Genomic DNA, 54,860 nt, shown 5'->3' on the forward strand with positions numbered 1-54,860 from the left:
TGAGCCACCCCTGCATTTCTTGTGATTTGCCGGACGACCAGCTAGACCTCTGCGAAACACGACGCAGGGGGACATCATGCGGGCATTCGTTTTTCCCGGGCAGGGTGCCCAGGCCATTGGGATGGGTAAGGCGCTGGCCGATGCCTATCCGGCGGCGCGCGAGGTGTTCGAGGCTGTCGATGCAGCGCTGGGCGAGAAGCTGTCGGCGCTGATCTGGGACGGTGATGCCGAGACGCTGACGCTGACCCGCAATGCCCAGCCGGCCCTGATGGCGACGTCGCTGGCCGCGTGGAAAGCACTGGAATCCGAGGGTGTCAGCATGGCGGCGGCTTCGTTTGTCGCGGGGCATTCGCTGGGCGAATATTCGGCGCTGGCGGCCGCGGGCGCGCTTCAGATCGCCGATGCGGCGCGGCTGTTGCGGCTGCGCGGCAGCGCGATGCAGGATGCTGTGCCGGTAGGCGTGGGCGCGATGGCGGCACTTCTGGGGCTTGATTTTGCGACCGCCTCCGAAGTGGCGGCCGAAGCGGCGCAAGGCGAGGTCTGCCAGGCGGCAAACGACAATGATCCGGCGCAAGTCGTCGTCTCGGGACATCGCGCGGCGGTGGAGCGAGCTGTCGAGATTGCCAAGGCAAGAGGCGCCCGGCGCGCGCTGCTGTTGCCGGTCAGCGCGCCGTTCCATTGCGCGCTGATGGAGCCTGCGGCGCAGGTGATGGACGAGGCGTTGGCCGAGGTGGCCATTGCCCCGCCGGCCGTGCCGCTGGTGGCCAACGTGCTGGCCGGTCCGGTCAGCGATCCGGCCGAAATCAGGCAGCTGTTGGTGGCGCAGGTTACGGGCTCGGTCCGGTGGCGTGAAAGCGTGGCGTGGATGGCCGGTGCGGGTGTCACCGAAGCTTGGGAGATTGGCGCGGGCAAGGCCTTGTCCGGGATGATCCGACGGATCGCGCCCGATATCGCCACGCGGGCCGTCGGCACGCCGGAGGATGTTGCGGCGGCAGCTGCAAGCTTGGCATGAACAACGAAGAGGGACGGCGGATGTTCGATCTGACGGGAAAGACGGCGCTGGTCACCGGCGCATCGGGTGGCATCGGCGCGGCCATCGCGCGGGCGCTGCATGGCGCGGGGGCTGTCGTGGCCTTGTCTGGCACGCGCGAGGCGCCGCTGCAGGCGCTGGCCGCCGAGCTGGGCGAGCGGGCGCATGTGCTGCCCTGCAATCTGTCTGATCCGGACGCGGTGAATGCCCTGCCCAAGCAGGCTGCCGAGGCGATGGGATCGGTCGATATTCTTGTCAACAATGCCGGGATCACCCGCGACAATCTTTTCATGCGGATGTCGGACGAGGATTGGGCAAGTGTTCTTGACGTCAACCTCACGGCCACGATGCGCCTGTGCAAGGGCGTGGTGCGGGGCATGATGAAGGCGCGCTGGGGCCGGATTGTGAATATCTCGTCTGTCGTGGGCGCGACGGGCAATCCCGGGCAGGCCAACTATGCCGCTTCGAAGGCCGGGATGGTGGGGATGTCCAAGTCGATTGCCTATGAGGTCGCGAGCCGGGGTATTACCGTCAACTGCGTCGCGCCGGGCTTTATCACCACGGCGATGACGGACAAGCTGAACGACGACCAGAAAGCCGGTATCCTGACGCAAGTGCCCGCCGGGCGGATGGGCGCGCCGGAAGAGATTGCTGCGGCGGTCCTCTACCTGGCCAGCCCCGAGGCAGCCTACGTGACTGGCACCGTGCTGCACGTCAATGGCGGAATGGCGATGCTTTAGGCCGTGGTTGGGAGCCGGCGTCATCGAGGGGAAGTCGTGCTGATAACTGATTTCATTACAAAGGGTTGTGCGGTGAACGTGGTGGTGAAGAGACAGCATGACCAGCCGCGGCGGGCAGGACTTTGTACGCCGCGCGGCGCGACGGTCGGTGGGTCCGTGCGGCGCTGTTCGGGCGTGGCCCGGGCCATCTTCGTTGCCGCCGATCGTGCTGCCGCGCGGCAATCTGAAAGCGTTTGCCTTGCGGGGAATCTCTGCTATAGGCCTCGCAGATTTTCCGGCCGGTGCGACGACGCGCAGGTCGACTTTGCCCCCCGAGGGCGCGTGAGCCGCCCCGCGGGGCAAGCCAAGAAAACGGGCGCAGGCCCAGAAAGACGTGAGGAATTGACATGAGCGACGTCGCAGACCGCGTGCGCAAGATCGTTGTGGAGCACCTGGGTGTCGAAGAAGACAAGGTGACCGAAAACGCCTCTTTCATTGACGACCTGGGAGCGGACAGCCTGGACACCGTGGAACTGGTGATGGCGTTCGAGGAAGAGTTCGGGATCGAGATCCCCGATGACGCGGCCGAAACGATCCAGACCTTCGGCGACGCGGTCAAGTTCATCAGCGAGGCGCAATAAGCGGCTCTGACGCCTCGCGCGTGTTAGCGGCGTTCCCTAGCGGGGGCGCCGTTTTCGTTTGTGCGGACGCGGTGCCGATAAGCGTGGCGAGTTGTGCCTGAGAAAGCGGCAGGTCAAAGCGCAGACCGGCGAAATTGGTGTTGTGCCATTTGACGGTTGCGGCGAGGGCCATGCCGTTGACGTGCAGTGTCAAAGACGTGCCGGGCGGCAGATGCACGTCCGTTGGAAGTGTCAGCTTGGCACCGGATCGGCTGAGGTCGAGGATGGTGGCGGGCAGGGCAGGTGCATCGTCGATCACGGCGGTGCTGCAGGTTGCCCCAAGCCGGACGATATGGCGACTTTCCAGCGCGCTCCGCCGATCCTGCCTGCGGGTCAGCAGGCGCACCGCGCCGAGTGCGACAAGTGCAAACCCCAACAGGATCATCACGTCGATCACCGGGAGCGGAAAGGCGAGGGCGATGAACTTCAGCCGTTCCGGACCGCTACTGCTGGCGGCAGCGCAGCGCCCAACTGCGAGGGCGGCCTGCCCGGCAGCAAGGGTTTGCCTTCCCGGCCCTTGCGACAGGACGATGGCCACGTTGTGCGGATCTTGCAGGGCGGGCGTGTCGCGGATGACGGCCATCAGCCCCAGCAGATCAAGCACTGCCTGACGGTCCAGCGCGGCAGGCTGACCTTTCAGGCCGTTCATCACCGCAGGTCGATTGATGCCATCTAGCGTACTGATGATGGTGCGCATGTTGGCCTCGAAACTGTCGCCGGGGACGGGCGCGGCAAGACGCCCAGCAGCCGCGGCCAGCCCCTGCAGCGCGGCCAGCATTTCACAAGGCTCCGAAGCGCGGGCCGGAACGGACCAGACAACCAGAAGGAAGACCAAGAGAAAGCGCATCGGCAGGCTCCGTGCAGGACGGCGCCAGAATGCGCAGATCACGGTGAACGAAGCGTAAGCGCCTGTCACGTGGGCCGGACTGACCCCCGGCGGCCACCTGCCGCGCCACCGATCCGCCCTTGCCCCATTGTTGGCGGCTGGGCTATCAGGGACGAAACTGGAACGCAGGGGTAGGGCAGATCATGCGTCGAGTCGTAGTGACAGGATTGGGCCTTGTGACGCCTTTGGCCGATGGCGTTGAGGAAAGCTGGTCACGGCTGTTGGCCGGTCAGTCGGGCGCAGGCCCGATCACCCAGTTCGACGCCAGCGGTCTGGCCACGACCTATGCCTGCGAGGTCAAGCGTGGCGATGGCAGCGACGCCACCTTCAACCCCGACGCCTACATGGAGCCCAAGGAACAGCGGAAGGTCGATGACTTCATCCTGTTCGGGATGGCCGCCGCGCAGCAGGCGGTCGAGGATTCGGGATGGGTGCCGCAGACCGACGAGGACAGGTTCCGCACCGGCGTAATGATCGGCTCGGGCATCGGCGGGCTGAAGTCGATCGCCGAGACCGCGATCCTGATCAAGGAAAAGGGGCCGCGGCGTGTGTCCCCGTTCTTCATTCCGGGCGCGCTGATCAACCTGATTTCGGGGCAGGTTGGCATCCGCTATGGATTCAAGGGGCCGAACCACGCGGTCGTGACGGCCTGTTCGACCGGTGCGCACGCGATCGGCGACGCGACGCGGCTGATCAAGTACGGCAATGCCGACGTGATGGTGGCGGGCGGGGCCGAGGCCGCGATCTGCGAGATCGGGATTGCCGGGTTCAACGCCGCGCGCGCCCTGTCGACCAAGCGCGCGCATGAGCCTGAGAAGGCCAGTCGCCCTTATGACGCCGACCGCGACGGGTTCGTGATGGGCGAGGGCGCGGGCATTGTCGTGCTGGAAGAGTTGGAACATGCCAAGGCGCGCGGTGCGAAGATCTACGCCGAGGTGATCGGCTATGGGCTGTCGGGCGACGCCTATCACATCACCGCACCCGCCTCGGACGGGGATGGGGCCGAACGCTCGATGCTGATGGCGCTGGCCGATGCGGGTCTGACGCCCGCCGATATCGACTACATCAACGCGCATGGCACCTCGACCATGGCGGATACGATCGAACTGGCGGCGGTCGAGCGGATGATGGGCGATGCGGCGGGCAAGGTGACGATGTCGTCGACGAAGTCGGCAACGGGGCACCTTCTGGGGGCTGCTGGCGCGATCGAAGCAATCTTCTCGATCCTCGCGATCCGTGACCAGGTGGCGCCGCCGACCATCAACCTCGACAACCCGGCGGTGGAGACCAAGGTGGACCTTGCCCCCAACGCCAAGCGCGCGCGCAAGATCGATGTCGCGCTGTCGAATTCGTTCGGGTTCGGCGGCACCAATGCGAGCGTGCTGTTCGGCAAGCCGCGCTGATGTGGCGCCATATCGCCTCCAACGCCGTGACGTTCCTGATCGTCGGGCTGTTCCTTCTGGTGGGCCTCGTCGGGCTGGCCGATCGGCAGTACCGCGCGCCCGGCCCGCTGGCCGATGCGATCTGCCTGAAGGTATCGAGCGGCGAGAACATGCGCGGGATCAGCGGTGATCTGGCAACCCAAGGCGCGATCAGTTCGCAAACGCTGTTCCGACTGGGGGCGGATTATTCGGGCAAGGCCGATCAGTTGAAGGCGGGCAGCTTCGTGGTGCCGGCAGGCGCTTCGATGGCCGAGATCGTGGACCTTGTCACCAAGAGCGGGCAAAGCACCTGCGGGACCGAAGTGATCTATCGCGTCGGTGTCACCAAGGACAGCGTGCAGGTGCGCCAGTTCGACCCCGCGAGCAACCGTTACGTCGAACAGGTGGCCTTCGAGCCGGGGACGGACCCCGATCCCGCTGCCTATACCGCGGCCGTGGCCGAGCCAGATACGCGGCTGAGCGTGCTGGTGACGGAAGGGACAACTGTCTGGCAAGTGGTCAGTGCGCTGAATGCCAACCCGCTTCTTGGCGAGGATTTGGCCACGATGCCGGCTGAGGGCACGTTGGCGCCTGACAGCTACGCCTTTGCCAAGGGCGATACGGTGGCAAGCCTGATCGACAGGATGGCGTCGGCGCAGGCCAAGATCCTTGCAGATGCCTGGGCCAACCGCGCGGACGGCTTGCCTTACAAGAGCCCGCAGGAGGCCCTGATCATGGCCTCGATCGTCGAGAAGGAGACGGGCGTTCCGCAAGAGCGGCCCGAGGTTGCCAGCGTTTTCATCAATCGCCTCGACAAGGGGATGAAGCTGCAGACCGACCCGTCGGTAATCTACGGCGTGACGAAAGGGCAGGGCGCGCTGGGCCGGGGCCTGCGGCAGAGCGAATTGCGCGCGAACACGCCCTACAACACCTATGTCATTGATGGGTTGCCGCCGACACCTATCGCCAATCCGGGGCGGGCCAGTATCGAGGCGGCGCTAAACCCGGCGAAGACAAACTATATCTTCTTCGTGGCCGACGGCACAGGCGGACATGTCTTTTCCGACAACCTTGCCGATCACAATCGCAACGTCGCCAAGTGGCGCGCGATCGAGGCGCAACGGGGAACAACGGATAGTTCCGGCAACTGACGCCCGGTTTACTTTTTGTAAGTATCACAGTTACTTAAGGGCGCGGTGGCCCGTGCAACGCGTTGACTTTGCGCGCGCTGCGCCGTAAGTTTTGCGATATGCTGGATGTGTTGGGCAAGCGGCCGGGGGAAACTCCGTAGCCGCTTTTTTTTGTGTCTGCCTCGTCCAGCGTGATCATCCACAACAGGTAGTTCGCATGAAAAGAAACAGACGCTCCGCGCGGTCGCGCGCTGGCGAAATGCAGGCGCGTATCGCCGAGATCGACGCGTTGTTCCAGGCGCTGCGCGCCTCGGTCCGGCATTTGCAGGCACAGGTTGAAACCGGCGGGCCCGGTGCGGTGAAGGCCGCGCTGGCCAAGCTGGGGGAATTGCAGACCGCGCACGTCGCGTTGATCAAGGCAGAGGAGCGTTTCCATGACATCGCAGGCGAACAGGCCCAACCCGACGACATCGACTTCGACGCGATCCGTGACGAGATCGGGCGCCGACTGGCTGACCTCCGCGCCACAAAGGATTGAGGACACGTTCCTGCGCAAGCTGCATGGCGATGCGCTGCGCGGTTTGCCTTATCTTTTCGAGTTCTGGGCGCTGCCGCACCAGGTGCCGCCCGAGGGTGACTGGCGGACCTGGGTGATCCTTGGCGGGCGCGGCGCGGGCAAGACGCGGGCCGGGTCGGAATGGGTGCGCCAGATGGTCGAAGGGCCGCGTCCGCGCGACCCCGGCCGGGCCACGCGGGTGGCCCTTGTCGGCGCCACGATCGAGCAGGCGCGCGAGGTGATGGTGTTCGGCGACAGCGGGATCCTGGCCTGTTCGCCGCCCGATCGGCGGCCCGACTGGGTGGCGGGGCGCAAGGCGCTGGTCTGGCCCAACGGGGCCGAGGCGCAGCTGTTCTCGGGGCACGCGCCGGAATCGCTGCGCGGTCCGCAATTCGATGCGGCATGGGCCGATGAACTGGCGAAATGGAAATTCGGCACAGAGACCTGGGACATGCTGCAATTCGGGCTGCGGCTGGGGGCCGATCCACGCGCCTGCGTCACGACCACGCCGCGCAACGTGGCCGTTCTGAAGGACTTGCTGGCGCAGGACAGCACGGTGATGACTCATGCGCCGACATGGGCCAACCGGGCGAACCTTGCGCCGGGGTTCCTGCAGGAGGTGCAGCGGCGGTTCGCCGGAACCCGGCAGGGGCGGCAGGAGCTGGACGGTGTGCTTCTGGCCGATGCCGAGGGGGCGTTGTGGACGACGGCGATGCTGCAGGCCGCCGAGGTGACGCAGGCGCCCGAGCTGAGCCGCATCGTGGTGGCCGTCGATCCGCCGGTCACCGGGCACAGCAGCTCGGACGATTGTGGGATCGTGGTGGCGGGCGTGGTCAATGCCGGGCCGCCGCAGGACTGGCGGGCTTGGGTGATCGAGGACGCGACGGTCAGCGGCGCCTCGCCGCTGGAATGGGCGCGCGCGGCGGTGGCGGCGATGCGCCGTCATGGCGCCGACCGACTGGTGGCCGAGGTCAACCAAGGCGGGGCGCTGGTGGAAAGCGTGGTGCGGCAGGTCGATCCGCTGGTGTCCTATCGCGCGGTGCGGGCCAGCAAGGGCAAGGCGGTGCGGGCCGAGCCGATCGCGGCGCTTTACGAACAGGGGCGCGTCTTTCACCTGCGCGGGCTTGACGCGCTGGAGGACCAGATGTGCCAGATGACGCCGCGCGGCTTTCTGGGCCGCGGGTCGCCCGACCGGGTCGATGCGCTGGTCTGGGCTCTGCACACGCTGATGATCGAACCGGCAGGCCAGGGCGACCCGCGGATGCGCAGCCTTTAGGGGCGTTGCGCGGGGCACCGTGCGCCCGCTTGCCGGCCCCTTAATCCGTATCGGGCATCTTTCGCCGGGTGCAAGACGCGGACCGCCGTGGACGGGGCCGAGCAAGGAGATGGGCATGTTCGATTTTCTGAGACGACCGGAGGCGACGGTGGCCGCGGCGAGCGCGCCCGGGGCCAAGGCCTCGGCCACCGGGCCGGTCATCTCGTGGCAGGGCGCGGGCCGCGTCGCGTGGAGCCCACGCGACGTGGTGACGCTGACCAGGGCAGGTTACCTGGGCAATCCGGTAGGCTTTCGGGCAGTGCAGATCATCGCCGAGGCGGCGGCGGCGCTGCCGCTGGTGCTGCAGGACCGCGCCCGCCGCTACGATGCCCACCCCGTCCAGGCGCTGCTGGCCCGGCCCAACGCGGGGCAGGGGCGGGCCGAACTGCTCGAGGCGCTTTACGGGCAGCTTCTGCTGACCGGCAACGGCTATGTCGAGGCGGTGGGGGCCACTGCGGGCGAGGCGGTGCTGCCGGCCGAGCTGCATGTCCTGCGGTCAGACAGGATGAGCGTGGTGCCGGGGCCGGACGGCTGGCCCGTGGCCTATGAATACGTGGTGGGCGCGCGCAAGCTGCGCTTTGCCGCGGGCGAATATGCCAGCCCCGTCTGCCACGTGCGCAGCTTTCACCCGCAGGACGACCATTACGGGTTCAGCGCATTGCAGGCGGCGGCCAGCGCCATCGACGTGCACAACAGCGCCTCGCGCTGGTCCAAGGCGCTTCTGGACAATGCCGCGCGGCCCTCGGGTGCGATCGTCTACCAGGGCACCGACGGGCAGGCGCAGTTGAGCCAGGACCAGTACGACCGGCTGGTCAGCGAGATGGAAAGCCTGCACCAGGGGGCGCGCAATGCCGGGCGTCCGATGCTGCTGGAAGGCGGGCTGGACTGGAAGCCGATGGGCTTTTCCCCCTCGGACATGGAGTTTCAGAAGACCAAGGAGGCGGCGGCGCGCGAGATTGCCACGGCCTTCGGCGTGCCGCCGATGCTGCTGGGGATCCCGGGCGACGCGACCTATGCCAACTACCAGGAGGCGAACCGCGCCTTCTATCGGCTGACGGTGCTGCCGCTGGCGGCCCGCGTCACCAGCGCGCTGGCGGACTGGCTGTCGGACTTCTCGGGCGAGCGGATCGAGCTGCGCCCCGACCTCGACCAGGTGCCGGCGCTGAGCGCCGAGCGCGAGGCGCAATGGCGGCGGGTGGCCGAGGCGAGCTTTCTCAGCGCGGCGGAAAAACGCGCGCTGCTTGGCCTGCCTGCACAGGAGGTGGGGCATGGCGACTGACCCGACGCAAACGCGCGGCTGGCCGCGATGGAGGATCGAATGACACTGGAACACAAGTTCTGTGCGACGGGCGCCCAAATGCGCCTGACCGACGGCACCGAGATTGCGGGCTATGCCTCGGTCTTCGGCAAGGCCGACCAGGGCGGCGACATCGTGGAGCGGGGCGCCTATGCCGCGTCGCTGGCGCGGATGGCGGTGGCGGGCGGCAAGGTCAAGATGCTGTGGCAGCACGACCCGGCCCAGCCGATCGGTGTCTGGGACGAGGTGCGCGAGGACGACTGCGGCCTGTGGGTCAAGGGCAGGGTCCTGACGGACGTGGCGCGGGGCCGCGAGGCGGCGGCGCTGATCGGGGCGGGGGCGATCGACGGCCTGTCGATCGGCTACCGCACCGTCAGGGCGCGCAAGGACGATGGCGGCCGGCGGCTGCTGTCGGAGCTGGAGCTGTGGGAAGTGTCGCTGGTGACCTTCCCGATGCTTCCCGATGCGCGGGTCGGCGCCAAGGGGGATGACCCCGCGGCGGCCACCTTGCGAGACCTGGCGGCGGCGTTTCGTGACGCCCGGCGCCTGCTGGCCACGGACTGACCCCGCGCCGGCACCCATTCACCCAGAAGGACGACGAGATGACGAACCCCGAGACGAAGGCTCGGGCCGGGGAAGACCTGGGCCCGGCCGAGGACCTGAAGTGCGCGATTGCGGACTTCATGAGCGATTTCAAGACCTTTTCCAACGGCGTGAACGCCAAACTCCAAAGACAGGAAGACCGCATGAACAAGCTGGACCGCAAGACGATGATGGGCCGCCCCGCGCTGGCGATGGCGGCGGACACCCATGCGCCGCACCAGAAGGCCTTTGCCGCCTACCTGCGCTCGGGCGACGATGACGGGCTGCGCGGCCTCGAGATCGAGGGCAAGGCGATGTCGACGGCGGTGGCCGCCGATGGCGGCTACCTTGTCGATCCGCAGACCGCCGCGACAATCAAGGGCACGCTGTCCTCGACCGCCTCGATCCGGGCGGTGGCCAATGTGGTGACGGTGGAGGCGACATCGTTCGACGTGCTGGTGGATCATGCCGAGATCGGCGCCGGCTGGGCCAGCGAGACCGCGGCGGTGACCGAGACGGGCACGCCCCAGATCGACCGCATCACCATTCCGCTGCACGAATTGTCGGCGCTGCCCAAGGCCTCGCAACGGCTGCTGGACGATAGCGCCTTTGATATCGAGGGCTGGCTGGCGCAGCGCATCGCCGACAAGTTCGCGCGGTCCGAAGCGACAGCCTTTATCAATGGTGATGGCCTGGACAAGCCCAAGGGCCTGCTGGCCTATCCCAGCATCGACAACGATGTCTGGACCTGGGGCAATATCGGCTACGTCGTGACGGGCATTGCGGGCGGCATCGGTGATGGCGACGCAATCATCGACCTCGTCTATGCGCTGGGGGCAGAATATCGCGCGGGTGGCACCTTCGTGATGAACTCGAAGACGGCCGGAACGATCCGCAAGCTGAAGGACGCCGATGGCCGCTTCCTGTGGTCCGACGGTCTGGCCGCCGGGGAACCAGCGCGCTTGCTGGGTTATCCGGTGCTGATTGCCGAGGACATGCCGGATATTGCTGCCGACGCGACAGCGGTGGCCTTCGGCGATTTCGCCGCCGGCTATACCGTGGCCGAACGGCCGGATCTGCGGGTGTTGCGCGACCCCTTCTCGGCCAAGCCGCATGTGCTGTTCTACGCGACCAAGCGCGTCGGCGGTGCGGTCAGCGATTTTGCCGCGATCAAGCTGCTGAAGTTCGGCACGGCCTGAGCGGGACAGGATGGTGGCCGGCCCTGAACGGGCTGGCCACCATCCCCCGCGACAGCGCTGAAGGTGGACCGGATTTCGGAGAAATTCCATGATGTTAGTCGAAGAAAGCACGGTGCCGGAGGCGGCCGTCCCGGTAACGGCATTCAGGGCGCACCTCCGGCTGGGCTCCGGGTTCGCTGATGACAGCCTGCAAGATTCGGTCTTGGCGCAGGTCTTGCGCGCGGCGATGGCCGCGATTGAGGCCCGTACCGGCAAGGTCCTGTTGGAACGCGGTTTTAGCTGGACGTTGGTAGCGTGGCGCGGGGTCGACAACCAACCACTGCCCGTTGCGCCGGTAAGCCAGGTCAGCGCGGTGACCTTGGTCGACCGGCAGGGGCAGGAGACGGCCGTGGCATCTATTGTCTGGCAACTCGTGCCAGATCGGCAGCAGCCGCGACTGAGGGCACTGGGTGGTGCGTTTCCGCTGATCCCAACGGGTGGCGCGGTGCGGATCAACTTTGTCGCAGGCTTTGGCCCGGACTGGGCTGACCTGCCGGCGGACCTCGCGCAGGCCGTGTTTCTGCTGGCAGCGCATTTCTACGAATACCGGCATGACATGGCGCTGCCGGGCCGACGGATGCCGGGCCATGTGGCGGCGCTGATCGAGAATTACCGGACAGTGCGTATCGGTTTCGGGGGTCGGACGTGACCGCGCCGCGGCTCAACCGACCGCTGGTCTTGGAAGCGCCAGTGCGCCAACCGGACGGTGCGGGTGGATATGGTCAGACCTGGCAGGCCCTGGGCACGCTTTGGGCGCAGGTGGCGGCGCGGACCGGGCGCGAGGTGGCCGATGTCACCGCGCCGGTCAGTCGGGTGGCCTATCGCATCACGGTGCGCGCGGCACCTGTCGGTGCGCCTTCACGACCCCGACCCGAGCAGAGGTTTCGCGACGGTCAACGTATCCTGTCGATCTTGGCGGTGGCAGAGGCCGATACCGAGGGGCGCTGGCTGATCTGCGATGCCGAAGAGGAGATTGCACCATGAGTTACGGGGTCGCGGCGGCGCTTCAGGCCGCGGTTTTTCAACGGCTTTCCGGTTGGCCGGCCCTGATGGCACTGGTGGGGGCCGAGGTGCATGACGCGTTGCCCAGCGGACCGGTACCCGCGCTTTACGTGGCCCTTGGCCCCGAAGTGGTGCGCGACCGGTCTGACCAGACGGGTCACGGCGCCGAACATGACTTCACGGTCAGCGTCGTGACCGACATGGCCGGATTTGCCGCGGCGAAAGAGGCCGCGGCGGCAGTGTCGGACGCGCTGGTCGATGCGCCGCTGACCCTGGAGCGCGGCCGCCTGATCGCGCTGAATTTTCACCGTGCGATGGCAGCTCGGGCGGGCGGCAAGGACCGTCGCCAGATCACCCTGCATTTTCGCGCGCGGGTCGAGGACGACTGAGCCCGCCGATGGCGGTTGGATGCAGCAATCGAGACAAATGGAGTGACGGCAATGGTGGCGCAGAATGGCAAGGACCTTCTGATCAAGATCGACATGACCGGCGGTGGCCAGTTCGAGACGGTGGCGGGGCTGCGCGCGACGCGGTTGAGCTTCAATGCCGAGAGCGTGGACGTGACCAGCCTTGAAAGCCAAGGCGGCTGGCGCGAACTGCTGGGCGGGGCGGGCGTGAAGACAGCGAGCATTTCGGGCTCGGGCGTGTTCAAGGATGCCGGCACTGACGAGCGGGCGCGGCAGATCTTCTTTGATGGCGAGACGCCGGATTTTCAGGTGATCATTCCGGGCTTTGGCACCGTGCAGGGGCCATTCCTGATTACCTCGGTCGATTACGCGGGCAGCTACAATGGCGAGGCGACCTATGAACTGGCGCTGGCCTCGGCGGGGCAGTTGAGCTTTGTGGCGGCGGCCTGATGGCAAACCCGTGGGCCGGCGAGGTGACATTGACCGTCGATGGCAGGCCGCATGCCTGCAAGCTGACATTGGGTGCGTTGGCCGAGCTTGAGGCGCAGCTGGGTGAAGGCAGCATGGTCGATCTGGTTGCGCGGTTCGAGCAGGGGGCCTTTTCCAGCCGAGATGTGTTGGCGCTGCTGGTCGCAGGGCTGCGCGGCGGCGGATGGCGCGGAACGGCGGACGACCTGCTGACCGCCGATATCGTGGGCGGGCCGGTTGGTGCGGCGAAAGTGGCGGCCGAGCTTCTGGCCCGCGCCTTTGCACTGCCCGGCTGATGGATTGGGCGGCGTTGATGCGGGCGGGGCTGCGCGGCCTTGGCCTTGCGCCCTCGGCATTCTGGGCGCTGACGCCCGTGGAACTGATGCTGATGCTGGGCGCTGACGAGGCCGGGCCGCCGATGGGACGGGCGCGGCTGAATGAACTGGCGCGGGCCTATCCCGACGGCACGAGAGGACAAAAGGATGACCGAGACCGACAGGATTGACGCGCTAGATGCCAGCATCGCCGCGCTTGAGACATCGCTGGGCGATGCCGCGGGCGTCGCAGCAGCCTTTGACGGCCAGTTGCGCGATGTGAAGGCCACGATGGCGGAGACGACGCGCGACCTTGGCAGCCTTGAGCGCGGTTTTTCGGGTGGCCTGCGGCGAGCCTTTGACGGGCTGATGTTCGACGGACTGAAACTGTCGGATGCGCTAAGCGTGGTGGGCAAGGCGATGGTCAACACCGCCTATTCCGCCGCGATCCGTCCGGTGACAGATCACTTGGGCGGCCTGCTGGCCGATGGCGTCAACGCGGTGGTGTCGAACCTGATGCCCTATGCCGACGGTGCGCCGTTTTCGCAAGGCAGGGTGATGCCCTTTGCCAAGGGCGGTGTGCTGAGCGGGCCTGCCACCTTCCCGATGCGCGGCGCGACCGGGCTGATGGGCGAGGCGGGACCGGAGGCGATCATGCCGCTGACGCGCGGACCCGACGGCGCGCTTGGCGTGCGCGCCCAGGGCGGCGGCTCCGTCAACGTGGTGATGAATATCACAACGCCCGATGTGCAGGGCTTTCAGCGCAGCCAGAGCCAGATCGCGGCACAGATGGCCCGCGCGCTGGGACGGGGCCAACGTAATCGTTGAGGGAGTCCGGAATGAATTTTCACGATGTACGCTTTCCCGCTTCGCTGAGTTTCGGCGCGACGGGCGGGCCCGAGCGGCGGACCGAGATCGTGACGCTGGCAAACGGGTTTGAAGAGCGAAATACGCCCTGGGCCCATGCCCGGCGCCACTATGATGCCGGGCTAGGCCTACGCTCGCTGGACGATGTGGCGGCCCTGATCGCCTTCTTCGAAGCGCGACAGGGCCAGCTTTACGGGTTTCGCTGGAAGGACTGGGCCGATTACAAGTCGTCCCTGCCCTCGGCCGAGGTGACCGCCGGCGACCAGATTATCGGGACCGGTGACGAGCTGCAGACGGCCTTCCAGCTGGTCAAGGCGTACAGTTCGGGCGAGCAGAGCTATTCGCGTCCGATCGCCAAGCCGGTGCTGGGTTCGGTGCAAATTTCGATTGCGGGCGATGCAGCGCTGGAGGGGATCGACTACAGCGTCGATTACACGACCGGACTGGTCACCTTCGACGATCCGCCTGATATCGGCGCGGTGGTGCGCGCAGGTTATGAATTCGACGTGCCGGTGCGCTTTGACACTGACCGCATCGAAACGTCGGTGGCCAGTTTCAAGGCGGGACACGTGCCCAACGTACCGATTGTCGAGGTGCGGCTATGAGCGGCGCGGACCTTCTGGCGCATCTGGGCACAGGCGTCAGCCATGTCTGCCGCTGCTGGGAGATCCGGCGGCAGGATGGGCTGCGCCTTGGCTTTACCGACCACGACCGATCGCTGACGTTCGACGGCCTGACCTTTCGCGCCGACGGTGGCATGACCGCACTGTCAGTCAGCCAGACCACGGGGTTGTCGGTCGACAATACCGAGGCCGCCGGCGTGCTGAGCGATCCGGCCGTGACAGAGGCCGATATCGAGGCAGGCCGTTATGACGGTGCCGTGGTGCGGTCTTGGCTGGTGCGCTGGGATTTGCCGGACGCGCGGATGCTGCGGTTTGCCGGCACGATCGGTGAGATCCGGCGCGGCGGGGGGGCCTTTCATGCCGAGTTGCGTGGGCTGACCGAGGCATTGAACCAGCCGCGGGGCCGCGCCTATCAGCGCCCCTGTACTGCCGTTCTGGGCGATCCGCAGTGCCGTTTTGACCTTGGCGCCAAAGGCTATGCGGCCGAGCTGCAGGCCGAGGCGGTGGAGCGGTCGCAATCGTTCCGTTTCACTGGGCTTGATGGCTTTGAACCCGGCTGGTTCAGCCGCGGGCGGCTGCGGGTGTTGAGTGGTGCGGCGCAGGGCCTTGCCGGACTGATCAAGTCCGACCGGTTCGACGACGAAGGGCGGCGGCGCATCGACTTGTGGCAGGCCTTGGGCGCGGAGGTGCGCCTTGGCGATGTACTGCGGATCGAGGCGGGCTGCGACAAGCAGCGGGGAACCTGCCACTACAAGTTCGGCAACATCCTCAATTTTCGAGGATTTCCTCATATTCCTGGTGAGGATTGGCTGGTCAGCGTGCCGCAGCGGGCCGGGCTGAACGACGGCGGGAGCCTGAACCAATGAGCGATGTCGTGACACTGGCGCGCCGCTGGATCGGTACACCCTACCGCCACCAAGGCGCGGTGAAGGGCGCGGGGTGCGATTGTCTGGGTTTGATCCGGGGCATCTGGACCGAGCTTTGTGGCTCAGTGCCCGAGGTGCCGCCGCCCTACACGCCCGACTGGGCCGAACCGCAGCGGCACGAGGTCCTCTGGGCCGCGGCGCTGCGCCATCTGTCGCCTTTGCCGCCCGGCGAACCGGGGCGGGGCGACGTTTTGCTGTTTCGGATGCGGCCGGGCAGTGTCGCCAAGCATCTGGGGCTGGCCGCCGAGACCGGTGAGACGCCCAGTTTCATCCATTCCTACAGCGAACATGGCGTGGTCGAGAGCCCGCTGAGCCTGCCATGGCGGCGGCGTATCGTCGCCCGATTTGCGTTTCCGGAAAGGGCCCACTGATGGCGACGATCGTTCTTTCGGCGGCGGGCATGGCCGTGGGCGGCATGCTGGGTGGGTCGGTCCTTGGCCTGTCGACGGCGGTGATCGGCCGCGCGGCTGGCGCAGCGCTGGGCCGCGCGATCGACCAGCGGCTTATGGGTGCGGGCAGCGCGCCGGTTGAAACGGGCCGGATCGACCGCTTTCGCCTGACCGGTGCCAGCGAAGGCGCGACGGTGGCGCAGGTCTTTGGCCGGATGCGGGTGGCGGGGCAGGTGATCTGGGCGTCGCGGTTCCTCGAATCTTCGCAAACCTCGGGCGGTGGCAAGGGTGCCCCGCGCGCGCCGGCCACAACCAGCTATGCCTATTCCGTGAGCCTCGCCATCGCGCTCTGCGAGGGCGAGATCACGCGCGTCGGCCGCATTTGGGCTGACGGGGTGGAAGTGGCGCCGGACGACCTGAACATGCGTGTCTATACCGGAACCGAAGACCAACTCCCCGACCCCAAGATCGAAGCGGTCGAAGGAGCAGGAGCGGTGCCGGCCTATCGCGGCATCACCTACGTGGTGTTCGAGGACCTGGCCCTTGCGCCCTTCGGCAACCGGGTGCCGCAGTTCAGCTTCGAGGTGATCCGCCCGTCACAGCCGGGCCTGCCCGCCGATCAGGCGGATATCGCGCGCCTGATCCGCGGCGTCGCGCTGGTGCCGGGGACGGGGGAATACGCGCTGGCGACTACACCGGTTTATCGCCAGACGGGCCTTGGCCAGACACAGGCGGTCAACATCAATACGCCATCGGGCAAGACCGATCTGTCCACCTCGCTCGACGCGCTGGAAGGCGAATTGCCCGCCCTTTCATCAGTGTCGGTGGTTGTCGGCTGGTTCGGCGATGATTTGCGCTGCGGCGCGTGCCGCGTTCAGCCCAAGGTGGAGTGGCATGGTGCCGACCCTGCGGCAATGCCTTGGGTCGTCGCGGGCGTCGGGCGAAGTGCGGCTGCGGCGGTGCCGCAGCTGGACGGCCGACCGGTCTACGGAGGCACACCAGCCGACCGCGCCGTGTCCGAGGCGCTTGTCGATCTGGCCGCGCGCGGCAAGCAGGCAATGTTCTACCCATTTCTGTTGATGGACCAGCTTGATGGCAATCTGCTGCCTGATCCATGGAGTGGGCAGACAGGCCAACCGGCGCTGCCGTGGCGGGGCCGGATCACCACGTCGCTGGCCGCGGGCGTGGCAGGCAGCAGTGACGGCACCGCCGCCGCAGAAGCCGAGGTTGCGGCCTTCTTCGGACAGGCGCGCCCGGAAGATTTCACGCCCCAAGATGGCACCGTGGCCTATCACGGCCCGGCGGAATGGTCTTATCGGCGTTTCATCCTCCACTATGCGCATCTCAGCGCCGCGGCGGGTGGCGTTTCGGCCTTCTGCATCGGGTCCGAGATGAAGGCGCTGACCCAGATCCGTGGCGCGGGCGGCACCTTTCCCGCCGTCACAGCACTTGTGCAGCTGGCCGCCGATGTGCGGGCGATCCTCGGTCCGGACTGCAAGATTGGCTATGCCGCGGACTGGAGTGAATACGCAGGCTACCAGCCGCCCGGCACTGGCGACAAGCTGTTCCATCTCGATCCGCTTTGGGCTGATCCGAATATCGATTTCGTCGGCATCGACAACTACATGCCTTTGAGCGACTGGCGCGACGGCGATGATCATGCCGACGCCGGGTGGGGCACCATCTACAACCTCGATTACCTGCGCAGCAATGTTGCTGGCGGCGAAGGGTTCGACTGGTTCTATCATTCGCCAGAGGCGCGCGCGGCACAGATCCGGACACCGATCAGCGACTACTGGGACGAGGATTGGGTCTGGCGGGTCAAAGATCTGCAGGGCTGGTGGGCCAATCCGCATCACGACCGGATCGGGGGCGTGCGTGCCGAAACCCCGACGGCATGGTTGCCGCGCTCCAAGCCGATCTGGTTCACCGAGCTGGGCTGCGCTGCCGTGGACAAGGGCACGAACGAACCGAACCGTTTTGTCGATCCAAAATCTTCGGAATCAAGTCTGCCCTATGCCTCGAACGGCCAGCGCGACGACCTGATCCAGATGCAATACCTGCGTGCGGTCCACGCCCATTTTGCTGATCCCGCCAACAACGCCGTCTCCGAGGTCTATGGCGGGCCGATGGTGGACATGGGCCACGCCCATGTCTGGGCCTGGGACGCGCGGCCTTACCCGGCTTTTCCCGCCAATGGCGCGCTCTGGTCAGACAGCGGTAACTACGCGCGGGGTCACTGGCTGAATGGACGGGCTGCGGCGCGCAGCCTTGACAGCGTGGTGCGCGAGATCTGCGCGCGCGCGGGGCTGGCAGAGGTTGAGACAGCGGCGCTTTACGGTCTGGTGCGCGGCTATGGCCTCGATGCTGTCGACAGCGCACGGGCCGCTCTGCAACCGTTGATGCTGGCCTTTGGATTCGACGCGGCCGATCGCGGCGGTGCGCTGGTCTTTCGTTCGCGCAGCGGCGGCCCGGCGCAGCCGGTTGAGGCCGCGCGCGTGCTGGCGCCAGCGGGCAAAGGGCCTGCCATCGAGATCACCCGCGCGCCCGCGGCCGAAACCGCTGGACGAGTGCGACTGGGCTTCATCGAGGCGGATGGAGACTACGAGACACGAGCGGCAGAGGCGGCGATGGCCGACGATGCGACGCTTGGCGTGACACGGACCGAGCTTGCACTGGTGCTGACACAGGCCGAGGGGCAGGCAATTGCTGAGCGCTGGCTGGCCGAGGCACGCGTGGCGCGGGACGGCGCGCAATTTGCCCTTCCACCGTCGGCGCTTGCACTGGGTGCCGGCGATCTGGTGGACCTGCCGCTGGGCAGCGGCACCGGGCGGTTCCGCATCGATCGGGTCGAGCAAGCCGAGGCACAGACCATCGAAGCGGTGCGGATCGACCCGGAGGTTTACGTGCCGCACGAGGGGACTGCCGCCGCGGTGCCGCAACGCCCGTTCCAGCCGCCCGTGCCGGTGCTGGGCCAGTTCATGGACCTGCCACTGCTGCGCGGCGACGAAGATCCGCTCGCCCCGCATTTCGCGGCGACAGGCGTGCCATGGCCGGGGACCGTTGCGCTTTACGGCGCCGCCCAGGACAGCGGCTATGCGCTGGAGATGACCTTGTCGCGCGCGGCCGTGATCGGCGAGACGTTGAGCGCGCTTTATCCCGCGCCTGCGGGCCTGTGGGACAGAGGCCCCGCGCTGCTGGTGCGGCTGGTCAGAGGCACGCTTGACACCGTCGGCGTTGATGGCGTTTTGGCCGGCGCGAACCTCGCTGCTATCGGAGATGGTAGCGTTGGCGGTTGGGAGGTTTTCCAGTTCGCCGAGGCATCGCTGGTGGCGCCGGATACCTATGCACTGCGGCTGCGTTTGCGTGGGCAGGCGGGAACTGACGCGACCCGGCCCGATGTCTGGCCCGCCGGCGCGCGGCTGGTGCTGCTCGATGCGGGGGCTCCGCAGATCGACCTGCCAGCAAATGCGCGCGGTGTAACACGATACTTCCGTTATGGCCCGGCCGGGCGGCCCTTGGACGATCCATCGTATTCGGCCTTCGCCGCCCCGTTTGCGGGGATCGGGCTGCGCCCACTTGCGGTCTGCCATCTGCGCGCCGAACGGCGCGGCGGCGATACGGTGTTGGATTGGATCAGGCGGACCCGGATCGATGGCGATAGCTGGGACGGCCTGGATGTGCCGCTTGGCGAAGATACCGAGCTATACCGGGTGCAGGTCAGCGCCGACGGCGTCTTGCGGCGCGAGGATTTCGTGTCCACGTCAGGCTGGGCCTATACCGAGGCAATGCGCGCGAGCGATGGCGTTACGATGCCTTATCGTGTGGATGTGGCGCAGGTTTCGGCCCGGTTCGGGCCGGGGCCCGCGGCGGGTCTGGTCATCGACACCTGATGTAGACGGACAGGCCGGCCATCCCCTTGACGGGCGAGCCCCTTTCAACTTGGAAAGACCAGACTAACTGACTAGAATGGTCAGGAAGCCGGGAGACACCACATGAGCAATCGTCGCGTCAGCATCGCCGAGGTCGACCCGGTCTGGAGCCGGATCTGCGAAGAGGCCTCCGCGGCGATCCGGGCCGAGCCTCTGATGGGTGGCCTGATCCACAGCGGCGTGTTGCACCATGCCAGCATGGAACGCGCGCTGGCCTACCGGTTCTCGCTCAAGCTCGCCTCGGGCGAGATGTCCGAACAGATCCTGCGCGAGATCGCCGACGAAGCCTATGACAGCGACCCCACGCTGGGCGCCGCCGCACGCGCCGACCTGGCGGCGGTCTATGACCGCGACCCGGCCTGCCACCGGCTGATGCAGGCGCTGCTTTACTTCAAGGGCTACCAGGCCGTGCAGGCCTATCGCGTGGGCCATCGCCTTTGGCAGCAGGGCCGCCATGACCTGGCCTATTTCATCCAGATGCGGGTGAGCGAGACCTTCGGCGTCGACATTCACCCCGCCGCGAAGATCGGCCGGGGCATCATGATTGACCACGCCCATTCGATCGTGGTGGGTGAAACGGCGGTGATCGGCGACAACGTCTCGATGCTGCATTCCGTGACGCTTGGCGGCACCGGCAAGGAAGACGGCGACCGTCACCCCAAGATCGGCGACGGCGTCCTGATTGGCGCGGGCGCGAAGGTTTTGGGCAATATCACGGTGGGCCATTGCAGCCGGATTGCCGCCGGCTCTGTCGTGTTGGAAAGCGTGCCGCCGTGCAAGACGGTTGCGGGCGTTCCCGCGCGCATCGTCGGCGAGGCCGGTTGCGATCAGCCCTCGGTGGTGATGGACCAGATCCTGCACGGCGTTTGACGCAACTGCGTCAGGCCGACAGCTGGTCGAAGGCCTCCATCGCCTTGGCGACGTACATGTAGGCGGGGCCGCCGCCCATCATCACGGCAACACCCACGGCTTCGACCACTTCCTCGCGCGTGGCGCCGAGGCGGATTGCGGCACGGACATGAAAACCGATGCAATCGGCGCAGCGGCTGGAAACGCCAATGGCCAGCGCGATGAATTCCTTTTCCTTGGCCGTGAGCGCGCCGGCCTTCATTGTGCCGTGATGCAGCGCGGTAAAGCCTTTGCCGGCGTCCGGGTGAAGAACACGAAAACTGTCGAGATGCGCCGATGTTTCGGCAAGGGTGGTTTTCCAGTCCATGAAAGGCTCCATCAGGTGATGGCGTCTGCCTATCGGGGCGGCATCGGCCACGCCTTGCGCTGGATCAATGCCTTGCAGGTGCACAAGGGGGGGGCGCTGCCCCCCGGCCCGTTCCGGGCCTCCCCCCGGGAGTATTTGAAGCCAGAAGAAGGGGTTGGTTAGCCCACTGCGGTTTCGAAGGCCGTGCGGTAGAGCGTGACAAGATCGGCCATCGGCGCCTCGTTGTGGCCGAAGCGCGCGGTATCCCCGCCCAAGCGCCCGACCGTGGCAAGCGGCAGGCCCGCGCGACCGGCGGCCGCCATCAGCGCCTCGGCCGCATCGAAATCGGTGGCGATCAGGTAGCGCGCCTGGTCCTCACCGAAAAGTTGGGCGGTGTCGTCGCTGTCGAGTGCAAAGCCAAGCCCTGCCGCCTCGGCCATCTCGAAGGCGGCCAACGCGAGGCCACCATCAGACAGATCGGTGCAGGCGGCGATCAACGCGGCATTGTCGCGGATGAACTCGCCATGTGCCTTCTCGGCGGCAAGGTCGACCGGTGGCGGTGCGCCTTCGGCCCGGTGAAACACCTCCGAAAGCAGGGCGGATTGGCCCAGATGGCCCTTGGTCTGACCCAACAGCAGCATCAGGTCGCCGTCGCGGGCGGGGCCGGCGATGAAATCCTCGGCACTGGCGATCAGGCCCGCGGCGCCGATCGTGGGCGTCGGTAGGATCGCCCGACCATCAGTCTCGTTATAAAGCGAAACGTTGCCCGACACGATTGGCATGTCGAGGATTTGCACCGCCTCTCCGATCCCTTTGATCGCGCCGACAAGCTGCCCCATGATTGCCGGCTTTTCGGGGTTGCCGAAATTGAGGTTATCGGTCGAGGCAAGCGGCCGGGCTCCGACAGCGCACAGGTTGCGAAACGCCTCGGCCACAGCCTGTTTGCCGCCTTCAACCGGATCTGCCTGCACGTAGCGCGGTGTCACGTCCGAGGTAAATGCCAGCATCTTGGCCGTGCCGTGCACCCGGATCACCCCGGCGCCAAGGCCCGGTGCGCGCACCGTGTCGCCCATGACTTGTGCATCATATTGCTCGAAGACCCATTGCTTGGCGGCGTAGTTCGGGCTGCCGATCAGTGCGCGCAACCCGTCGACCGGGTCGATGCGTGGCACTTCGCCAAGGGTGGCGGGGGCAGGCGTGGGCACCCAAGGCCGGTCATATTCGGGCGCGTTGCCCGACAACGCCTTGAGCGGAAGGTCGGCTTTCACGGAATTGCCGTGCATCACGATGAACCGGTCTTCGGCGATCGTCTCGCCGACGATGGCAAAGTCGAGGTCCCATTTGGCGAACACGGCCTTGGCCTCGGCCTCTTTCTCGGGACGCAGGACCATCAGCATGCGTTCCTGACTTTCTGACAGCATCATCTCGTAGGCGGTCATGTTCTCTTCGCGCACCGGCACGCGGTCGAGGTCGAGACGGATGCCCAAGTCGCCCTTGTCGCCCATCTCGACGGCCGAGCAGGTCAGGCCCGCCGCGCCCATGTCCTGGATCGAGATGACGGCGCCGGTTGCCATCAACTCCATGCAGGCTTCCATCAGCCGTTTCTCGGTGAAGGGGTCGCCGACCTGCACGGTCGGGCGCTTTTCCTCGATGGTGTCGTCAAATTCGGCGCTGGCCATGGTCGCGCCGCCCACGCCATCGCGCCCGGTCTTGGCGCCAAGATAGACCACCGGCATGCCCACGCCCGAGGCCGCCGAATAGAAGATGGCGTCGCTGTTTGCGAGGCCGGCGGCGAATGCATTGACAAGGCAGTTGCCGTCATAGGCCGGATCAAAGCGCACTTCGCCCGCGATCGTGGGCACGCCGAAGCAGTTACCATAGCCGCCCACGCCCGCGACCACGCCGGCCACCAAAGACCGGGTCTTTGGATGGGAGGGCTGGCCGAAGCCAAGCGAATTCATCGCGGCCACGGGACGGGCCCCCATCGTGAAGACATCGCGCAGGATGCCACCAACGCCTGTCGCGGCACCCTGGTACGGTTCGATGTAGGAGGGGTGATTGTGGCTTTCCATCTTGAAGACGAGGGCCTGACCATCGCCGATATCGACAACGCCGGCATTCTCGCCGGGGCCGCAAATGACCTGCGGTCCGGTCGTGGGCAGGGTTCGCAGCCATTTCTTCGACGACTTGTAGGAACAATGCTCGTTCCACATGGCCGAGAAGATACCAAGCTCGGTGAAGGTCGGCGTGCGACCGATGATGTCGAGAATGCGCTGGTATTCGTCGGGCTTGAGGCCATGGGCGGCAATCAAGTCGTCGGTGATCTCAGGCGCGTCCATCGGCATGTCCCCCAAAGCCCCGCAAAGATGGGGCCGTCATAGGGGAAAGGTGGCGCGGGTGGAAGGTGCACGGGGCCCGTCTGGGCTTGCCGCAAACAAAAAAAGGCCGGGCAGAAGCCCGGCCCAAGTCCAACAGGGAGGTATGAAGATGATGCGCCAATCGGCAACAACCCCTTCGATTGATCAATTAGGCTGCACTTGCAGCACGATCAAGCCGCCCGGCCCACCGCATGGCACAAACCGGCCATGCGCCGGGTGCATGGCTGCGCTCAACTCCCGCTAAAGCTGAGTTGGTCGCGGATCCGGCGGCGATGCGCGATGACCTCATCCTGAACGAAATCGCGGAAGGCGGCGACCCGCTTGGATTGGCGCAATTCTTCAGGATAGGCCAAGAAAACAGGCACTTCGCCGGATTCGATATCAGGCAGAACCCGGATCAGGGCAGGGAAATCCTCGGTGATGTAATCGGGCAGGACACCCACGCCGAGGTTCGAAAGTACCGCCTGCAACGCGCCGAAGTAGTTGTTGACGGTCAGTAGGCTGGGGATGTCGTAGGTCATCAGGTGTTGCACAAGGGTCGCACCTGCGGCCACCTGAAACGATGTCGGGCTTTGGCAAATCAGGCGGTGCCCGGTGATGTCGGAGATGTCGCGCAACGGCAGGCGGTCGGCCAGATAGGCCTCGGTTGCGTAAAGGCGCATCCTTACGCTCATCAGCTTCTTGCGGATCAGGTCGGCCTGGCTTGGTTCCTTCATGCGGATGGCGACATCGGCCTCGCGCATCGGCAGATCAAGCACGCGCTCTTCCAGCATGAGGTCGATCTTGAGGTCTGGATATTGCTCGTAAAGCTTGGGCAGGCGCGGGGCGAGCCAGAGTGTGCCAAAGGCCGTGGTCGTCGTCACCTTCAACTCGCCAAAGACCTCTTCCTCGCTGTCGCGAATGCGCGCCGCCGCCGCTTCCAGCCGCTTGTTCATCGAGCGCGTGGCGTCGAACAGCAACTCGCCTTGTTCGGTGAGAATCAGTCCACGGGCATGGCGGTGAAACAGCGTGGTGTTGAGCTGTTCTTCCAGTGCGCGGATCTGCCTGCTGACGGCTGACTGGCTGAGGTGCAGCGAATCCCCGGCATGCGTCAGGCTGCCCGCATCGGCCACCGCGTGAAAGATTCGCAACTTGTCCCAGTCCATCATGACCGATGTGCCCTTCCGTTACCGCCAACAAAGACCGATCCTTACCCGCGTCACTATGCGGGAATCAAACGCATCTGTCAGAGTTTTGTGACTTTGTAGGTCAGCAATTTTGACCTATAATGACAGTGAATGGGCATGACGCAAGGGGAGGTGCGCAATGGGCCGGCCGGAAATCACCCTGCATGACCGCTACGATCTGACGAAATCTCCGGTGCTGCTGAACGGCACGCAGGCCTTGGTGCGTCTGATGCTGATGCAGCGCGCGCGCGACGCGAGGGCGGGACTGAACACAGCCGGTCTTGTCACCGGCTATCGCGGGTCACCGCTTGGTGCGGTCGACCAGCAGATGCAAAAGGCGCAGGCCGATCTGCAGGCCGCGCAGGTCACCTTCCTGCCGGGCCTGAACGAAGACCTTGCCGCGACCGCCCTTTGGGGCAGCCAGCAGGCCGAACTGCGGGGCGAGGGGCGGTATGATGGGGTCTTTGGCCTCTGGTACGGCAAGGGGCCGGGAGTCGACCGTTCGGGCGACGTGATGCGGCATGCCAACATGGCCGGCACCTCGCCGCTGGGCGGGGTCGTGATGGCGATGGGCGACGACCATACCGGCGAAAGCTCGACCACGCTGCACCAGTCGGACTGGGCGATGGTTGATGCCTACATGCCCATCGTCAGCCCCGCGGGCGTGCAGGAAATTCTCGACTACGGCCTTTACGCCTTTGCGCTGTCGCGCTTCGCAGGCGTCTGGGTAGGGCTGAAGACGATGAAGGACACCGTCGAGGCCACGAGCGTCGTCGATGGTGATCCGGATCGGCTAAGCTTCATCACCCCCGAATTCGACATGCCCGAGGGCGGGTTGAACATCCGCCTCGTCGACACGCCCGTCGCGCAAGAGGCGCGGATGATCGATTACAAGCGTTTCGCGGCCGAGGCGTTTTCACGCGCCAACCGAATGGACCGGCGCGTCTGGGGCAAGCCCGGCGCGCGGATCGGGCTGGTGGCGGCGGGCAAGAACTGGCTCGACCTTGTCCATGCGCTGCAATTGCTGGGGCTGGACGCAGCCGAGGCCGAACGGCTGGGCATCACGACCTACAAGGTCGGGCAGGTCTGGCCGCTTGACATGGCAACGTTCCACGAATGGGCCGAGGGGCTGGACCTGATCATCGTGGTCGAGGAAAAGCGCAAGCTGATCGAGGTGCAGGTCAAGGAGGCGCTGTTCGACGACCGCAACGGGCGCCGTGTTTATGGCTGGCACAAGGGCGATGAGCATTCCGAGGGCCGGCGTGAGGAACTTTTCCCGACGCGCTACGCGCTCGACCCGCTCTGGATCGCCGAGAAGGTGGGCGGTGTTCTGCTGGAAGAAGGTTGCGATACCAGTGGTATACGTGCCGGACTTGATGCGATTTCTAGCGCGCGCAAGGCCGACAACGCGCCCGAGATCGCGGCGCGGCTGCCCTATTTCTGCTCGGGCTGCCCGCACAACACCTCGACGAAGCTGCCCGAGGGCGCACGCGCTTATGCGGGCATCGGCTGCCATTACATGGTGCAGTGGATGGACCGCGACACGGTCGGCTTCACCCAGATGGGCGGCGAGGGCGCGAACTGGGTTGGCGAGGCGCCATTTTCGACCCGTGACCATGTGTTCCAGAACCTCGGTGACGGCACCTACAACCACTCGGGCGTGCAGGCGATCCGTTTCGCGCTGAGCGCGGGCACTAACATCACCTACAAGATCCTGTTCAACGATGCCGTGGCGATGACCGGCGGACAGATGAACGAGGGCGGGCTGACCCCCGACCGGATCTGCCGGGAATTGCTGGCGATGGGCGTTGAAAACGTGGCCCTCGTCTATGATGAAAAGGAAGACGTCGATCTTTCGGCCTATCCTTCCGAGGTCACCCGCGACCCGCGCGAAAACCTGCTGACGGTCGAAGATAGGCTAAGCAAGGTCAACGGTGTATCGGCCATTGTTTATGTTCAGACCTGCGCCGCCGAGAAGCGTCGCCGGCGCAAGCGCGGCCAGTTTCCCGACCCTGACCGCCGGGTCTTCATCAATACCGATGTCTGCGAGGGCTGCGGCGATTGCGGGGTGCAGTCGAACTGCGTCTCGATCGTGCCGGTGGAAACCGAACTTGGCCGTAAGCGCGCCATCGACCAGTCGTCCTGCAACAAGGATTTCTCCTGCGTGAACGGGTTCTGTCCGTCCTTCGTCACCATCGAAGGGGCAAAGCTGCGCAAGCAGGCCACCGCGCAGATTGATCTGCCGGACATGCCCTTGCCCGAGCTGCCTGCGATCAACGGCACGCATAACGTGGTCATCACCGGCGTGGGCGGCACCGGTGTGGTGACCATCGGCGCGGTCATGGCGATGGCCGCGCACCTTGATGGCAAGGGCGCGGGCATGATGGAGATGGCCGGCCTCGCGCAGAAGGGCGGCGCGGTGCATATCCATTGCCGCCTCGCCGAGAAACCGAACGATATCAGTGCCATCCGGGTTGCCACCGGCGAATGTGATACGCTGATCGGGGGCGATCTGGTTGTCAGCGCCGGGTCAAAGACGCTGGGCCTGATGGCCGCCGGCCGTACCCGCGGCGTGGTCAACAGCCACGAGATCATCACCGGCGAGTTCACCCGCAACACCGCGTTCACGCTGCCAGTGGATCGGCTGGTGCTGTCGCTGCAGGCGCGGCTGAAGGACGGGCTGACGCTGTTTGATGCCTCGGCGCTGGCGACGGTGTTGCTGGGCGATTCGATCTATTCCAACATGATGCTTTTCGGTGCTGCGTGGCAGAAGGGCCTTGTCCCGCTCAGCCACGAGGCGATCAGCCAGGCGATCGAGCTGAACGGTGCAGCGGTCGAGGACAATGCACGAGCCTTCGAGCTTGGTCGCTGGGCCGCGCTGCATCCGGATGCCGCGACGAAATTGCTTCAGCCCACCGTCGCGGCCCTACCGAAGACGACGGACGGGGCCATCGCGTATCGCGCCGACCATCTTGTCGCTTATCAGGGCAAGCGGCTGGCGCGAAAATACCGCGCGGCGGTTGCACGCTTCAACGATCCCGAGCTGCGCGATGCCGTCTCAAGATCGTATCACAAGCTGTTGGCTTACAAAGATGAATACGAAGTCGCCCGCCTGTTGATGCAAACCCGCGCGAAGGCGGGCGAGGCGTTTGACGGCGACCTGAAACTGACCTTCCGCCTAGCCCCGCCGATCTTTTCCCGCGAGGGCGCCGATGGACGGCCGAAGAAACGCGCCTTTGGCCCATGGATGGAACGCGCGCTGCCTTGGCTGGCCCGCGGCAAGGTTCTGCGCGGCACGCCGCTGGATCCCTTCGGGCGCAGCGAGGAGAGGCGCACCGAACGCGCACTGATCCGCGACTTCGAGGCGGATATGGACTTGATTCTCTCCGTCACGGACCCAGCACTAAGCGAGGCGCGGCTGGCCTTGGCGGCGCTCCCCCAGCAGATCCGCGGCTTTGGCCCGGTCAAGGCCGCAGCGGTCAAGAAGGCTGCCGCCCGCCGCGCGGAATTACGCGCCGTACTGCAGTCAGGCGGGGTCCGGGCCGCGGCGGAGTGACCAAATTGTCATCCGGTTTACATCCGGTTGTGATCTTGACGTCACGCTGCGGCATGCGAAAGGGTCGCAGGGCAAAAGGAGGCAGGTCGGGCGAGGCATGAGCGAAAGACAGATCGCGCGCGATATCACCTACGCGGCGTCGGCCCAGACACGGGGCGGGCGGGCGATGATCCGGGTGATGGAAAACGTCACCGGCCGTCTGAGGCTGATCCGCAAGGCAAAAGGCTATGCCGAGGAAGTCGCCGAAGGTCGTGACTTCTGGCAGGTCATCACCGACCGTTACGGCCTGACGCTCGATGTCATCGGCGGCAGCCTGCAGAACATCCCCGCGACCGGGCCCGTCGTCGTGGTGGCCAATCACCCTTACGGTATTCTGGATGGCCTGATGATGGGCCGTATCCTGTCCGAACGCCGCGGTGGCAGCTTCAAGGTGCTGGCACACAAGGTGTTTCGCAATTCGCCCGATCTGGAGAAGGTGATCCTGCCGATCTCGTTCGACGAAACGAAGGAAGCGGCGAGAGAGAACCTTGAAACCCGGTCCGAGGCGCTGAATTACCTTAGCGAGGGCGGTGCGATCGGGATCTTTCCCGGCGGCACGGTCAGCACCGCGGCCAAGCCTTTTGCCCCGCCGATGGACCCGAGCTGGCGAAACTTCACCGCCAAGATGGTCGCCAAATCCGGCGCAACAGTGGTGCCCATCTTCTTTGACGGGGCCAACAGCCGCCTGTTCCAGCTGGCTAGCCACCTGCATTTCACGCTGCGGATGGGCATGCTGATCCGCGAGTTCAAGGCGCGTGTCGGCAGCCCGGTGCGCGTGGTCATCGGTGAGCCGATTCCCGCTGAATCGCTCGCGGCTTACCGGGGCGACCCGAAGGCAATGATGGATTTCCTGCGCCGCGCGACCTATGCCCTGAGTCCGGTCCCCGTTGAGGCCAACCGGCTGGGGCATGAATTCGAGGAAAAATACAAGGTGCGCGATGGCAGTCGGAATCTTCGATAGCGGGTTGGGCGGCCTGACGGTGCTGGACGCCGTCGAAAAGCGTCTGCCCGAGGTGCCTTTCGTCTATTTTGGCGACAACGCGCATGCGCCCTATGGCGTGCGCACGGCCGATGACATCTTCAACCTGACATGTGCGGCCACCGAACGGCTGTGGGACGCGGGTTGCGATCTGGTAATCCTGGCCTGCAATACGGCCAGCGCGGCGGCGTTACGCCGGATGCAGGAAAGCTGGATTCCCCCGGGCAAGCGCGTGCTGGGCGTCTTTGTCCCGTTGATCGAGGCGTTGACCGAACGGCAATGGGGCGACAACAGCCCCCCTCGTGAGGTCACGGTCAAGCATGTCGCGCTGTTCGCGACCCCTGCCACGGTACGTAGTCGCGCATTCCAGCGCGAACTTGCCTTCCGCGCTGTTGGCGTCGATGTCGAGGCGCAGGCCTGCGGCGGTGTTGTCGATGCTATCGAAGATGGCGACATGATCCTTGCCGAGGCGCTGGTACGCAGCCATGTCGACGCGCTGCGCCGCAAGATGCCCGAACCCGATGCGGCGGTTCTGGGCTGCACGCATTACCCGCTGATGCAAAGCGTGTTCGAGGACGCACTTGGGCCGCAAGTCAAGGTGTTCAGCCAAGCCAACCTGGTTGCCGAAAGCCTGGCCGATTATCTGGCCCGCCGTCCGGAAATGATCGGGCAGGGCACTGAACGGCTGTTTCTGACGACTGGCGATCCGCGCAAGGTATCCGACCGCGCCACGCAGTTTCTGCGGCGGCAAATGACATTCACGTCCGCCTGAAGCAAGGTTGCCGCGGACCGCGGGGCGGCATATGTGAGTTTTGGTAAAGTGGAGCGTGACCGATGGCCGGGTTGAAGGGACTGCGCAAGCGCAGGCGCGTGCAGATCGTTGCAGTGGCTGCCGTGGCGTTGACGCTGTCGACCGCACTGATCGGCTATGCGATGCGCGATGGCATCTCCTTTTTCCGCTCGCCTAGTCAGCTTGTCGCCAATCCGCCGCCGCCGTCAGAGGTCTTCCGCGTTGGCGGTCTGGTAAAGACTGGCACGCTTGACCATTCCACAGACCCGCAATTCACCTTCGAAGTAACCGATGGCGGCGCGGATATTCCCGTCAAGTACGTCGGCACAGATCTGCCGCCGGACCTCTTCAACGAGGGCGAGGGGACGGTGGCCACCGGGCGCTACGTTGACGGCGTGTTTCTTGCCACCAGCCTGCTGGCCAAGCATGACGAGAAATACATGCCCAAGGAAGTGATCGACGCGCTGAAGAAACAGGGTGTCTACGTTCCACCGAGCGATCAGTCAGCGTCGAATTAACCCCGATTTCGCAGGCTTGCCCCGCTGCAACAAGGGGGCAAGCCATGCAGAGCGTCCACGACATCGCCACCGAGATTGTCGCCCGCGAGGGCGGCTATGCCAATGATCCGGCCGATCCGGGCGGTCCCACCAATCACGGCGTGACGCTGGCCACGCTGCGCGGTCTCGCGCTGGACCTCAACCGTGACGGCAAGGTCGACGTGGCCGACTTGCGCCGTCTGACACCTGCACAGGCCACCGACATCTTCGTGCGCGACTATTTCGAGCGTCCGGGCATCGGCACATTGCCCGAGCCGCTGCAGCCCTCGGTTTTCGACATGTACGTCAATGCGGGTGCCAACGCGGTCAAGATCCTGCAGCGGCTCTTGTGTGACATGCGCATCCCGGTCACCGTCGACGGGCTGATCGGCCCACAGACGTCCGCCGCAGCCGCAAAAGCCCAGGCGGCGGCGCCTGCCTACCTCGTCGATGCCTACGGAATCGCCCGTCGGAATTACTATTATGCGCTGGCCGACGCGCGCCCGGCCAGCCGCAAGTATTGCCGCACACGAGCGGGCGGCAAGGGCGGCTGGATCCTGCGCGCCGAGGCGTTCATTTCGCCAAAATATCGTCTGACGGATGCCGAACATGCCGCGAGGGTCGCCGCATGGGCCTGATCGGGAAAATCGTGGCACTGCTCTTCGGCAACGGCCGCAACGTGATTGCAGAGACCGTCGGTGCGTTTCGGCCCAATGCCGAAGCGCAGGCCGCCCGCGCCGCGGAAGGCCAGGACAAAGCGCTGGCCCAGTTCGCGGCCGAGTTCGCCAAGCCTCAGACCGGCCTGTTCGATCGCCTGATCGACGGGCTGAACCGCCTGCCGCGGCCGCTTCTGGCCTTTGGCACATTGGGCCTTTTCGTTTCCGCGATGGTGGACCCGATCTGGTTTGCCAGCCGGATGCAGGGCATTGCCCTCGTGCCCGAACCGCTGTGGTGGCTGATGGGCGCGATCGTCAGCTTCTATTTCGGGGCGCGCTACCAGACCAAGGCGCAGGATTTCCAGCGGTCGGTCGTCGGCTCGCTGCAAGCGGCGGGCGAGGTGACACGCAATCTGCGCGCGCTTGATGCACTGGGAGCAGGGGCCGCGGCTGCGCAGCAGGCCGATCCAGTCAACGCCCCGGTGGCCGATCCCAACCCGGCCCTGCAGGATTGGAGGGCAGCCGCCAATGGATGAATGGGCCCGCGGGATCGAGACGCGTCTGGCCGCGCTGGAGACACGCAAGGCGGTGGACGAGGTTCACCAGCTTAACGTCCAGACCCGGCTGGGCAATATCGAGGATGTGTTGAAATGGCTGGTGCGCCTGATCATCGGCACGATGACAATGGCGGTCCTCGCCTATGCCCTGAAAGATGGCCTTTCAATTTAGGCGGCCCGCTGCGTCACAATATCGCTTCGAATTGATTGGGCTTGCCCCGCTTCTAGGCTAGAACCGGGGCATGATTACAGAGCTTGGACATTTCGCGCTGATTCTCGGCTTCGCCACTGCCATCGTGCAGATGGTGGTGCCGATGGTGGGGGCGCACAAGGGCTGGCGCGGCTGGATGGCCATCGCCGACCCGGCTGCAACAACGCAACTCATTCTCGTGGGCTTTTCGTTTGCCACGCTGACATGGGCCTTCGTGACATCTGATTTCTCGCTGCGGCTGGTGGTGATGAACTCGCACAGCCTCAAGCCGATGCTCTACAAGATCGCCGGCGTCTGGGGTAACCACGAGGGCTCCATGCTGCTTTGGCTGTTGATCCTGTCGATCTTCGGCGCCGCTGTGGCCCTCTTTGGCGGGAACCTGCCGGCACCGCTGAAGGCCCGCGTGCTGGCGGTGCAGGCCAGCATCGGCGTGGCCTTTTACGGCTTCATCCTGTTCACCTCCAATCCGTTCCTGCGGCTGGCGATGCCGCCGATGGACGGGCAGGGGATGAACCCGCTTCTGCAGGATCCCGGCCTCGCCTTCCACCCGCCGTTTCTCTACCTCGGCTATGTCGGCCTGAGCATGTCGTTCAGCTTTGCCGTCGCGGCGCTGATCGAGGGGCGGGTCGATGCCGCCTGGGCGCGCTGGGTGCGGCCGTGGACCTTGGCGGCATGGATTTTTCTGACCATCGGCATCGCGATGGGGTCTTGGTGGGCCTATTACGAGCTGGGCTGGGGCGGCTTCTGGTTCTGGGACCCGGTCGAGAATGCAAGTTTCATGCCGTGGCTGATCGCGGCGGCATTGCTGCATTCCGCCGTCGTCGTGGAAAAACGCGAAAGCCTGAAAAGCTGGACAGTGCTGCTGGCGATCCTCGCCTTCGGCTTCTCGTTGCTGGGGACGTTCATCGTACGCTCTGGCGTGTTGACCTCGGTTCACGCCTTCGCCAACGACCCCAAGCGCGGGATCGTGATTCTCGTGCTGCTGCTGGTCTTCATCGGCGGTGCGCTGACGCTGTTCGCCGCGCGTGGTCCGGCGCTTGAGGCACGCGGCGCCTTCGGGCTGGTCAGCCGTGAAAGCGGGCTGTTATTGAACAACATCCTGCTGGCAGTCGCGGCTTTCGTGGTGTTCGTGGGCACGCTCTGGCCGCTATTTGCAGAGGTGGCACTGGGCAAGGTCCTGTCGGTGGGGCCGCCATTCTTCAACGCGGCATTTACCCCCTTCATGATGGCGCTGGCGCTGGTGCTGCCCGTGGGCTCGATGCTGGCGTGGAAGCGCGGGTCGCTGGCGCGCAACATGCGCAGCCTTGGCCCGATCATGATTCTGGCCATCGCGGTCGGCGCGCTGGTCTTTGCCATGCAGACCGGGCATTCGGCGCTGGGCCCGGTGGGCGTGGCGCTGGGACTGTGGGTTGTGCTTGGTGCGCTGGATGACCTGATATTGCGCGGCGGACGTGGGCGCATCGCCGACCGTCTGAAACGCCTGCGCAGGCTGCCCCGGGCCGATTGGGGCAAGGCGGTGGCCCATGCGGGCCTTGGCGTGACGGTATTCGGTGTGGCTGCCGTTCTTGCGTGGCAGACCGAAGATATCCGGACCGTCCATGCGGGCGAAACCTATGATGTCGGCGCCTACCAGATCACGATGGAAGGTGTGAACCGCAAGAACGGGCCCAACTACATCACCAACATGGCGGACATGACCGTGCGCCGTGACGGGCAGGTGATTGACGTGCTGCATCCCGAGAAACGCTTCTACCCCGTCGCCAACATGCCGACGACAGAGGCCGCGATCCGCACCGGCGCGCTGCGCGACCTTTACATCGCCATTGGTGATGAGCAGCAGGGCGGTGGTTGGGCTGTACGTACCTATGTCAAACCCTTCGTCGTTTGGATCTGGGCGGGTGCGCTGCTGATGGCCCTTGGCGGGGTCCTGTCGCTGAGCGACCGGCGGCTGCGCGTGGCCGCTGGCGCGGCACGCCGCACTACACCCGGCGCGGTGCCCGCCGAATGATGCGTGCGCTGATCCTCGTTCTGGCGCTTCTGGCGGGGCCGGCTTTTGCCGTGCAGCCCGACGAGATGCTCAAGGACCCGGCGCTGGAGGCGCGGGCGCGCGAAATCTCGTCCCAGCTGCGCTGCCCGGTCTGCCTCAACGAATCGATCGACGATTCGAACGCCACCGTCTCGCGTGATTTGCGGCTGCGGGTGCGCGATCTGCTGAAAGAAGGCCTGACCAACCAGCAGGTGATCGACTATCTGGTTTACGGCAAGCCGGGCGAGTTCGCGGGATTTGGCGAATTCATCCTGATGGACCCGCCCAAGCGCGGCGCAAATCTTATCCTCTGGCTGGCCGCACCCACGATGCTGATCTTGGGGCTGGGGCTGGGCTACGCGGTGATCCGTCGTCGCCGCAATGCCGCGGGGCCCGAGGCGCTGAGCACCGACGAAGAGGCACGGCTGCAGGAAATCCTGCGTTCGTGACGCGCGGTTCCGCTGGCCTTGCGCCGGCGCGTGGCTAGGCTGGCCCCGACAGAGAGGGGGCGGTCATGACCTACCAGACCATCACGTACGAGCTTGCCGACGATATCGCGGTAATCACGCTGAACCGTCCGGCGGTGATGAACGCGCTGAACTCGGTCATGCGGCCTGAAATCACCGCGGCCGTGACGCGGGCGGGGGCCGAAGCACGGGTGCTGGTGTTGACGGGTGCCAGCCCGGCCTTCTGCTCGGGGCAGGATCTGGCAGATCCTGCACTTGGTCCCGATCTTGATATGGAGGGTGTGCTGAACGGGGAATACGTGCCGATGCTGCGCGCGATCTTCGACAGCCCGATCCCCACCATTGCCGCCGTCAATGGCACTGCGGCCGGGGCAGGCGCAAACCTTGCGCTGGCCTGCGACGTGGTGATCGCTTCGGAGGCTGCCGATTTCATTCAGGCCTTCAGCCGGATCGGGCTGATCCCCGATGCGGGTGGTACCTACTGGCTGCCGCGGCAAGTGGGCGCGGCAAGGGCCATGGGGGCAGCGCTTTTCGCAGGCAAGGTGACCGGACGACAGGCCGCCGACTGGGGCATGATCTGGGAGGCTGTGCCCGATGCGGACTTCGCCGCCCATTGGCGAAGCCGGGCCCGCCACCTCGCCACGGGTCCAACCGTTGCCTATCGCCATCTCAAGACGGCATTGCGCGCCTCGTCCGAGAATACACTGGAGGCGCAACTGGCGCTTGAAGCGCGGTTGCAGGGCCTTTGCGGCGAGACCGAGGATTTCCGCGAAGGCGTGGCGGCGTTTCTGGAAAAACGCCCGGCGCGATACGCCGGGCGTTAAGGCCTTCAGGCCGGGTCGCTTCTGGTCAGGCGCGGATCGGGCGCGGTTTGGCCACCTGTTCCATCAGGTCGTTGTTCCAGGTGCCATCCACCTGAAAATGCGCAGTGGCGCCCAGCAGGACGGCCTCGATCAGGTTGTGATTGAGATAGGCGTAAAGCCCCGGCTGCTTGAACGTGTACATCGCCGCCCCGGCCGATCCGTCCCGGATGAACCATGTTTCGAACCCGGTCTGGGGCGCGTCGGAAAAACTTCCGCTTTCCCAGACATATTCGCCATGCCCGCCGATCAGGTGCGGACGGGTGTCACGGTTGGCCTGCGCGTGGATGATCAGCACGGTCTTGCCCACGGCCGAGGTGATGACGTTGTCGCCGGTCAGCGCGCCCACCGCGCCGTTGAAAACCACATGGGTCGGGATGAGGCCCCGCATCGCGTCGAGGCTGTCGCTATAGTCCTCGCCCGCGCTTTCATATTGCACGTAGTCGCCATTGGCATCCTTGGGCAGGTAGAACTCCTGTTCGCCGATATAGACCGCCTGGTCGTAGCGCAGCGGGTTGCCGGCGGCATCCTTCAGCCCGTCGCGCGGCAGCACCATCACGGCCCCGCTCATGCCGTGGCAGACGTGATAGGGGATCATCTCGCCGCCCGGAGCGCAGTGATAGACGAAGACGCCGGGCTTGATCGCCTTCCAGCGCAGCACCACCTCTTCGCCCGGCAGGACGTGGGTCAGCCCGCCGCCGCCCAAGGCACCCGTCGACGCGTGAAAGTCGATATTGTGTTCCAGCATGTTGGTCTCGGGGTTGACCAGCGTCAGTTCGACATAGTCGCCCTCGTGGCAAACGATCATCGGGCCGGGGAGCGAGCCGTTATAGGTGAAGGCCCAGATCGTCCCGCCATTGTCGGGGTCGATCGTGACCAGCTTTTCTTCGACGGTCATCGTCACCTCGATGATCTTGGGCTCGTCCGTGGCAACCTGTTCGTGCGCGGGCAGCATCGGCGGGGCGACCAGCACTTGTTTGACGCGCGGCAGTTGCGACAGGTCGGGCGTGGTGACCTCGTCGGCCACGTTGATCAGGCCAGCGGGGCCTGCGCCGGCGGCTTGCGGCGGCACGGCCGTGCTCGCGCGCAGCGCCTCGGAGGTTGCGATAATCGCGCCGGCAGAGGTTGCCGCGCCCAGAAGCACGGTCCGGCGGGAGGGAAGGTCGTTCAGTTTGTCATGGTCTGACATGGCACTGTCCTTTCATGGACTGTCGTAAGGGCCGCGTTGCACCGCGGTCAGTTGAAGGTGGCGAGGTCTGCCTCGAAGCGTTGCATCGCCTTGGGGGGAATGCGGCCCGACAGGAAATCGGCCGGCACGGCGGCGTCGCCCACGCGGATGACACCGACCATTCCCATCGCGAAATGAGGTACGCACTTGACCCCGTAAAAGCCCGGCTCGGTGAAAGTGACGTCAAGATCCTTACCGATCTGACCCTTAAAATCGGCCGCACCTTCTGGCGCCATCCCCGAGATCAGTTCCACGTTGTGGCCACGGTCGGCGGCCACGAAATGCACGGTATCGCCGACGGCGATGCTGATCGTCGCAGGTTCGAACACCATCAACCCGGCCTCGCCGCGGTTGAGCATCCTGACCTCGTAGGTCTCCGCCTTCACTGCCGTGGCGCCCAGCGCCAAGGCCATGAACGAAATGAGGAAAGGGAGTTTCATCGTCAGTATCCTTTATTCCGACTGATTTAGTCGGGGATACCTTTGAAGCCGGACGAGGCCTGAAACCTTGATCGAGATCAAAGTCCGACAAAAACGCTAGGAAATCTTTGCGGGGGCATTGTCGCCTTGCGGCGGGTCAGCCGGCCACGAGGTTTTCCGGCCGCGCAAGGGCAAGGTACACACTGTCGACCCACTCGCCCTCGATGCAGAAGGTGCGCGTCGCACGATGCGTTTCGGCAAAACCCAAGGCGCGCAAGAGGCCTAGTGAAGCCTCGTTGCGGGGGTCAACGTCAGCGGTCAGAAAAGGCACATCGGATGCCTGCCACAGGAACGGAAGAACCGCCTCCATCGCCTCGCGCATGATGCCTTGCCGCCAATGATCGGGGTGCAGAAGAAATCCCACCTCGGGGAGGCGCCAAGCACCCGCCTTGCCAATAACGATTCCGTCGCGCTCGATCAGGAAATCGGTGACGGGCTGGCGCGACAACATGCTGTCAAGCCAGGCCGCCGTGGTTTTCAGGTCGGGATGCGGTGGCGTAGACCAGTAGCGCATCGCGCACGGGTCGCGCAGGATGGCGTGCAGGGCCGGCAGATCGTCGACCCTGGCCGGGCGCAGCAGCAGCCGCGCCGTGCGCAGGATCGGCTCAGCGATTTTCGATCTCGACGTAATCGCGCGCGGTCTCGCCAAGGTAGAGTTGGCGCGGACGGCCGATTTTCAACTGCGGATCGGCCAGTTGTTCCTTCCACTGCGAGATCCAGCCAACCGTGCGCGCCACGGCGAAGATCGGCGTGAACATCGAGGTCGGGAAGCCCATCGCATCAAGGATGATGCCCGAGTAGAAATCGACGTTCGGGTACAGCTTCTTCTCGATGAAGTAGGAGTCTTCCAGCGCGATCTTTTCCAGTTCCTTGGCAACCTGCAGCGTCGGGTTATCGTGGATACCCAGCAGGTCCAGCACCTCATCGGCGGACTGTTTCATCACCGTCGCGCGCGGGTCGAAGTTCTTGTAAACGCGGTGGCCAAAGCCCATCAAGCGGAACGGATCATTCTTGTCCTTGGCGCGCGCGATGAACTCGGGGATGCGGTCCACGGTGCCGATCTCGCGCAGCATCTCAAGGCAGGCTTGGTTGGCGCCGCCATGCGCGGGCCCCCAGAGGCAGGCAATGCCCGCGGCGATACAGGCGAACGGGTTCGCGCCCGAGGACGAGGCCAGCCGCACCGTCGAGGTCGAGGCGTTCTGTTCGTGATCGGCGTGCAGGGTGAAGATGCGGTCCATCGCACGGGCCAGGACCGGGTCCACGTGGTATTCCTCGGCGGGCACGGCAAAGCACATGTGCAGGAAATTGGCAGCAAAGCTAAGGTCGTTGCGCGGATAAACGAAGGGCTGACCGATCGAATACTTGTAGGCCATCGCCGCAATCGTCGGCATCTTGGCAATCAGACGGTGCGAGGCGATCTCGCGCTGATTCTCGTCGTTGATATCAGTCGAGTCGTGGTAGAACGCGCTCATCGCGCCGACCACACCGACCATCGTCGCCATCGGATGCGCATCCCGCCGGAATCCCCGGAAGAAGTTGTGCATCTGCTCGTGGATCATGGTGTGGCGGGTCAAAAGCCGCTCGAACTTTTCCAGCTCGTCAGCCTTGGGCAGGTAGCCGTAAAGCAGCACGAAGCAGACTTCGAGATAGTGCGACTTCTCGGCAAGTTGCCCGATCGGGTAGCCGCGGTGCAGCAATTCGCCCTTGTCACCATCGATATAGGTGATGGTCGAGTCGCAGGATGCGGTCGAGGTAAAGCCCGGATCGTAGGTAAAGACGCCCGCCTCGGCATAAAGCTTGCGAATGTCGATCACGTCCGGCCCGGCGGTCGGCGAATGAACGGGCAATTCATAGGATTTGCCGTCAATGGTCAGCGTCGCGGTCTTGGTCGGTTCGGCCATGGTCCATCCCTCAGTGTTGCGCCACGTGGCCGCCGGCCCGCAGCATTTTCTTGTCAGGCACCCGAAGGATCATGCCGCCACAGTCGTGACGCTTCCGTTCAGACGCCTTCCTCCATCGCATCCTGCAAGCGCGCGACAGTCTCGTCACGGCCCAGGACAATCATCATGTCGAACACACTCGGAGACACGGTGCGACCCGCCAGCGCTGCCCGCAAGGGCCCTGCCATCTTGCCGAACTTGACGCCGTGCGTCTCTGCCACGGCGTTTGCAACCCGCTCCAGCGTCTCGCGGTTCCAGCTAGCATTTTGCAGGTGCGGCGTCAAATCCGCGATGAGGGTGCGCGCCTCTGCGGTCAGCGCAGCCGCTGCGGCATCGTCGCGCGAAACTGGGCGTTCCGTCAGGACGAACCGTGCTTTTTCAATAAGTTCCGGGAAAGTCTTCGCGCGTTCTTTGAGGCAGAACATGGCCGTCAACAACCCGTCTTGCTGCCGCTGCGTCAGCGCCGGCGCACCGGTTGCCTGAAGAAAAGCGCGCAATTCATGCAGCAGCGCAGCATCGTCGCTGGCAGCAATGTGCTGGCCACAGAGGTTTTCCAACTTCTTGACATCGAAGCGAGCTGGCGCCTTGCCGATGCCCGACAGGTCGAACCACTCCTTAGCCTGCGCATCGGTAAAGAACTCGTCGTCGCCATGGCTCCAGCCCAGCCGCGTGAGGTAGTTGCGCATGCCGGCCGCCGGATAGCCCATCGCCTGGTAATCGGCAGCCGCGGTGGCGCCGTGGCGCTTGGACAGTTTCTTGCCATCGGGGCCGAAGATCAGCGGGATATGGGCCATCACCGGTACGTCCCAGCCCATCGCGTCGTAGATCATCTTTTGCCGGAAGGCGTTGGTCAGGTGATCGTCGCCGCGGATGATGTGGGTCACGCCCATGTCATGGTCATCGACCACGACTGCCAGCATGTAGACCGGCGTGCCGTCCGAGCGCAGCATCACCATGTCATCCAGCTGTTCGTTGGCCAGCGTCACCGCGCCCTGCACGGCATCGTGGATGGTCGTCGCACCCTCGCGCGGGGCCTTGATGCGGATGGCAAAGGGCTGGTCGGGATGGGTCGCGGGGTCCGCGTCGCGCCAGGGCGAGCGAAACAGGGTCGAGCGTTTCTCGGCCTCGGCCTGCGCGCGGAACGCCTCGATTTCCTCGGGCGTGGAAAAGCACTTGTAGGCTTTGCCGGCGGCCAGCAATTCATGTGCGACGGCGGCATGTCGGTCCAGACCCGCGGCCTGGCTGAGCGGCGCGCCGTCCCAGTCGAGGCCCAGCCAGCGCAGGCCGGCGAGGATCTTGTCTGTGTTCTCCGGGGTCGAACGGGCGCGGTCGGTATCCTCGATGCGCAACAGGAACTTGCCACCCCGCCCGCGCGCGTAAAGCCAGTTGAACAGCGCCGTCCGTGCGCCGCCGATATGCAGCGCGCCGGTCGGCGAGGGGGCAAAACGGGTGACGACGGGGCGCGCTGTGGTCGGGGCGGGCGAGGACATCGCGGGTTAACCTTTCGTTCACCAAGATGGCGCTAGGCTGCGCACGCACGGGGGATACTAAGCCGGGAGACCAAGGACAAGTGCGCCCGCTTGCCTCTATCGCCGATGGGCTGCTGGCACAGCGGGGGCACCTGTTCGTGTGGGTTCCGGTCTGTCTTGGTGTCGGTGTCGGAATCTACTTCGGCCTGCGGGCCGAGCCGGACTGGCGCATCTGGATGGGTCTTGGGCTTCTGGCCGCTCTTTGTATTGGCGCGGCGCGACTTGCCGGGCCGGCCTTTGCGCCGCTGCCACTCGGGCTGATGCTGGTAAGCGCGGGTGTGGGGCTGGCCGGGCTGCGTGCGCATTTGCTGGCGGCACCGGTCCTTTCGTACCGCTACTACGGCGCGATCGAGGGGCGGATCATCGCGATCGACCGGTCAGCCTCGGACGCCGTGCGGTTGACGCTGGATCAGGTTGTCTTGGACCATGTGCCGCCCGCGCGAACACCTCTGAAGGTGAGGGTCTCGCTGCACGGCGCGCAAGACTGGCTCGATCCCGCGCCGGGGCAGGTGGTGGGGCTGACCGGGCATCTGTCGCCGCCCGCCGGCCCGGTTGAACCCGGCGGGTTCGACTACCGGCGCACCGCGTGGTTCGACCGGATCGGCGCTGTGGGGTATACCCGCAGTCCGGCGGTGCTGCTTCGCCCGCCCGCTGGCGGGGTCGATTTGTGGCTGTTCCGGCAGCGTTTGGCAGTATCGAAGGCCGTCGCTTCCACTTTGCCGGGGCAGGTCGGGGCCTTTGCCGCCGCGCTGATGACCGGGGACAGGGCTGGCCTGTCGCAGCAGGTTCTGACCGACATGCGCGCGGCGAACCTTGCGCATCTTCTGGCGATCTCGGGGCTGCACATGGGGCTGCTTACGGCCTTTGTCTTTGGCGTCGTCCGGGCAGGGCTTGCGTTGATCAGGCCGCTTGCCCTGCGCTGGCCGGTCAAGAAGATCGCGGCGGTCGTCGCGCTGTTAACGGGCGCGGCCTATCTGGCCCTGTCAGGCGCCAGCGTGGCGACAGAGCGCGCCTTCGTCATGGTCGCCGTGGCGCTGGTCGCGGTGCTGCTCGACCGGCGTGCGCTGACCCTGAGGGCGGTTGCGATGGCGGCGACGATCATCCTCGTCCTGCGGCCCGAGGCGCTGGTAGGCCCCGGATTCCAGATGTCTTTTGCCGCCACGACCGCGCTTGTCGCGGGCTTCGGCCTGTTGTCCGGGCGTGAACTTCGGCTTGTGCCGCGCTGGGCGGCGCCTGTGATCACGGTCATCGCCTCGTCGTTGATCGCTGGTCTTGCCACGGCGCCCTTCGCCGCGGCGCATTTCAACCAGGTCTCGCATTACGGGCTGATCGCCAACCTTGCCGCCGTGCCGCTGATGGGGGTCTGGGTGATGCCTGCGGGCGTGCTGGCAGCCTGCCTTGCGCCCTTCGGCTTGGGTTGGGTGGGGCTGCGGATCATGGCGCCCGGGCTGGCATGGATCCTTGGTGTCGCGCACGAGGTGGCGCGCTGGCCGGGCGCGCTCGGCCATGTCGTGACGCCCGCGGGGCCGGTGCTGGCGCTGCTCAGCCTCGGATTTCTCTGGTTGATCCTCTGGCGCGGCAGGCCCCGTTGGGCGGGGTTTGTGCCGATGCTGCTAGCTGCCGTGCTCTGGGGCTTCAGTACGCGGCCTGCGCTGCTGGTCGCAGACAGCGGTGCGATGATGGGGGCAATGACAGCCGATGGCCGGGTTCTATCAAAGCCGCGCGGAGACAGTTTTTCCGCCCTTGCCTGGCTGGAGAATGACGGCGCACCAGTGCCACAGGACGTTGCGGCCGGGCGCGCTGGGTTGACGCGGGATGGCCGCGTCATTCGGGCCGCACTGCCCGGCGGCACGGTGCTTCTGGTCACGGGAAAGGTCGCGTTGGCGGCGCTGGATGGCTGCGGCGGCGCGGCTGTCTTGATCAGCAATCAGGTGGATGCCGGTCCGCGCCCGTGTATCGTCTACGACCTGTCGCGCCTGCGTCGCACCGGCGCGCTGGCCATTGACGCGTCGACGCCCCTCCGCATCGTCACGGCCAGCGAAGTGACCGGCCACAGGCCCTGGTCGCCCTGACATGCGGCTCAATAGGTGCGGATCAGCCCCACCAGCCGGCCTTGAACGCGCACCTGATCGTCGCGGTAAAGCCGGGTCTCATAGGCGGGGTTCGCGGCTTCCAAGGCAATCATGCCGTTCTGGCGGCGAAAGCGTTTCAGCGTCGCCTCGGCATCCTCGACAAGGGCCACGACGATATCGCCGTTGTCGGCCGTCGTGGCCTCGCGGATGACGACGATATCGCCATCATTGATTCCGGCCTCAATCATCGAATCGCCGCGCACTTCCAACGCGTAATGCTCGCCCTTGCCCAGCATCGCTTGCGGAACGGCCACCCGATGGGAAACTTCGGAAATTGCGGCAATCGGAACACCGGCGGCGATCCGGCCCATCACGTCCAGTTCCACCGCACCCGCAGCCTCGACTTGCAGGGCCGCGCGGGGCTGCGCGGGGTGCGGGGCAGGGCGGCTGCCCTCGACAATGCGCGGCGAAAACCGGGGTGCTACGGCCCTAGCCTGCATCGCCTCGGGCAATTTCACGATTTCCAGCGCGCGCGCCCGGTGCGCCAGTCGGCGGATGAACCCACGCTCTTCCAGCGCCGTGATCAGGCGGTGAATGCCGGATTTCGACCGCAGGTCCAGCGCTTCCTTCATCTCGTCAAACGAGGGCGGAACGCCGTCGCGCTGCACGCGGGCATGGATGAATTCCAGCAGGTCGAGCTGTTTGCGGGTCAGCATGGCGCACTCCTCGGGATGCCAACGTTTGGATTACGTTCTACGCATGTTCCCGTTTTGTGTCAACGCTTCCGCTTAAATGGGCAATATCTCGACCAAGTCACCGATGGCGCGCGCGGGGTCGTGCGGGGGGCGCATGACCAGGCAGTTGGCCGCGCTCAGCACGCTCAGCAGGGCGCTGTCCTGTCGCGCGAAGGGGGTGACGGTGTCGCCGTCGGTGCGCGCGCGCAGGAAATGCGTCCGCCCCCCATTGGCATCGAGATGTCCGCCAAGACGTGCAGGTTTGCGTGCCGCGGGGCCTGCCGGCAGTCCCTGCATCGCGCGCAGGACCGGCATCACGAAGACCTCGCCGCAGACCAGCGCCGAAACCGGGTTGCCCGGCAGGCCCACCATCATCGCGCCATCCATCCGCCCGGCCATCAGCGGCTTGCCCGGCCGCATGGCGACCTTGTGAAAGGCCAGGTCTATGCCGCGGGATTGGGCAACCTGCGCCACGATGTCATGATCGCCGACCGAGGCGCCGCCGATCGTCAGCACGAGGTCGGCCCCCGCGGCAAGGTCCAACACCACTCCCAGCGAGGCGGCATCGTCGCGCGCGATGGGCAGCAAGCGGGGCAGGGCGCCTTCGCGCGCCACCATCGCCGCCAGACCCAGTGCGTTCGAGGCGATGATCTGGTCGGGCCCGGGCGTTTCGCCTGGTGCCACAAGCTCGTTCCCGGTCGAGATGATGGCGACGCTTGGCCGCCGCGCGACAGGCACCGCAGGGATATTCATTGCCGCCAGCAGCGCGATATCCGCCGGCCCAAGCCGCCGGGGCGCCTGCAACAGGTCGCCCGCCGCGAAATCGCCGCCCGCCGGGCGGATATGCGGGCCGCCACCCACTTCGCCCAGCGTGATGACATCGCCCTCGCGCGTGACGTCCTCTTGCAGGACGATGCGGGTTGCGCCCGGCGGCACCGGCGCGCCGGTAAAGATGCGCACGGCCTGCCCGGCCGCCACCCGGCCGTCAAAGGCGCGGCCCGCCGCGGCCTCGCCCACGACCTGCAGGGTCGCACCCGGCCGGACCTCGGCGGCGATCACGGCATAACCGTCCATCGCGGAGGCATCGAAGGGGGGCTGCGTCAGCCGGGCGGCCTGGGGGTGCAGCAGCACGCGGCCACCGGCCTCGGCTAAAGGCACGGTTTCGGACTGCGGCGCAGGAACCAGCGCGAAAAGCCGCGCCAGCGCCTCCTCGACCGAGATCATGGCGCCTCGAAGCGGCCCGAGGCGCCGCCATCCTTCAGGACCACGCGAATGCCGCCAATGGCCATGTCGCGCTGTACCGCCTTGAGCATGTCGTAGATCGTCAGCGCGGCCACCGAAACGGCAGTCAGCGCCTCCATCTCGACGCCGGTTTGCCCGGTGGTGCGCACGGTCGCGCGGAGGCGCACGCCGGGAAGATCGACATCGGGGTCTAGCTCCAGCGCGACCTTGCTCAGCGGCAGGGGATGGCAAAGCGGGATCAGCGCGGCAGTCTGCTTTGCGCCCATGATGCCCGCGAGCCGCGCCGTGCCCAGCACATCGCCCTTTTCGGCGGTGCCTTCGGTGACCAGTGCCAGCGTTGCCGCGGTCATGGTCACATGGCCCTCGGCCACCGCGACGCGGTCGGTGACAGGCTTGGCCGTGACATCAACCATGTGCGCCTTGCCCGCGGCATCGAAATGGCTGAGCTTGCCCGCCCCGGCCATCACACGACGCCCGCGCGCAGCGGATTGGCCAGCAGGGTGCGGGTCGCCGCCGCGACGTCATCCTGCCGCATCAGGCTCTCCCCGATCAGGAAGGCGCGCGCGCCGTATTTCGCCATCGCAGCAAGGTCATCGGGCGTCGACAGCCCGCTTTCGGCCACGATCATGCGGTCGGCCGGCACCAGCTTGGCCAGCTTGCGCGTGGTGTCGAGCGTCGTCTCGAACGTGTGCAAGTTGCGGTTGTTGATGCCGATCAGGGGCGATTTCAGCAGCGCGGCGCGTCCCAGCTCGGCCGCGTCATGCACCTCGATCAGCACGTCCATGCGCCAGTCGTTCGCTGCCGCCTCAAGCTCGGCCGCCTGCGTATCGCTGACGGCGGCCATGATGATCAGGATGCAATCGGCCTGAAGCGCGCGGGCCTCGACCACCTGGTAGGGGTCGAACAGGAAATCCTTGCGCAGGCAGGGCAGGTCCACGGCATCATGCGCGGCGACGAGATATCTGTCATCGCCCTGGAACGAGGGGCCATCGGTCAGCACCGACAGGCAGGTCGCCCCGCCATCGGCATAGGCACGGGCCAGGGCGGGCGGATCGAAATCGGCGCGGATCAGGCCCTTGGAGGGGCTGGCCTTCTTGATTTCCGCGATCAGGCCATAGCCTTCGCGCGTGGCATCCATCAGCGCGCGGGCAAATCCGCGCACCGGGGCCGCGGCCTGGGCGCGGTCTTCCAGCACGGCAAGCGGCGTGGCGGCCTTGCAGGCGGCGATATGCTCCAGCTTGTAGGAGCGGATCTGATCGAGAATGGTTCCCATGCCCTAGACCTAGCCAAAAGGGGGGCGGAAAGGAAGGGGCGGCGCTGTCAGTCCGCGCGCGACGTCATTCAGATCATATAGAATATTTATTACAATGAGTTGCGCGCCATAATTCAGGCAAATTCACGCCCAGCGAATGGGCGGTTCGCCACGGTCCGCAAGCCAGCCGTTGACGCGCGAGAACGGGCGCGATCCGAAAAAGCCGCGATGGGCCGACAGCGGCGACGGATGGGCGCTGGCCACGACAAGGTGGTGCGGCGACAGGCCCCGCGCTGACTTCTGTGCTGGTCCGCCCCAAAGCAGGAAGGCTCGCGGCCGCGCGTCCAGCCTTGCCAGGACTTGCGCCACCAGCCTGCTCCAGCCCAGCCGCGCATGGGCGCCCGCCGCACCCTCGGGCACGCTGAGCGCGGTGTTGAGCAGCAGCACCCCCTGGTCGGCCCAGTCGCCAAGGTCGGTCGCCTTGCGCGAAACTTGAAGATCGTCGTGTAACTCCTTGAAAATGTTTCCAAGGCTGTCAAGGCGGCCGCCAAACCCGTTGGGGATGGAAAAGGCCAGCCCGTCGGCCTTGCCGGGCGTGTGGTAGGGATCCTGCCCGAGGATCACCACGCGCACGGCCTCTGGCTGGGTGCGTTCTAGCGCGTGAAACCGGCGGTCCTGCGGCGGATAGACGGGGCGATCCTCGGTGTCGAGCGCCTGCGCGATGCGCGGCCAGTCCTCGGTGAAAAACGGCAGATCGGCCCAGCCGCCCAGCCGCGAAAGGCTCATGCCCCTTGCGTCACGCGCGCCAGCGTCTCGACCGCCTTGCGCGCCTTGCCGCTGTCGATGCTTTCACGCGCCAGCGCCACGCCATCGGTCAGGCTCTCGGCCTTGCCCGCCACGACCAGCGCCGCGGCGGCGTTCATCAGCACCGCGTCGCGATAGGCCCCGGCGACACCCTCCAGCAGTGCCCGGAAGGCGGCGCCGTTCTCTTCGGGCGTGCCGCCAAGGATCGCCTCGAAGGGGTGCACCGGCAGGCCGGCATCCTCGGGGTGAACCTCCTGCAGCGTCACCCTCCCCTCGGCAAGGGCGGCGACATGGGTCAGGCCGCTGATGCTGATCTCGTCGGTGCCGTCCGCGCCATGCACCAGCCAGGCCGCCTCCGATCCCAGCGCCTTGAGCGTCAGCGCCATCGGCTCGATCAGGTCGCGCGAGAAGGCTCCGGTCAGCTGCCGTTTCACACCCGCCGGATTGGTCAGCGGGCCGAGGATGTTGAAGATCGTCCGCGTGCCCAGTTCGGCGCGGGTGGGCATGACATGCTTGATCGCCGGATGGTGCATCGGCGCCATCATGAAGCCGATCCCGGCCTCGGCCAGCCCGCGTTCCACTACGGCCGCCCCGACCATGACGTTGATGCCAAGCTGCCCCAGCGCATCGGCCGCGCCCGATTTCGACGACAGGTTGCGGTTGCCGTGCTTGGCCACCGGCACGCCCGCCCCGGCCACGACAAAGGCCGTGGCTGTCGAGATGTTCAGCGTGCCCTTGCCGTCGCCGCCCGTGCCCACGATGTCGATCGCGCCCGCGGGCGCCTTCACGGGGTTGCACTTGGCGCGCATCACCGCGGCGGCGGCGGCATATTCCTCGACCGTTTCGCCGCGCGTGCGCAGCGCCATCAGCAGGCCGCCGATCTGGCTGGGCGTCGCGTCGCCCTCGAACAGGATCTGGAACGCCTGTTCGGCCTGCGCGCGGGTCAGGGGGCCTTCGGCGGCGGCGTGGATCAGCGGTTTCAGCGCGTCGCTCATGCCGGCACCGGCATCATGTCGAGGAAGTTCTGCAACAGGGCATGACCGTGCTGGCTGGCAATGCTTTCGGGGTGGAACTGCACGCCCTGGATCGGCAAGTCGCGGTGCTGCAGGCCCATGATGGTGCCGTCCTCCAGCGCGGCCGTCACCTCCAGCACCGGCGGCAGGCTGGCCCGGTCGACGATCAGCGAATGATAACGCGTCGCCTCGAAGGGGCTGGGCAGGCCGCGAAACACGCCCGCGTTTTGGTGATGGATCAGGCCCATCTTGCCATGGACGATCTCGTGACAGCGCACGACCTTGCCGCCAAAGGCTTGCCCGATTGTCTGGTGGCCAAGGCAGACACCCAGAAGCGGCGTGCGCGTCTCGGCGGCGGCCTGCGTCAGGGCCAGACAGATGCCGGCCTGGTCCGGGTCGCAGGGGCCGGGCGACAGCACGATGCCCGCCGGCCGCATCGCCATGGCCTCCTGCACATCCAGCGCATCGTTGCGGCGCACGACAACCTCGGCCCCCAACTCGCCCAGGTAATGGACAAGATTGTAGGTAAAGCTGTCGTAATTATCGATCAGAAGCAGCATCGGCCTGTCCCGTCCGGGCAATTGGGGGCTACCGTCGCCCGGGCGGGACACGGTATAGTCGTGCCAATACATGGGCCGGGATGCGCGGCAGCGTCAAGGTCTGCGCCGGGGTGCAAGGCAAGAGGACGACAGGTGTGAGCAGGGGTTTCTTGGCGGGCGCCGTTTCCGGCGGTGTGGTGGCGCTGGCAGGACTGGGTGCGGTCTCGCTTATGTCGGGGCCGCCAGTGCCGCGATTTGCCCCCGCGCCTGTTGCCACGGCGCCGGCGGCGCCTGCCCCCATGGACGCCCCGCCCGAGATCACCAAGGACCCCGCAACCAGTGCCACCGCCGATCTTGCGCCGCCGCCCGATGATGCTTCGGCCCCGGCCGTTTCGGCCGCGACGCCGCCCGCGCCTGCACAGTCTCAACCCGATAGTCCCGCGGCCCCGCCGACACCGCCGGCCCAGCAGGCGCCGGATGCGATGACGACTGCCGATGCCCTGCCGCCCGCATCTGTCAGCAGCGATACCGCCGAACCCGCGACGCCGCCCGCCGATGCGCCGCAAGCGACAGACCTGACCGCGATGGCAGACCCCGGCGCCGCCGCACCACCCGCAACCGGCGCGCCGCCCGACGCGATCAGTGCCGAAACGGCAGCCTCGTCCAGCGGGCCAGCGCCTGATGTGCCGCCGGTGGCTGCCCCCGAGGCCGGTCAGCAGGGGGCCGGTGACGGAACCACGCCTGCCGCGCCTGACGTGCCCGGCCAGCCCGTTCCCGACAGCGCGCCACAGCCCGGCGCCCCCGCCCCGCAACCCGCGCCACAAGCTCAGGCTGCCCCGGCGGCACCTTCCGTGGCACCCAAGGCGCAGCAGAACGACGCGCCGGCTCGCCCCCCGGTTGGCCTTTCTGGCCAACCCGCGCAAGCGATGCCGACCGGCACCGACACCGTTCGCGTCCTGCGCCCCGGTACCGCCAGCGAAGCAACCGCGCCCGTGGCGGCGCCGGTTCCCGCGCTGCGCCAGTTTGCAGCGATTGCAAACAACCCCGACAACTTGCCGGAGATGGCGATCGTGCTGATCGACGCGGGCGGACCACTGGGTGATGCGCAGGCGCTTGCGGCGATGCCCTTCCCGGTCAGCGTGGCGGTGGACCCGACGCAGGCCGACGCTGCCGAGCGCTATGCCGCCTACCGCGCCGCGGGGCTGGAGGTGCTTGCCGCGCCGCCCTTGCCGCAGGGGGCGACGCCGGGCGATGTCGAGATGACCTATGGCGCGACATTCAACCAGATGCCCGAGGCGATTGGCGTGCTCGACACCGGCAAGGGCGGAAGTGGCGCGCGTGATGCGGTCGCCTCGGAAGTGATGGCCAATCTTGCGGCAGCCGGGCGTGGCATCGTGGTGGCCGAACAAGGACTGAGCAGCGCGCTGCGCGTGGCCGAGCGGATGCAGGTTCCCGCTGTCGAGGTCTATCGTGACATCGACAGCACGGGACAGGACGCGCAAACCGTGCGTCGCTTCGTCGATCAGGCTGCCTTCGTGGCCCGCCAGAAGGGCTCCGTCGTGCTTGTGGGCCACGTGCGAGCCGATACGATCTCGGCGCTGACGCTTTGGAGTGCGGCCAACCGCGCCAGCCAGGTGGCCCTGGTGCCGGTCTCGGCGCTGCTGGCGGCGCAGCTGCCGCCCGCGCAAAACTAACGGTTGCCCTCGGGGCGGAACATCGTCGCGTCGGCCGCGGCGCGACGGATCGCATTCGATTTGTGGACCGTTTCCTGGTACTCGGTCTCGGGGTCGCTATCGTAAACGACGCCGCCCCCGGCCTGGATATAAAGCGTCTGGTCCTTCAACACGGCGGTGCGCAGCGCGATGCACATGTCCATGTCGCCGTTCGCGCTGAAATAGCCGCAGCCGCCGCCATAGACACCGCGCTTTTCCGGCTCCAGCTCGTCGATGATCTCCATCGCGCGGACCTTGGGCGCGCCGCTGACCGTGCCGGCGGGCATGCCCGCAAAGAAGGCCGACAGCGCATCCTGATCCTCGGCCAGCTCGCCCACCACGTTCGAGACGATATGCATGACGTGGCTGTAGCGTTCGATGATGAACTGGTCGGTCGGGTGCACCGTGCCGATCTTCGCGACCCGGCCCACGTCGTTGCGGCCAAGGTCGAGCAGCATCAGGTGCTCGGCCCGTTCCTTGGCATCGGCCAGCAGGCTGACCTCGTGCGCCTTGTCCTCTTCCGGCGTGGCGCCGCGGGGGCGGGTGCCGGCGATCGGTCGGATGGTGATCTGGTTGCCGAAAACCCGGACCAGGATCTCGGGGCTGGCGCCAATCACCTGGAAATCGCCGAAGTTGAAGTAGAACATGAAGGGCGAAGGATTGGTCCGCCGCAGCGAGCGGTAAAGCGCAAAGGGCGGCTCGCGGAAATCCTGTGCCCAGCGTTGGCTTGGCACGACCTGAAAGATGTCGCCGGCGCGGATGTAGTCCTTGGCCTTCTCCACCGCGGCCTTGTAGCCTTCATGGCTGAAGTTCGACACTGGCGGCCCCGGTTCATGCGGCGCGGCAAGCGCGCGAGTGTCGGCCGGCACCGCACGTTCCAGTGCGCGCTGGGCATCCATCACGCGCTCTGCCGCCTGCGCAAACGCCGCCTTTGCGGGCAGGCCGGGCGTGACCCAGGCCGGCGCAACAAGGATCACATCGCCCTTCACCCCGTCCAGCACCGCCACCACCGACGGGCGCAAGAGCACCGCATCGGGCAGGCCGATCGGGTCGGGGTTGACGTCGGGCAGATGCTCGACCAGCCGTATCATGTCGTAGCCAAGGTAGCCGTAGAGCCCCGCCGCAGCGCCCGGCAGCCCCTCGGGCAGGGTAATGCGGCTTTCGGCCAACAGCGCGCGCAGGCTGGTCAGCGGATCGGCCTGCTGCACCTCCCATGCGGTCTCGTCATAACGTGCGGCACGATTGATGCGCGCCTCAGTCCCGCGGCAATCCCAGATCAGGTCGGGGTTCATGCCGACGATCGAGTAGCGCCCGCGCACTTCGCCGCCGGTCACGCTTTCCAGCATGAAGGCATGCTTGCCGGCCCCGGCGAGCTTCAGCATCAACGAGACGGGCGTGTCCAGATCGGCGGCAAGGCGCGTGTAGACAACTTGGTTCAGGCCAGCGTCATAGCCGGCGCGGAAGGTCTCGAAGTCGGGGCTGAGCGGCATCGCTGGCCTACTGGAAGCGGGAATTGACGGCGTTCACGGCGTTCTGGTCGATGTTGATCGTCAGCCCCTGCCGCAGCCGCGCGGCCGTCATGCTGAAGACGTCCTGTGCCAGCCCCGCCGCGGCCTGATCTGCGATGGATTTTGCCTCGGCCACGGTAGCGGGATCGGTCGGGTCGGGGGCGGCGACATCGTCAAGCTTGACGACGAAGGCCTTGTCGCCCGCATCGATCGCGTCCGCGCTGCCAGCATCCAGAGCAAAGACCTTGGCAACGAACCCCGAGGGCGTGCCATCCACGAAGCTGCGCCGCGTGAGGTCGGTCTGGGATTGCGGCGTCAGGCCAAGGCTGGCCCAGTCGGCGCCACCGGCAACCTTTGTTGCAAGATCACCGGCCAGCTTCATCACGGCCTCTTGCGTGGCTTGGGTGCGCGCGCCCTGGGCCGCCGCGTCGTGCACCTTGTCCAGCGGTTGCAGCGTGGGCGGCGTGACGCTGTCCACACGAAGCGCAAAGATGCCACCATCGCTGAGATCAGTGACCGAGGGGAAATCGCCCTGATTGGCCGCCGCCGCGGCGGTGCGGAATTCTTCGTAGGCGGCGATACCGTCAGTCGTTTTGTCGGTCCAGTCGATCGTGCCCAACTGCATGTCTGTCTGCTGCGCAAGGTCTTCCAGTTTGGCGCCGCCTGCCAGCAGATCGTTGATATGGCTGATCTCGTCTCCGATGGCGCGCTTGGCCTTGTCGCTGGCCAGTTCGTTGCGCAGGTCGGGGGCGGCCTCGTCGAACGTCGTCGTCTGCGCCGCGATAACCGCGTTCATCCTGAAAAGCGCAGGACCCAGATCCGTATCGAAAGGCCCCACGACATCGCCCGGGTTGGCGGCGAAGACGGCATCGCCCGCGGCCCCCAGATCGGCCTTGGCGACATCGCCCATGTCCACATCGCTTAGCGTCAGTCCACGCGCCTTCACCAGATCCTCGAAGGTCGCAGTTCCGGCGTCCAGCTGCGCCTTGGCGGCGGTGGCGGCGGCGGTATCGGCAAAGGCCAACCGTTCGACCAGCCGTCGCTCGGGCTTGACGAAATCGGCGATGCGGCTCTGGTAGAGGTCTTTCACCGCCTGATCATCCACCTGCATCTTGCTGCTGATCATCTCGGGCGTCAGCAGGGCATAGGTGATCTGCTTGGTCTCGGGTGTGGTGAAGGCATCGTTATGGGCGTCGTAATAGGCCTTGATCTGATCTTCGGTTGGGGCCGGCACGGGCGAGGCCAGCATCTCCGGGCCAACGGGGGCATAGGTGATCGCACGTTTCTCCAGCACGTATTTCACGACCGTGGCGGCATAGCTGGCAGGCTCGGTCACGCCGCCCGTGATGGCGCTTTGCACCAGCGTGCGGGTCACTTCGGCGCGCAATCCGGCCTCGAAGCTGGCCTCGGTCAGGCCGTTGCGCTCCAGCGTGGCCTTGTAGGCGTTGCGGTCGAACTTGCCATCAAGCCCCTTGAAGGCCGAGATCGACATGACCTGATCGCGCACTTGCGCATCGCCGACCGACAGGCCGATGTCGCTGGCAGCGTTGTCCAGCACACGCTTGGTCACGAGGCTGGCCAAAACTTGCTGGTCAAGGCCGATCGCCTTGGCCTGCGAGAACGTCACCGTCTTGCCCACCTGCGCCGATAACGCGCGCAATTGCTGGTTCATGGCGTTGGTATAGTCGGGAATGCTGATTTCTTTCTGGCCCACCGTGCCAAGCGTGTGCAGCGTGCCGCGAATACCAACGCTGCCCCAGCCCATGAGGCCCACGAACATCAGGCCGAGAACGATCCAGACGAAGACGTTGGTGCCCTTTTTCGCCGCCATGTTCGTTGCCTTCCCGTGCCGTAAGTATCGCTTGTTTTCCCGCCCGCGCGCGGGGGTCGCAACTCAATAGGCGGTGACACCGCAGCGTGCAAGGTCAGATGGCCGCGCTTTCCAGCCGGTCAAAGAGGCGACCGATCCCGGCGCGGTCGATATTGGCGAAAGCGATGCGAAGCTGGCGCAGACCGGCCGGGTCGTCGCCGGGCATGAACATGGTGCCGGGCAGCAGCAGCACCCCTGCGTCGCGCACCAGCCGCTGCGCCACCTGGTCCGATGGCAGGGCAAAAGGATGCTCGACATAGGCAAAGTAGGCACCGACGCCGAGCAGGCCCCATCCCTTGTCCGCAAGACGCGGAAACCCCTCCGAGATGGCGGCCCGACGATCGAGGATTTCTGCCCTTTCGCCGGCCAGCCACTGGCCAAGGTTCCGCATCCCCCAAAGCGCCGCACGCTGGCCGATCTGGTTGGGGCATATGGTGACGGTGTCGAGGAACTTTTCCGCCTCGGCCAGACGGGCAGGGCTGGCCACCATCGCACCCACCCGGTGCCCGGTCAGGCGGTAAGCCTTGGAAAAGGAATAAAGCTGGATCAGCGTGTCGTCCCAGTCGGGATCTGTGAACAGGTCGTGCGGCGCGCCGCTGCGGCTGTCGAAATCGCGGTAGGTTTCGTCCACGATGAGGGCAATGCCGCGCGTGCGGGCGAGGTCACGAAAAGCGGCCAGAGTTTCAGCCGGATATTCCACGCCGCCAGGATTATTTGGCGATACCAACACGATGGCGCGGGTTCTTGGGGTGATCAGCGCGGCGGCACGGTCAGGCTCTGGCACCAGTCCGGACCCGGTGGGCAGTGGCACGGTGACGATGCCGGCCATGTCGTGCCACATTTTGTGGTTGAAGTACCACGGCGTCGGCAGGATGACCTCGTCACCCTCGCCGCATAGCATCATCATGGCTGCCGTATATGCTTGGTTGCAGCCCGAGGTGATCGCCACCTGTTCAGGCGAGATCACGCCGCCATAGGCCGCCGACCACTGCGCGGCAACCTCGGCGCGCAACTCGGGCAGGCCAAGCACCGGGCCATAAAGGTGCGCGGCAGGATCGTTCAGCGCGATCTCGGCAATCGCGCGCCGCAGCGGCTCTGGCGGCGGCTCGACAGGAGCCGCCTGGCTGACGTTGATCAGCGGACGGTCGGAGGAAAACTGCACGCCTTCCAGCCAGCGCCGCGCCTCCATCACCGGTGGGGCAAAGGTGGCGGCTGTGCGCGGAATCGTCATGATGTCAGTCCGTTACCGGATATTGTTGAAGCTTGGTTTCGCGCGCACGGGCGCGGGTCTGCTTGCGCTCCAGCAGGATCAGCCAGATCACCACGCAGTCGAACGCGGTCAGCCCCAGCAGCACCAGATCATGCGTGCGAAGCAATTCCTGCGTCTGGTAGATCACGAACCCCACCAGCACGCTGAGCGAGATCACGTAGCTGCCGCGCACCCGGAACAAAAGCGCCATGGCAACGACGATGTTCAGCGCGCCGTGGCCCAGCAGGTAGATCGCGTAGAAATTCTGCTCGGCATGGGTCATGTGAACGGCCCAGTCGGACGCGCGTTGTAGCAGCGCGTCGTCCTGATCGAGGGCCAACTTGTTCTTCACCAGCCATGTCACAAAGCGGTGCACGCTGTCGCCGGGCGAAAACCACAAGAGCAGCCCCGCGCTCAACTGCGTCAGGCCAAGACAAGTCTGGAAGGTCAGGCCCAGACGATAGGACCATTCGACCAGTGGCGAGGCTTGC

55 protein-coding genes (2 of these 55 running past the window's edge) are annotated in these 54,860 nt (G+C 66.0%); 35 read left to right on the forward strand and 20 right to left on the reverse strand.

Features of this window, described 5'->3' with window-relative positions:
- The 4 genes from GC146_RS05560 to GC146_RS05575 form a co-directional block, all read left to right on the forward strand.
- Positions 1-3 carry the 3' portion of a hypothetical protein gene (locus GC146_RS05560; RefSeq protein ID WP_291835485.1) on the forward strand. 771 nt of this gene lie to the left of the window's left edge, so only the last 3 of its 774 coding nucleotides appear in the window; its start codon lies off the left edge, out of view; its stop codon occupies positions 1-3.
- A gap of 70 nt (positions 4-73) precedes the next feature.
- Positions 74-1,012: an ACP S-malonyltransferase gene (gene fabD, locus GC146_RS05565; RefSeq protein WP_291835776.1), complete on the forward strand. Its 939-nt coding sequence runs from the start codon at positions 74-76 to the stop codon at positions 1,010-1,012.
- A gap of 20 nt (positions 1,013-1,032) precedes the next feature.
- Complete coding sequence (fabG, locus tag GC146_RS05570) at positions 1,033-1,770, forward strand: 3-oxoacyl-ACP reductase FabG (RefSeq protein ID WP_291835488.1); 738 nt, start codon at positions 1,033-1,035, stop codon at positions 1,768-1,770.
- 386 nt (positions 1,771-2,156) lie between these two features.
- A complete protein-coding gene (locus GC146_RS05575) occupies positions 2,157-2,390 on the forward strand; it encodes an acyl carrier protein (RefSeq protein ID WP_085879302.1) in 234 nt (77 codons plus the stop codon).
- On the opposite strand, the gene GC146_RS05580 is transcribed toward GC146_RS05575, so the two are convergent.
- Positions 2,374-3,276: a PilZ domain-containing protein gene (locus GC146_RS05580; protein WP_291835495.1), complete on the reverse strand. Its 903-nt coding sequence runs from the start codon at positions 3,274-3,276 to the stop codon at positions 2,374-2,376. The genes GC146_RS05575 and GC146_RS05580 overlap by 17 nt on opposite strands.
- A 182-nt stretch (positions 3,277-3,458) precedes the next feature.
- On the opposite strand from GC146_RS05580, the gene fabF reads away from it, so the two are divergent.
- From fabF to cysE, 19 genes are all read left to right on the forward strand, one after another.
- Positions 3,459-4,718, forward strand: a complete 1,260-nt coding sequence (gene fabF, locus GC146_RS05585; RefSeq protein WP_291835498.1) for a beta-ketoacyl-ACP synthase II — start codon at positions 3,459-3,461, stop codon at positions 4,716-4,718.
- The gene (gene mltG, locus GC146_RS05590) at positions 4,718-5,887 is read left to right on the forward strand and encodes an endolytic transglycosylase MltG (RefSeq protein ID WP_291835500.1); all 1,170 of its coding nucleotides are present in this window, start codon (positions 4,718-4,720) and stop codon (positions 5,885-5,887) included. Before fabF ends, mltG begins: the two co-directional genes overlap by 1 nt.
- A gap of 196 nt (positions 5,888-6,083) precedes the next feature.
- On the forward strand, positions 6,084-6,404 hold the full coding sequence (locus GC146_RS05595) for a hypothetical protein (RefSeq protein ID WP_291835502.1): 321 nt from the start codon (positions 6,084-6,086) through the stop codon (positions 6,402-6,404).
- On the forward strand, positions 6,301-7,698 hold the full coding sequence (locus GC146_RS05600; protein ID WP_291835505.1) for a terminase family protein: 1,398 nt from the start codon (positions 6,301-6,303) through the stop codon (positions 7,696-7,698). Before GC146_RS05595 ends, GC146_RS05600 begins: the two co-directional genes overlap by 104 nt.
- Before the next feature lie 115 nt (positions 7,699-7,813).
- The gene (locus GC146_RS05605; RefSeq protein WP_291835508.1) at positions 7,814-9,016 is read left to right on the forward strand and encodes a phage portal protein; all 1,203 of its coding nucleotides are present in this window, start codon (positions 7,814-7,816) and stop codon (positions 9,014-9,016) included.
- A gap of 39 nt (positions 9,017-9,055) precedes the next feature.
- A complete protein-coding gene (locus GC146_RS05610) occupies positions 9,056-9,598 on the forward strand; it encodes an HK97 family phage prohead protease (protein ID WP_291835511.1) in 543 nt (180 codons plus the stop codon).
- 38 nt (positions 9,599-9,636) lie between these two features.
- Positions 9,637-10,815: a phage major capsid protein gene (locus GC146_RS05615; RefSeq protein ID WP_291835514.1), complete on the forward strand. Its 1,179-nt coding sequence runs from the start codon at positions 9,637-9,639 to the stop codon at positions 10,813-10,815.
- A gap of 88 nt (positions 10,816-10,903) precedes the next feature.
- Positions 10,904-11,503, forward strand: a complete 600-nt coding sequence (locus GC146_RS05620; RefSeq protein ID WP_291835517.1) for a hypothetical protein — start codon at positions 10,904-10,906, stop codon at positions 11,501-11,503.
- Positions 11,500-11,838, forward strand: a complete 339-nt coding sequence (locus GC146_RS05625) for a head-tail adaptor protein (RefSeq protein ID WP_291835521.1) — start codon at positions 11,500-11,502, stop codon at positions 11,836-11,838. Before GC146_RS05620 ends, GC146_RS05625 begins: the two co-directional genes overlap by 4 nt.
- Positions 11,835-12,245: a DUF3168 domain-containing protein gene (locus GC146_RS05630; RefSeq protein ID WP_291835523.1), complete on the forward strand. Its 411-nt coding sequence runs from the start codon at positions 11,835-11,837 to the stop codon at positions 12,243-12,245. Before GC146_RS05625 ends, GC146_RS05630 begins: the two co-directional genes overlap by 4 nt.
- A 51-nt stretch (positions 12,246-12,296) precedes the next feature.
- On the forward strand, positions 12,297-12,713 hold the full coding sequence (locus tag GC146_RS05635) for a phage major tail protein, TP901-1 family (RefSeq protein ID WP_291835526.1): 417 nt from the start codon (positions 12,297-12,299) through the stop codon (positions 12,711-12,713).
- Positions 12,713-13,027 (forward strand): gene transfer agent family protein, encoded by a 315-nt coding sequence (locus GC146_RS05640; RefSeq protein ID WP_291835529.1) that lies wholly within the window; start codon positions 12,713-12,715, stop codon positions 13,025-13,027. Before GC146_RS05635 ends, GC146_RS05640 begins: the two co-directional genes overlap by 1 nt.
- Positions 13,027-13,236, forward strand: a complete 210-nt coding sequence (locus tag GC146_RS05645) for a rcc01693 family protein (protein ID WP_291835532.1) — start codon at positions 13,027-13,029, stop codon at positions 13,234-13,236. Before GC146_RS05640 ends, GC146_RS05645 begins: the two co-directional genes overlap by 1 nt.
- Positions 13,214-13,873 (forward strand): phage tail tape measure protein, encoded by a 660-nt coding sequence (locus tag GC146_RS05650; RefSeq protein ID WP_291835535.1) that lies wholly within the window; start codon positions 13,214-13,216, stop codon positions 13,871-13,873. Before GC146_RS05645 ends, GC146_RS05650 begins: the two co-directional genes overlap by 23 nt.
- An 11-nt stretch (positions 13,874-13,884) precedes the next feature.
- Positions 13,885-14,517, forward strand: a complete 633-nt coding sequence (locus GC146_RS05655; protein WP_291835538.1) for a DUF2460 domain-containing protein — start codon at positions 13,885-13,887, stop codon at positions 14,515-14,517.
- Entirely contained in the window at positions 14,514-15,401 is an 888-nt protein-coding gene (locus tag GC146_RS05660) for a DUF2163 domain-containing protein (RefSeq protein ID WP_291835541.1), read from the forward strand. Before GC146_RS05655 ends, GC146_RS05660 begins: the two co-directional genes overlap by 4 nt.
- Positions 15,398-15,832 (forward strand): NlpC/P60 family protein, encoded by a 435-nt coding sequence (locus GC146_RS05665; protein ID WP_291835544.1) that lies wholly within the window; start codon positions 15,398-15,400, stop codon positions 15,830-15,832. Before GC146_RS05660 ends, GC146_RS05665 begins: the two co-directional genes overlap by 4 nt.
- Positions 15,832-19,743 carry a glycoside hydrolase/phage tail family protein gene (locus GC146_RS05670; protein ID WP_291835546.1) on the forward strand — a complete coding sequence of 1,304 codons (3,912 nt, stop codon included), beginning with the start codon at positions 15,832-15,834 and terminating at the stop codon, positions 19,741-19,743. Before GC146_RS05665 ends, GC146_RS05670 begins: the two co-directional genes overlap by 1 nt.
- A 102-nt stretch (positions 19,744-19,845) precedes the next feature.
- On the forward strand, positions 19,846-20,652 hold the full coding sequence (cysE, locus tag GC146_RS05675; RefSeq protein WP_291835549.1) for a serine O-acetyltransferase: 807 nt from the start codon (positions 19,846-19,848) through the stop codon (positions 20,650-20,652).
- 10 nt (positions 20,653-20,662) lie between these two features.
- Here cysE and GC146_RS05680 read toward each other — a convergent pair whose 3' ends face one another.
- From GC146_RS05680 to GC146_RS05690, 3 genes are all read right to left on the reverse strand, one after another.
- Positions 20,663-20,998: a carboxymuconolactone decarboxylase family protein gene (locus tag GC146_RS05680; RefSeq protein ID WP_291835552.1), complete on the reverse strand. Its 336-nt coding sequence runs from the start codon at positions 20,996-20,998 to the stop codon at positions 20,663-20,665.
- Positions 20,999-21,156: 158 nt separating this feature from the next.
- On the reverse strand, positions 21,157-23,316 hold the full coding sequence (gene purL, locus GC146_RS05685) for a phosphoribosylformylglycinamidine synthase subunit PurL (RefSeq protein WP_291835554.1): 2,160 nt from the start codon (positions 23,314-23,316) through the stop codon (positions 21,157-21,159).
- A gap of 269 nt (positions 23,317-23,585) precedes the next feature.
- On the reverse strand, positions 23,586-24,500 hold the full coding sequence (locus GC146_RS05690; RefSeq protein ID WP_291835780.1) for a LysR family transcriptional regulator: 915 nt from the start codon (positions 24,498-24,500) through the stop codon (positions 23,586-23,588).
- 160 nt (positions 24,501-24,660) lie between these two features.
- On the opposite strand from GC146_RS05690, the gene GC146_RS05695 reads away from it, so the two are divergent.
- The 10 genes from GC146_RS05695 (at position 24,661) to GC146_RS05740 (ending at position 35,162) form a co-directional block, all read left to right on the forward strand.
- The gene (locus tag GC146_RS05695; RefSeq protein WP_291835557.1) at positions 24,661-28,077 is read left to right on the forward strand and encodes an indolepyruvate ferredoxin oxidoreductase family protein; all 3,417 of its coding nucleotides are present in this window, start codon (positions 24,661-24,663) and stop codon (positions 28,075-28,077) included.
- A gap of 97 nt (positions 28,078-28,174) precedes the next feature.
- A complete protein-coding gene (locus GC146_RS05700) occupies positions 28,175-29,077 on the forward strand; it encodes a lysophospholipid acyltransferase family protein (protein WP_291835560.1) in 903 nt (300 codons plus the stop codon).
- The gene (locus tag GC146_RS05705) at positions 29,055-29,867 is read left to right on the forward strand and encodes an aspartate/glutamate racemase family protein (protein ID WP_291835563.1); all 813 of its coding nucleotides are present in this window, start codon (positions 29,055-29,057) and stop codon (positions 29,865-29,867) included. The genes GC146_RS05700 and GC146_RS05705 overlap by 23 nt, the downstream gene beginning before the upstream one ends.
- A gap of 62 nt (positions 29,868-29,929) precedes the next feature.
- Positions 29,930-30,403: a cytochrome c maturation protein CcmE gene (gene ccmE, locus GC146_RS05710; protein WP_291835566.1), complete on the forward strand. Its 474-nt coding sequence runs from the start codon at positions 29,930-29,932 to the stop codon at positions 30,401-30,403.
- 44 nt (positions 30,404-30,447) lie between these two features.
- Entirely contained in the window at positions 30,448-31,059 is a 612-nt protein-coding gene (locus GC146_RS05715; RefSeq protein ID WP_291835567.1) for a holin-associated N-acetylmuramidase, read from the forward strand.
- A complete protein-coding gene (locus tag GC146_RS05720; protein WP_291835570.1) occupies positions 31,050-31,613 on the forward strand; it encodes a holin family protein in 564 nt (187 codons plus the stop codon). The genes GC146_RS05715 and GC146_RS05720 overlap by 10 nt, the downstream gene beginning before the upstream one ends.
- On the forward strand, positions 31,606-31,806 hold the full coding sequence (locus tag GC146_RS05725) for a pseudouridine synthase (protein ID WP_291835573.1): 201 nt from the start codon (positions 31,606-31,608) through the stop codon (positions 31,804-31,806). The genes GC146_RS05720 and GC146_RS05725 overlap by 8 nt, the downstream gene beginning before the upstream one ends.
- Before the next feature lie 70 nt (positions 31,807-31,876).
- On the forward strand, positions 31,877-33,853 hold the full coding sequence (locus GC146_RS05730) for a heme lyase CcmF/NrfE family subunit (protein WP_291835576.1): 1,977 nt from the start codon (positions 31,877-31,879) through the stop codon (positions 33,851-33,853).
- Positions 33,850-34,320, forward strand: coding sequence for a cytochrome c-type biogenesis protein (locus GC146_RS05735; RefSeq protein WP_291835579.1), 471 nt, complete (start codon positions 33,850-33,852; stop codon positions 34,318-34,320). Before GC146_RS05730 ends, GC146_RS05735 begins: the two co-directional genes overlap by 4 nt.
- 65 nt (positions 34,321-34,385) lie before the next feature.
- A complete protein-coding gene (locus GC146_RS05740; protein ID WP_291835581.1) occupies positions 34,386-35,162 on the forward strand; it encodes an enoyl-CoA hydratase-related protein in 777 nt (258 codons plus the stop codon).
- Positions 35,163-35,187: 25 nt separating this feature from the next.
- Here the strand turns inward: GC146_RS05740 and nirK are convergent, their stop codons facing one another.
- From nirK to gltX, 5 genes are all read right to left on the reverse strand, one after another.
- Positions 35,188-36,387 (reverse strand): copper-containing nitrite reductase, encoded by a 1,200-nt coding sequence (gene nirK / locus GC146_RS05745; protein ID WP_291835584.1) that lies wholly within the window; start codon positions 36,385-36,387, stop codon positions 35,188-35,190.
- A gap of 47 nt (positions 36,388-36,434) precedes the next feature.
- On the reverse strand, positions 36,435-36,866 hold the full coding sequence (locus GC146_RS05750; RefSeq protein ID WP_291835587.1) for a pseudoazurin: 432 nt from the start codon (positions 36,864-36,866) through the stop codon (positions 36,435-36,437).
- 136 nt (positions 36,867-37,002) lie between these two features.
- Positions 37,003-37,554: a GNAT family N-acetyltransferase gene (locus tag GC146_RS05755; RefSeq protein WP_291835591.1), complete on the reverse strand. Its 552-nt coding sequence runs from the start codon at positions 37,552-37,554 to the stop codon at positions 37,003-37,005.
- Positions 37,511-38,806 (reverse strand): citrate synthase, encoded by a 1,296-nt coding sequence (locus GC146_RS05760; protein WP_291835595.1) that lies wholly within the window; start codon positions 38,804-38,806, stop codon positions 37,511-37,513. Before GC146_RS05760 ends, GC146_RS05755 begins: the two co-directional genes overlap by 44 nt.
- A gap of 98 nt (positions 38,807-38,904) precedes the next feature.
- On the reverse strand, positions 38,905-40,335 hold the full coding sequence (gene gltX, locus GC146_RS05765; protein WP_291835597.1) for a glutamate--tRNA ligase: 1,431 nt from the start codon (positions 40,333-40,335) through the stop codon (positions 38,905-38,907).
- Positions 40,336-40,415: 80 nt separating this feature from the next.
- Here gltX and GC146_RS05770 point away from each other — a divergent pair, with 80 nt between their 5' ends.
- Positions 40,416-42,446 (forward strand): ComEC/Rec2 family competence protein, encoded by a 2,031-nt coding sequence (locus GC146_RS05770; protein WP_291835600.1) that lies wholly within the window; start codon positions 40,416-40,418, stop codon positions 42,444-42,446.
- Positions 42,447-42,454: 8 nt separating this feature from the next.
- On the opposite strand, the gene lexA is transcribed toward GC146_RS05770, so the two are convergent.
- The 7 genes from lexA to GC146_RS05805 all read right to left on the reverse strand — a co-directional run bounded on the left by lexA (position 42,455) and on the right by GC146_RS05805 (position 48,051).
- The gene (gene lexA / locus GC146_RS05775) at positions 42,455-43,162 is read right to left on the reverse strand and encodes a transcriptional repressor LexA (protein WP_291835603.1); all 708 of its coding nucleotides are present in this window, start codon (positions 43,160-43,162) and stop codon (positions 42,455-42,457) included.
- 72 nt (positions 43,163-43,234) lie between these two features.
- On the reverse strand, positions 43,235-44,404 hold the full coding sequence (gene glp / locus GC146_RS05780; RefSeq protein ID WP_291835605.1) for a gephyrin-like molybdotransferase Glp: 1,170 nt from the start codon (positions 44,402-44,404) through the stop codon (positions 43,235-43,237).
- Positions 44,401-44,886, reverse strand: coding sequence for a cyclic pyranopterin monophosphate synthase MoaC (moaC, locus tag GC146_RS05785; protein WP_291835608.1), 486 nt, complete (start codon positions 44,884-44,886; stop codon positions 44,401-44,403). Before moaC ends, glp begins: the two co-directional genes overlap by 4 nt.
- A complete protein-coding gene (gene trpC / locus GC146_RS05790; RefSeq protein WP_291835611.1) occupies positions 44,886-45,695 on the reverse strand; it encodes an indole-3-glycerol phosphate synthase TrpC in 810 nt (269 codons plus the stop codon). Before trpC ends, moaC begins: the two co-directional genes overlap by 1 nt.
- 123 nt (positions 45,696-45,818) lie before the next feature.
- Entirely contained in the window at positions 45,819-46,460 is a 642-nt protein-coding gene (locus GC146_RS05795; protein WP_291835614.1) for a uracil-DNA glycosylase, read from the reverse strand.
- A complete protein-coding gene (trpD, locus tag GC146_RS05800) occupies positions 46,457-47,473 on the reverse strand; it encodes an anthranilate phosphoribosyltransferase (RefSeq protein ID WP_291835617.1) in 1,017 nt (338 codons plus the stop codon). Before trpD ends, GC146_RS05795 begins: the two co-directional genes overlap by 4 nt.
- A complete protein-coding gene (locus tag GC146_RS05805; RefSeq protein WP_291835619.1) occupies positions 47,470-48,051 on the reverse strand; it encodes an aminodeoxychorismate/anthranilate synthase component II in 582 nt (193 codons plus the stop codon). The genes trpD and GC146_RS05805 overlap by 4 nt, the downstream gene beginning before the upstream one ends.
- Before the next feature lie 134 nt (positions 48,052-48,185).
- On the opposite strand from GC146_RS05805, the gene GC146_RS05810 reads away from it, so the two are divergent.
- The gene (locus GC146_RS05810) at positions 48,186-49,724 is read left to right on the forward strand and encodes a divergent polysaccharide deacetylase family protein (RefSeq protein WP_291835622.1); all 1,539 of its coding nucleotides are present in this window, start codon (positions 48,186-48,188) and stop codon (positions 49,722-49,724) included.
- Here the strand turns inward: GC146_RS05810 and trpE are convergent.
- The 4 genes from trpE to GC146_RS05830 form a co-directional block, all read right to left on the reverse strand.
- On the reverse strand, positions 49,721-51,232 hold the full coding sequence (gene trpE / locus GC146_RS05815) for an anthranilate synthase component I (RefSeq protein ID WP_291835625.1): 1,512 nt from the start codon (positions 51,230-51,232) through the stop codon (positions 49,721-49,723). The two genes, GC146_RS05810 and trpE, sit on opposite strands and share 4 nt — an antisense overlap.
- Positions 51,233-51,239: 7 nt before the next feature.
- Positions 51,240-53,081, reverse strand: coding sequence for a peptidyl-prolyl cis-trans isomerase (locus GC146_RS05820; RefSeq protein ID WP_291835627.1), 1,842 nt, complete (start codon positions 53,079-53,081; stop codon positions 51,240-51,242).
- Positions 53,082-53,175: 94 nt separating this feature from the next.
- Positions 53,176-54,351 carry an aminotransferase gene (locus GC146_RS05825; protein WP_291835630.1) on the reverse strand — a complete coding sequence of 392 codons (1,176 nt, stop codon included), beginning with the start codon at positions 54,349-54,351 and terminating at the stop codon, positions 53,176-53,178.
- Between the two features lie 4 nt (positions 54,352-54,355).
- On the reverse strand, positions 54,356-54,860 hold the 3' portion of the coding sequence (locus GC146_RS05830) for a DUF2127 domain-containing protein (RefSeq protein WP_291835633.1). 17 nt of this gene lie beyond the right edge of the window; 505 of the gene's 522 nt are visible here — the last part of the coding sequence; its start codon lies beyond the right edge, outside the window; the stop codon is at positions 54,356-54,358.

Origin of the sequence: Limimaricola sp. (assembly GCF_016125575.1) — a bacterium.
GTDB lineage: Bacteria > Pseudomonadota > Alphaproteobacteria > Rhodobacterales > Rhodobacteraceae > WGLM01.

What these genes read in the sequence shown, in the direction of transcription:
- fabG (WP_291835488.1), top strand. Translation starts at nt 1,033, where the DNA reads ATGTTCGATCTGACGGGAAAGACGGCGCTGGTCACCGGCGCATCGGGT.
- GC146_RS05575 (WP_085879302.1), top strand. Translation starts at nt 2,157, where the DNA reads ATGAGCGACGTCGCAGACCGCGTGCGCAAGATCGTTGTGGAGCACCTG.
- GC146_RS05580 (WP_291835495.1), bottom strand. Translation starts at nt 3,276, where the DNA reads ATGCGCTTTCTCTTGGTCTTCCTTCTGGTTGTCTGGTCCGTTCCGGCC.
- fabF (WP_291835498.1), top strand. Translation starts at nt 3,459, where the DNA reads ATGCGTCGAGTCGTAGTGACAGGATTGGGCCTTGTGACGCCTTTGGCC.
- mltG (WP_291835500.1), top strand. Translation starts at nt 4,718, where the DNA reads ATGTGGCGCCATATCGCCTCCAACGCCGTGACGTTCCTGATCGTCGGG.
- GC146_RS05595 (WP_291835502.1), top strand. Translation starts at nt 6,084, where the DNA reads ATGAAAAGAAACAGACGCTCCGCGCGGTCGCGCGCTGGCGAAATGCAG.
- GC146_RS05600 (WP_291835505.1), top strand. Translation starts at nt 6,301, where the DNA reads ATGACATCGCAGGCGAACAGGCCCAACCCGACGACATCGACTTCGACG.
- GC146_RS05605 (WP_291835508.1), top strand. Translation starts at nt 7,814, where the DNA reads ATGTTCGATTTTCTGAGACGACCGGAGGCGACGGTGGCCGCGGCGAGC.
- GC146_RS05610 (WP_291835511.1), top strand. Translation starts at nt 9,056, where the DNA reads ATGACACTGGAACACAAGTTCTGTGCGACGGGCGCCCAAATGCGCCTG.
- GC146_RS05615 (WP_291835514.1), top strand. Translation starts at nt 9,637, where the DNA reads ATGACGAACCCCGAGACGAAGGCTCGGGCCGGGGAAGACCTGGGCCCG.
- GC146_RS05620 (WP_291835517.1), top strand. Translation starts at nt 10,904, where the DNA reads ATGATGTTAGTCGAAGAAAGCACGGTGCCGGAGGCGGCCGTCCCGGTA.
- GC146_RS05630 (WP_291835523.1), top strand. Translation starts at nt 11,835, where the DNA reads ATGAGTTACGGGGTCGCGGCGGCGCTTCAGGCCGCGGTTTTTCAACGG.
- GC146_RS05635 (WP_291835526.1), top strand. Translation starts at nt 12,297, where the DNA reads ATGGTGGCGCAGAATGGCAAGGACCTTCTGATCAAGATCGACATGACC.
- GC146_RS05640 (WP_291835529.1), top strand. Translation starts at nt 12,713, where the DNA reads ATGGCAAACCCGTGGGCCGGCGAGGTGACATTGACCGTCGATGGCAGG.
- GC146_RS05645 (WP_291835532.1), top strand. Translation starts at nt 13,027, where the DNA reads ATGGATTGGGCGGCGTTGATGCGGGCGGGGCTGCGCGGCCTTGGCCTT.
- GC146_RS05650 (WP_291835535.1), top strand. Translation starts at nt 13,214, where the DNA reads ATGACCGAGACCGACAGGATTGACGCGCTAGATGCCAGCATCGCCGCG.
- GC146_RS05655 (WP_291835538.1), top strand. Translation starts at nt 13,885, where the DNA reads ATGAATTTTCACGATGTACGCTTTCCCGCTTCGCTGAGTTTCGGCGCG.
- GC146_RS05660 (WP_291835541.1), top strand. Translation starts at nt 14,514, where the DNA reads ATGAGCGGCGCGGACCTTCTGGCGCATCTGGGCACAGGCGTCAGCCAT.
- GC146_RS05665 (WP_291835544.1), top strand. Translation starts at nt 15,398, where the DNA reads ATGAGCGATGTCGTGACACTGGCGCGCCGCTGGATCGGTACACCCTAC.
- GC146_RS05670 (WP_291835546.1), top strand. Translation starts at nt 15,832, where the DNA reads ATGGCGACGATCGTTCTTTCGGCGGCGGGCATGGCCGTGGGCGGCATG.
- cysE (WP_291835549.1), top strand. Translation starts at nt 19,846, where the DNA reads ATGAGCAATCGTCGCGTCAGCATCGCCGAGGTCGACCCGGTCTGGAGC.
- GC146_RS05680 (WP_291835552.1), bottom strand. Translation starts at nt 20,998, where the DNA reads ATGGACTGGAAAACCACCCTTGCCGAAACATCGGCGCATCTCGACAGT.
- purL (WP_291835554.1), bottom strand. Translation starts at nt 23,316, where the DNA reads ATGGACGCGCCTGAGATCACCGACGACTTGATTGCCGCCCATGGCCTC.
- GC146_RS05690 (WP_291835780.1), bottom strand. Translation starts at nt 24,500, where the DNA reads ATGGACTGGGACAAGTTGCGAATCTTTCACGCGGTGGCCGATGCGGGC.
- GC146_RS05695 (WP_291835557.1), top strand. Translation starts at nt 24,661, where the DNA reads ATGGGCCGGCCGGAAATCACCCTGCATGACCGCTACGATCTGACGAAA.
- GC146_RS05700 (WP_291835560.1), top strand. Translation starts at nt 28,175, where the DNA reads ATGAGCGAAAGACAGATCGCGCGCGATATCACCTACGCGGCGTCGGCC.
- GC146_RS05705 (WP_291835563.1), top strand. Translation starts at nt 29,055, where the DNA reads ATGGCAGTCGGAATCTTCGATAGCGGGTTGGGCGGCCTGACGGTGCTG.
- ccmE (WP_291835566.1), top strand. Translation starts at nt 29,930, where the DNA reads ATGGCCGGGTTGAAGGGACTGCGCAAGCGCAGGCGCGTGCAGATCGTT.
- GC146_RS05715 (WP_291835567.1), top strand. Translation starts at nt 30,448, where the DNA reads ATGCAGAGCGTCCACGACATCGCCACCGAGATTGTCGCCCGCGAGGGC.
- GC146_RS05720 (WP_291835570.1), top strand. Translation starts at nt 31,050, where the DNA reads ATGGGCCTGATCGGGAAAATCGTGGCACTGCTCTTCGGCAACGGCCGC.
- GC146_RS05725 (WP_291835573.1), top strand. Translation starts at nt 31,606, where the DNA reads ATGGATGAATGGGCCCGCGGGATCGAGACGCGTCTGGCCGCGCTGGAG.
- GC146_RS05730 (WP_291835576.1), top strand. Translation starts at nt 31,877, where the DNA reads ATGATTACAGAGCTTGGACATTTCGCGCTGATTCTCGGCTTCGCCACT.
- GC146_RS05735 (WP_291835579.1), top strand. Translation starts at nt 33,850, where the DNA reads ATGATGCGTGCGCTGATCCTCGTTCTGGCGCTTCTGGCGGGGCCGGCT.
- GC146_RS05740 (WP_291835581.1), top strand. Translation starts at nt 34,386, where the DNA reads ATGACCTACCAGACCATCACGTACGAGCTTGCCGACGATATCGCGGTA.
- nirK (WP_291835584.1), bottom strand. Translation starts at nt 36,387, where the DNA reads ATGTCAGACCATGACAAACTGAACGACCTTCCCTCCCGCCGGACCGTG.
- GC146_RS05750 (WP_291835587.1), bottom strand. Translation starts at nt 36,866, where the DNA reads ATGAAACTCCCTTTCCTCATTTCGTTCATGGCCTTGGCGCTGGGCGCC.
- GC146_RS05760 (WP_291835595.1), bottom strand. Translation starts at nt 38,806, where the DNA reads ATGGCCGAACCGACCAAGACCGCGACGCTGACCATTGACGGCAAATCC.
- gltX (WP_291835597.1), bottom strand. Translation starts at nt 40,335, where the DNA reads ATGTCCTCGCCCGCCCCGACCACAGCGCGCCCCGTCGTCACCCGTTTT.
- lexA (WP_291835603.1), bottom strand. Translation starts at nt 43,162, where the DNA reads ATGCTGACCCGCAAACAGCTCGACCTGCTGGAATTCATCCATGCCCGC.
- glp (WP_291835605.1), bottom strand. Translation starts at nt 44,404, where the DNA reads ATGATCTCGGTCGAGGAGGCGCTGGCGCGGCTTTTCGCGCTGGTTCCT.
- moaC (WP_291835608.1), bottom strand. Translation starts at nt 44,886, where the DNA reads ATGGCCGGGGCGGGCAAGCTCAGCCATTTCGATGCCGCGGGCAAGGCG.
- trpC (WP_291835611.1), bottom strand. Translation starts at nt 45,695, where the DNA reads ATGGGAACCATTCTCGATCAGATCCGCTCCTACAAGCTGGAGCATATC.
- GC146_RS05795 (WP_291835614.1), bottom strand. Translation starts at nt 46,460, where the DNA reads ATGAGCCTTTCGCGGCTGGGCGGCTGGGCCGATCTGCCGTTTTTCACC.
- trpD (WP_291835617.1), bottom strand. Translation starts at nt 47,473, where the DNA reads ATGAGCGACGCGCTGAAACCGCTGATCCACGCCGCCGCCGAAGGCCCC.
- GC146_RS05805 (WP_291835619.1), bottom strand. Translation starts at nt 48,051, where the DNA reads ATGCTGCTTCTGATCGATAATTACGACAGCTTTACCTACAATCTTGTC.
- trpE (WP_291835625.1), bottom strand. Translation starts at nt 51,232, where the DNA reads ATGCCGCTCAGCCCCGACTTCGAGACCTTCCGCGCCGGCTATGACGCT.
- GC146_RS05820 (WP_291835627.1), bottom strand. Translation starts at nt 53,081, where the DNA reads ATGGCGGCGAAAAAGGGCACCAACGTCTTCGTCTGGATCGTTCTCGGC.
- GC146_RS05825 (WP_291835630.1), bottom strand. Translation starts at nt 54,351, where the DNA reads ATGACGATTCCGCGCACAGCCGCCACCTTTGCCCCACCGGTGATGGAG.